At 47.9% G+C, this 57,671-nt stretch carries 54 protein-coding genes, 3 tRNA genes, 1 pseudogene and 1 other annotated feature (1 of these 59 running past the window's edge); of the genes and pseudogenes, 46 read left to right on the top strand and 12 right to left on the bottom strand.

The genetic code is table 11. The features are described from left to right. The first annotated feature begins 298 nt into the window (after window positions 1–298). The 3 genes from INF30_RS10530 to INF30_RS10540 are packed head-to-tail and all read left to right on the top strand — an operon-like array spanning window position 299 to window position 1,036. Window positions 299–637, top strand: coding sequence for a hypothetical protein (locus INF30_RS10530; RefSeq protein ID WP_226395154.1), 339 nt, complete (start codon window positions 299–301; stop codon window positions 635–637). A 17-nt stretch (window positions 638–654) separates the two neighbouring features. Then, entirely contained in the window at window positions 655–894 is a 240-nt protein-coding gene (locus tag INF30_RS10535; protein ID WP_226395155.1) for a hypothetical protein, read from the top strand. Continuing rightward, window positions 875–1,036 carry a hypothetical protein gene (locus tag INF30_RS10540; RefSeq protein ID WP_226395156.1) on the top strand — a complete coding sequence of 54 codons (162 nt, stop codon included), beginning with the start codon at window positions 875–877 and terminating at the stop codon, window positions 1,034–1,036. Before INF30_RS10535 ends, INF30_RS10540 begins: the two co-directional genes overlap by 20 nt. Window positions 1,037–1,306: 270 nt before the next feature. Here INF30_RS10540 and INF30_RS10545 read toward each other — a convergent pair whose 3' ends face one another. Continuing rightward, entirely contained in the window at window positions 1,307–1,483 is a 177-nt protein-coding gene (locus INF30_RS10545; RefSeq protein WP_311136019.1) for a helix-turn-helix domain-containing protein, read from the bottom strand. Between the two features lie 346 nt (window positions 1,484–1,829). Between INF30_RS10545 and INF30_RS10550 the strand changes: the two genes are divergently transcribed. From INF30_RS10550 to INF30_RS10665, 24 genes and pseudogenes are all read left to right on the top strand, one after another. Then, window positions 1,830–2,090 (top strand): hypothetical protein, encoded by a 261-nt coding sequence (locus tag INF30_RS10550; RefSeq protein ID WP_226395158.1) that lies wholly within the window; start codon window positions 1,830–1,832, stop codon window positions 2,088–2,090. A 289-nt stretch (window positions 2,091–2,379) separates the two neighbouring features. Next, window positions 2,380–3,204, top strand: coding sequence for a hypothetical protein (locus tag INF30_RS10555; RefSeq protein ID WP_226395159.1), 825 nt, complete (start codon window positions 2,380–2,382; stop codon window positions 3,202–3,204). Window positions 3,205–3,307: 103 nt separating this feature from the next. Then, window positions 3,308–3,544, top strand: a complete 237-nt coding sequence (locus INF30_RS10560) for a hypothetical protein (protein WP_226395160.1) — start codon at window positions 3,308–3,310, stop codon at window positions 3,542–3,544. Beyond that, window positions 3,541–4,056, top strand: a complete 516-nt coding sequence (locus INF30_RS10565; RefSeq protein ID WP_226395161.1) for a hypothetical protein — start codon at window positions 3,541–3,543, stop codon at window positions 4,054–4,056. The genes INF30_RS10560 and INF30_RS10565 overlap by 4 nt, the downstream gene beginning before the upstream one ends. A 219-nt stretch (window positions 4,057–4,275) precedes the next feature. Further along, window positions 4,276–4,740 (top strand): annotated as a pseudogene (locus INF30_RS10570) (lysine--tRNA ligase); the annotation flags it as partial. A gap of 203 nt (window positions 4,741–4,943) precedes the next feature. Continuing rightward, window positions 4,944–5,276 carry an HIRAN domain-containing protein gene (locus INF30_RS10575; protein ID WP_226395162.1) on the top strand — a complete coding sequence of 111 codons (333 nt, stop codon included), beginning with the start codon at window positions 4,944–4,946 and terminating at the stop codon, window positions 5,274–5,276. A gap of 164 nt (window positions 5,277–5,440) precedes the next feature. Next, window positions 5,441–7,039, top strand: coding sequence for a type I restriction-modification system subunit M (locus tag INF30_RS10580; protein WP_226395163.1), 1,599 nt, complete (start codon window positions 5,441–5,443; stop codon window positions 7,037–7,039). A 6-nt stretch (window positions 7,040–7,045) separates the two neighbouring features. After that, window positions 7,046–8,263, top strand: coding sequence for a restriction endonuclease subunit S (locus INF30_RS10585; RefSeq protein WP_226395164.1), 1,218 nt, complete (start codon window positions 7,046–7,048; stop codon window positions 8,261–8,263). Between the two features lie 128 nt (window positions 8,264–8,391). Beyond that, window positions 8,392–8,610 (top strand): DUF3791 domain-containing protein, encoded by a 219-nt coding sequence (locus INF30_RS10590; protein WP_087175147.1) that lies wholly within the window; start codon window positions 8,392–8,394, stop codon window positions 8,608–8,610. Beyond that, the gene (locus INF30_RS10595) at window positions 8,607–9,110 is read left to right on the top strand and encodes a DUF3990 domain-containing protein (protein ID WP_226395165.1); all 504 of its coding nucleotides are present in this window, start codon (window positions 8,607–8,609) and stop codon (window positions 9,108–9,110) included. Before INF30_RS10590 ends, INF30_RS10595 begins: the two co-directional genes overlap by 4 nt. 1 nt (window position 9,111) lies before the next feature. Further along, window positions 9,112–9,342, top strand: a complete 231-nt coding sequence (locus INF30_RS10600; RefSeq protein WP_076780116.1) for a hypothetical protein — start codon at window positions 9,112–9,114, stop codon at window positions 9,340–9,342. A 36-nt stretch (window positions 9,343–9,378) separates the two neighbouring features. Next, window positions 9,379–9,858: a DUF3990 domain-containing protein gene (locus INF30_RS10605; protein ID WP_076780118.1), complete on the top strand. Its 480-nt coding sequence runs from the start codon at window positions 9,379–9,381 to the stop codon at window positions 9,856–9,858. Beyond that, the gene (locus INF30_RS10610) at window positions 9,855–10,100 is read left to right on the top strand and encodes a hypothetical protein (RefSeq protein ID WP_076780119.1); all 246 of its coding nucleotides are present in this window, start codon (window positions 9,855–9,857) and stop codon (window positions 10,098–10,100) included. The genes INF30_RS10605 and INF30_RS10610 overlap by 4 nt, the downstream gene beginning before the upstream one ends. A 1-nt stretch (window position 10,101) precedes the next feature. Beyond that, window positions 10,102–10,311 (top strand): DUF3791 domain-containing protein, encoded by a 210-nt coding sequence (locus tag INF30_RS10615; RefSeq protein ID WP_076780121.1) that lies wholly within the window; start codon window positions 10,102–10,104, stop codon window positions 10,309–10,311. A gap of 48 nt (window positions 10,312–10,359) precedes the next feature. Beyond that, window positions 10,360–10,932: a restriction endonuclease subunit S gene (locus INF30_RS10620; protein ID WP_264176913.1), complete on the top strand. Its 573-nt coding sequence runs from the start codon at window positions 10,360–10,362 to the stop codon at window positions 10,930–10,932. Next, window positions 10,925–13,903 (top strand): type I restriction endonuclease subunit R, encoded by a 2,979-nt coding sequence (locus INF30_RS10625; RefSeq protein WP_226395167.1) that lies wholly within the window; start codon window positions 10,925–10,927, stop codon window positions 13,901–13,903. Before INF30_RS10620 ends, INF30_RS10625 begins: the two co-directional genes overlap by 8 nt. 92 nt (window positions 13,904–13,995) lie before the next feature. Then, window positions 13,996–14,910 carry a site-specific integrase gene (locus tag INF30_RS10630; protein ID WP_330391202.1) on the top strand — a complete coding sequence of 305 codons (915 nt, stop codon included), beginning with the start codon at window positions 13,996–13,998 and terminating at the stop codon, window positions 14,908–14,910. A gap of 248 nt (window positions 14,911–15,158) precedes the next feature. Continuing rightward, window positions 15,159–16,760, top strand: a complete 1,602-nt coding sequence (locus INF30_RS10635; RefSeq protein ID WP_226395168.1) for a response regulator — start codon at window positions 15,159–15,161, stop codon at window positions 16,758–16,760. 12 nt (window positions 16,761–16,772) lie between these two features. Continuing rightward, window positions 16,773–18,575: a sensor histidine kinase gene (locus INF30_RS10640; protein ID WP_226395169.1), complete on the top strand. Its 1,803-nt coding sequence runs from the start codon at window positions 16,773–16,775 to the stop codon at window positions 18,573–18,575. After that, window positions 18,550–19,848, top strand: a complete 1,299-nt coding sequence (locus INF30_RS10645) for an ABC transporter substrate-binding protein (protein ID WP_226395170.1) — start codon at window positions 18,550–18,552, stop codon at window positions 19,846–19,848. Before INF30_RS10640 ends, INF30_RS10645 begins: the two co-directional genes overlap by 26 nt. Window positions 19,849–19,993: 145 nt before the next feature. After that, window positions 19,994–21,298, top strand: a complete 1,305-nt coding sequence (locus tag INF30_RS10650; protein WP_226395171.1) for an ABC transporter substrate-binding protein — start codon at window positions 19,994–19,996, stop codon at window positions 21,296–21,298. 96 nt (window positions 21,299–21,394) lie between these two features. Continuing rightward, the gene (locus INF30_RS10655) at window positions 21,395–22,237 is read left to right on the top strand and encodes a carbohydrate ABC transporter permease (RefSeq protein ID WP_033125963.1); all 843 of its coding nucleotides are present in this window, start codon (window positions 21,395–21,397) and stop codon (window positions 22,235–22,237) included. After that, entirely contained in the window at window positions 22,238–23,074 is an 837-nt protein-coding gene (locus INF30_RS10660; protein WP_205156387.1) for a carbohydrate ABC transporter permease, read from the top strand. Between the two features lie 204 nt (window positions 23,075–23,278). Further along, a tRNA-Lys gene (locus tag INF30_RS10665) sits at window positions 23,279–23,351 on the top strand. A gap of 279 nt (window positions 23,352–23,630) precedes the next feature. Here INF30_RS10665 and INF30_RS10670 read toward each other — a convergent pair. Further along, window positions 23,631–24,224 (bottom strand): TetR/AcrR family transcriptional regulator, encoded by a 594-nt coding sequence (locus INF30_RS10670; RefSeq protein ID WP_076780137.1) that lies wholly within the window; start codon window positions 24,222–24,224, stop codon window positions 23,631–23,633. 184 nt (window positions 24,225–24,408) lie between these two features. Here INF30_RS10670 and INF30_RS10675 point away from each other — a divergent pair, with 184 nt between their 5' ends. Together INF30_RS10675 and INF30_RS10680 are read left to right on the top strand one after the other, a co-directional pair. Continuing rightward, window positions 24,409–26,802 carry a YhgE/Pip family protein gene (locus INF30_RS10675; RefSeq protein WP_226395172.1) on the top strand — a complete coding sequence of 798 codons (2,394 nt, stop codon included), beginning with the start codon at window positions 24,409–24,411 and terminating at the stop codon, window positions 26,800–26,802. A gap of 250 nt (window positions 26,803–27,052) precedes the next feature. Continuing rightward, a complete protein-coding gene (locus INF30_RS10680; protein ID WP_226395173.1) occupies window positions 27,053–28,171 on the top strand; it encodes a YncE family protein in 1,119 nt (372 codons plus the stop codon). A 418-nt stretch (window positions 28,172–28,589) separates the two neighbouring features. Here the strand turns inward: INF30_RS10680 and INF30_RS10685 are convergent. The 3 genes from INF30_RS10685 to INF30_RS10695 form a co-directional block, all read right to left on the bottom strand. Then, window positions 28,590–28,660: transfer RNA gene (locus INF30_RS10685), tRNA-Gly, on the bottom strand. Between the two features lie 35 nt (window positions 28,661–28,695). Then, a tRNA-Gly gene (locus INF30_RS10690) sits at window positions 28,696–28,766 on the bottom strand. 130 nt (window positions 28,767–28,896) lie between these two features. Continuing rightward, window positions 28,897–29,304: a sporulation initiation factor Spo0A C-terminal domain-containing protein gene (locus tag INF30_RS10695; RefSeq protein ID WP_226395174.1), complete on the bottom strand. Its 408-nt coding sequence runs from the start codon at window positions 29,302–29,304 to the stop codon at window positions 28,897–28,899. Window positions 29,305–29,356: 52 nt separating this feature from the next. Between INF30_RS10695 and INF30_RS10700 the strand changes: the two genes are divergently transcribed. From INF30_RS10700 to INF30_RS10720, 5 genes are all read left to right on the top strand, one after another. Beyond that, complete coding sequence (locus INF30_RS10700) at window positions 29,357–29,905, top strand: GH25 family lysozyme (RefSeq protein WP_226395175.1); 549 nt, start codon at window positions 29,357–29,359, stop codon at window positions 29,903–29,905. 74 nt (window positions 29,906–29,979) lie between these two features. Further along, a complete protein-coding gene (locus tag INF30_RS10705) occupies window positions 29,980–30,675 on the top strand; it encodes a response regulator transcription factor (RefSeq protein WP_226395176.1) in 696 nt (231 codons plus the stop codon). Between the two features lie 16 nt (window positions 30,676–30,691). Continuing rightward, window positions 30,692–33,313, top strand: coding sequence for a sensor histidine kinase (locus tag INF30_RS10710; protein ID WP_226395177.1), 2,622 nt, complete (start codon window positions 30,692–30,694; stop codon window positions 33,311–33,313). Between the two features lie 93 nt (window positions 33,314–33,406). Beyond that, window positions 33,407–34,576: a class I SAM-dependent methyltransferase gene (locus tag INF30_RS10715; RefSeq protein ID WP_226395178.1), complete on the top strand. Its 1,170-nt coding sequence runs from the start codon at window positions 33,407–33,409 to the stop codon at window positions 34,574–34,576. Continuing rightward, window positions 34,573–37,002: a hypothetical protein gene (locus INF30_RS10720; RefSeq protein WP_226395179.1), complete on the top strand. Its 2,430-nt coding sequence runs from the start codon at window positions 34,573–34,575 to the stop codon at window positions 37,000–37,002. Before INF30_RS10715 ends, INF30_RS10720 begins: the two co-directional genes overlap by 4 nt. Window positions 37,003–37,113: 111 nt before the next feature. On the opposite strand, the gene INF30_RS10725 is transcribed toward INF30_RS10720, so the two are convergent. After that, the gene (locus tag INF30_RS10725; RefSeq protein ID WP_226395180.1) at window positions 37,114–37,611 is read right to left on the bottom strand and encodes a QueT transporter family protein; all 498 of its coding nucleotides are present in this window, start codon (window positions 37,609–37,611) and stop codon (window positions 37,114–37,116) included. A gap of 452 nt (window positions 37,612–38,063) precedes the next feature. Here INF30_RS10725 and INF30_RS10730 point away from each other — a divergent pair, with 452 nt between their 5' ends. Both INF30_RS10730 and INF30_RS10735 read left to right on the top strand, forming a co-directional pair. Next, entirely contained in the window at window positions 38,064–38,750 is a 687-nt protein-coding gene (locus tag INF30_RS10730) for a helix-turn-helix domain-containing protein (RefSeq protein WP_226395181.1), read from the top strand. Then, window positions 38,750–39,643, top strand: coding sequence for an IS3 family transposase (locus INF30_RS10735; protein WP_226395209.1), 894 nt, complete (start codon window positions 38,750–38,752; stop codon window positions 39,641–39,643). The genes INF30_RS10730 and INF30_RS10735 overlap by 1 nt, the downstream gene beginning before the upstream one ends. 177 nt (window positions 39,644–39,820) lie before the next feature. Here INF30_RS10735 and INF30_RS10740 read toward each other — a convergent pair whose 3' ends face one another. Then, window positions 39,821–40,708, bottom strand: a complete 888-nt coding sequence (locus INF30_RS10740; RefSeq protein ID WP_226395182.1) for an acyltransferase domain-containing protein — start codon at window positions 40,706–40,708, stop codon at window positions 39,821–39,823. Window positions 40,709–41,175: 467 nt separating this feature from the next. Between INF30_RS10740 and asnS the strand changes: the two genes are divergently transcribed. The 5 genes from asnS to INF30_RS10765 all read left to right on the top strand — a co-directional run bounded on the left by asnS (window position 41,176) and on the right by INF30_RS10765 (window position 47,126). After that, window positions 41,176–42,567 (top strand): asparagine--tRNA ligase, encoded by a 1,392-nt coding sequence (asnS, locus tag INF30_RS10745; protein ID WP_226395183.1) that lies wholly within the window; start codon window positions 41,176–41,178, stop codon window positions 42,565–42,567. 118 nt (window positions 42,568–42,685) lie between these two features. Further along, window positions 42,686–43,375, top strand: a complete 690-nt coding sequence (gene vanR / locus INF30_RS10750; protein WP_191384579.1) for a VanR-ABDEGLN family response regulator transcription factor — start codon at window positions 42,686–42,688, stop codon at window positions 43,373–43,375. Beyond that, complete coding sequence (locus INF30_RS10755; protein ID WP_226395184.1) at window positions 43,365–44,636, top strand: sensor histidine kinase; 1,272 nt, start codon at window positions 43,365–43,367, stop codon at window positions 44,634–44,636. Before vanR ends, INF30_RS10755 begins: the two co-directional genes overlap by 11 nt. Continuing rightward, window positions 44,518–45,570, top strand: a complete 1,053-nt coding sequence (locus INF30_RS10760; RefSeq protein WP_226395210.1) for a metallophosphoesterase family protein — start codon at window positions 44,518–44,520, stop codon at window positions 45,568–45,570. Before INF30_RS10755 ends, INF30_RS10760 begins: the two co-directional genes overlap by 119 nt. Next, the gene (locus INF30_RS10765) at window positions 45,567–47,126 is read left to right on the top strand and encodes an ATP-binding protein (RefSeq protein ID WP_226395185.1); all 1,560 of its coding nucleotides are present in this window, start codon (window positions 45,567–45,569) and stop codon (window positions 47,124–47,126) included. The genes INF30_RS10760 and INF30_RS10765 overlap by 4 nt, the downstream gene beginning before the upstream one ends. Before the next feature lie 119 nt (window positions 47,127–47,245). Here the strand turns inward: INF30_RS10765 and INF30_RS10770 are convergent, their stop codons facing one another. From INF30_RS10770 to murC, 4 genes are all read right to left on the bottom strand, one after another. Beyond that, window positions 47,246–48,430 carry a ribose-phosphate pyrophosphokinase gene (locus INF30_RS10770; protein ID WP_076780171.1) on the bottom strand — a complete coding sequence of 395 codons (1,185 nt, stop codon included), beginning with the start codon at window positions 48,428–48,430 and terminating at the stop codon, window positions 47,246–47,248. Window positions 48,431–48,464: 34 nt separating this feature from the next. After that, window positions 48,465–49,454 (bottom strand): ATP-binding protein, encoded by a 990-nt coding sequence (locus INF30_RS10775; protein WP_226395186.1) that lies wholly within the window; start codon window positions 49,452–49,454, stop codon window positions 48,465–48,467. Between the two features lie 41 nt (window positions 49,455–49,495). Next, window positions 49,496–50,521 carry a DnaD domain protein gene (locus INF30_RS10780; protein ID WP_226395187.1) on the bottom strand — a complete coding sequence of 342 codons (1,026 nt, stop codon included), beginning with the start codon at window positions 50,519–50,521 and terminating at the stop codon, window positions 49,496–49,498. A gap of 145 nt (window positions 50,522–50,666) precedes the next feature. Further along, a complete protein-coding gene (gene murC, locus INF30_RS10785) occupies window positions 50,667–52,046 on the bottom strand; it encodes a UDP-N-acetylmuramate--L-alanine ligase (protein WP_226395188.1) in 1,380 nt (459 codons plus the stop codon). Between the two features lie 282 nt (window positions 52,047–52,328). Here murC and INF30_RS10790 point away from each other — a divergent pair, with 282 nt between their 5' ends. From INF30_RS10790 to INF30_RS10805, 4 genes are all read left to right on the top strand, one after another. After that, window positions 52,329–53,603 (top strand): glucose-1-phosphate adenylyltransferase, encoded by a 1,275-nt coding sequence (locus INF30_RS10790; RefSeq protein ID WP_076780178.1) that lies wholly within the window; start codon window positions 52,329–52,331, stop codon window positions 53,601–53,603. Continuing rightward, window positions 53,600–54,718 (top strand): glucose-1-phosphate adenylyltransferase subunit GlgD, encoded by a 1,119-nt coding sequence (gene glgD, locus INF30_RS10795; protein WP_076780180.1) that lies wholly within the window; start codon window positions 53,600–53,602, stop codon window positions 54,716–54,718. Before INF30_RS10790 ends, glgD begins: the two co-directional genes overlap by 4 nt. A gap of 48 nt (window positions 54,719–54,766) precedes the next feature. After that, window positions 54,767–55,054 (top strand): septation regulator SpoVG, encoded by a 288-nt coding sequence (spoVG, locus tag INF30_RS10800; RefSeq protein ID WP_033125804.1) that lies wholly within the window; start codon window positions 54,767–54,769, stop codon window positions 55,052–55,054. A gap of 139 nt (window positions 55,055–55,193) precedes the next feature. Next, the gene (locus INF30_RS10805) at window positions 55,194–55,496 is read left to right on the top strand and encodes a hypothetical protein (protein ID WP_076780182.1); all 303 of its coding nucleotides are present in this window, start codon (window positions 55,194–55,196) and stop codon (window positions 55,494–55,496) included. Here INF30_RS10805 and INF30_RS10810 read toward each other — a convergent pair. Then, window positions 55,493–56,170 (bottom strand): RluA family pseudouridine synthase, encoded by a 678-nt coding sequence (locus tag INF30_RS10810; protein WP_226395189.1) that lies wholly within the window; start codon window positions 56,168–56,170, stop codon window positions 55,493–55,495. The genes INF30_RS10805 and INF30_RS10810 overlap by 4 nt on opposite strands. 222 nt (window positions 56,171–56,392) lie before the next feature. Further along, window positions 56,393–56,606 (top strand) — a binding site (T-box leader). Window positions 56,607–56,773: 167 nt separating this feature from the next. Between INF30_RS10810 and proS the strand changes: the two genes are divergently transcribed. Continuing rightward, window positions 56,774–57,671 carry the 5' portion of a proline--tRNA ligase gene (proS, locus tag INF30_RS10815; RefSeq protein ID WP_076780186.1) on the top strand. The gene runs 545 nt beyond the window's last position, so only the first 898 of its 1,443 coding nucleotides appear in the window; the start codon lies at window positions 56,774–56,776; its stop codon lies off the right edge, out of view.

Here is a 57,671-nt window from a genome sequence, read left to right on the forward strand (position 1 = left end):
GTGGTTGGAGCCTTTCCGTAACCATCAAGTGGTAGGAGGAATGAACCAATCCACAGTATCTCCAAACAGTATAGCATACAGACCTTGGAGAGGGTCTATAAACACTACTACTATATAATACGAGGAGAAATGGCAAATCGAAGTAAGAGGAGTTTTTAGACATTGTGATTACAAAACAGAGAACCAATGGAACAAATTAAAAAAGAAAATAAAACCAAATTGTCAAGGTGTGGAACTCTGGACAAATGGTTATTGTGTTATGACTTGCTTCTATTATTCGCCCGATCAAGTTGAAGATATGACTGAGGAAGAATACAACGCTTATAAAGATAAGGTGAGAGAAAAAGCAAGAGAAAATTATAAAAAAAGAGCAATACACAAAAACAATATAATAAAGACTTCATGGCAATGGCTGGCACTCTATAAAAGAAAAGTAAATGATGATGCTGAACCAATAGAACGCACATTTACAATAGATGGAGAAGAAAAAACCTATTTTTATTATAGACGAAAAGATACACGCCGTTGCTCTGATAAAAAATACAATGAATTAAAAGACGCTTATATTAAAAAATATGGTGGCTGGAAAGAAATTGACTTGAGGCACACAACATATAACGGCAAGAAATGGTATTAAGAAAGGAGTGAAAAACAATGACAATTTATATTACTGAAACGCCTATTAAGCCTATGCACGGCGATTATGATATTTTAATTGGTTATGGTATAGATAATAAAAGAAATTGTTATGAATTAGTTTTTACAAATGAAAATGGAAAGGCTGGAAGATTAGAAGGTGCTATGAATGTATTTACTGGAATACATATAGATCCTTCTAGTGTAAACCTAAAAAAATATAAGGGGGCAAATGATTATGGAGAAGAGACGATATAGTTTTATTTTAATGGCTGATTCAATAGAAAAAATAGATAAATTAGCACAAAATCAAGGGCTGAGTAGAACCGCCCTATTACAACTTATTATAAATAATTTTTTAAAAATGAAAGGAGAAAATGAAAATGAAAAACTTGTATAAAATAACATCATTATTAATGTCTGGGGCTTTATTATTAGGAGTTGTAAGCCCTGTATATGCTGAGGAAGAATTAAAAGTAATGGCTGAGCCTGTTGTATGGTAGACAAAACGGTTGACGCTTTAGATAAAGCGAAACACTGGATAAAACAGATTTGTATTAGTTGGTTATTTATTAATCTGAGCGGAGATATTTTGGTTTTGCTATTAACTTTTGCTGAAATAAAATATTAAAAAAAAGAAGAGATGACACAATTGTGTTGTCTCTTCTTTTTAATTATCATCTTCTAAAAATTCAACTATATCATTGGGTTTGCAGTCAAGAATTTTGCACAGTTTTTCAAGTGTATTCATTGTTATTGAGTTATTACGCTTTAGATTGGTTATAGTATAGGGGCTGAAGTTATGTTTGTAAATAAGCGCATAAGTTGTAATGTTCTTTTCCTGCATTGTTTTCCATAACGGTTTATAGCTTATCAATACATAGCCCCCTTCCCTTAATAAAAAATTGTCTATACCTATTATGATTGACAATTGAGGGCTTGCATATTAACAAAGATTTGTCTATAATTGATCTAATAATGGAAAAAGAGGCTTGCCCGCCTCTTTTTTCTTTGTTAAAAGCACATATGTGCCGTATTGATTTTGAATTTTTTAAATGATAAAATATAAATATAAGTAAATTAATTTGTATTTTACATACAATATAAGTAAAGTTTTTTAAGTTTTCGCCTTTTTTGTATATTAGGTAATAAAAAATATACGACGATATTTAAAGTTGAAAGGAGAACATAAAATGAAACAAATAAAATTAATAACAGGATATATAATTAAATTAGATAAGGTATATGACATCAACGAACTATATGATATGTTAAGTGAGGATCTACACGATAAAGTTTTTATTGAGTCTATAAAAGAAGGAAAGGGCTTTGTTGATTTCACAAGTAATAAAAATTATATTGCTGATATTTCATTTGAAATAGAAGGACAAGACAAAGTTAAAATTACAGAAATAACAAAAAGATCCTATGAAGATGAATTTGGTGTCAATTAAAAATTTTTGAAAAAAGAAAAGAATTTTTAGCGGTTTATTTTATAAGCCGCTTTTTTTGATCTCTTGCTTTTTAAAAATTGAGGTGGTAAAATAATAATATAGCTTATTGCTTTGCTTTAATAGAGTGAAAGGTTATAAAGTATTTTGTCTGAATAAACTTTAAATATCACAAAAACCATACGAGCCGTTATTTTGACGGCTCTTTTTTATTGCCTTTTCCTCTTGAATATAGACGAAAATTTGTCTATAATAGAAGCTGTAAAATACCTTAAATGAGGGGGAACATAAAATGAAAAAAAGAAAAATTATATCATTTGTTTTACTGGGCGTGATGTGCTTTTCGTGTCTGGCTGGCTGTGGTAAGACTGAAGAAGAAAAGGCTATTGAAGAACTGCAAGAAAATGTAGCACAAGATGATAAAAGCCTAGATGATTATTTGAATGATGTTGATGAATTCGTTGCTAACAGAGAGGAAATGGATGATTTAATCAATACTGAATATCTTCCAGAGATTCAGAGCACTTGGGAAAATTATCTTGCTTCTCAGACTGTAGAAGAAGCAAAAGAAAATGCAGAGGCGTTTAATAACGCTTATGATAAGCTGATGGAATTGAAAGATCAGGAATACACTTCTGAATATGAACTTATTAATGCCGTAAGTAAAGCAACTTCAGGTGGTTCTCGTGTTGATGATTGGGAATTTACAGCCCTTGATGTATTCGGTGAAAAGGTTCTTAATGCAGGATATGATGTTAATGAGTTCTGTTTTGACGATGAAACATTAGATTTTATGTTTTATTGCCACAATGAAAACGAAATAAACGGAATTGTAGTTAAGAGTGATGGATCTGAATGTACTGTTAATATAGATCCTGCTACAGAATTTCCTGGTAATACTGGTGTTAATTTCTACGAAATTGATAATGAAGTAATTGTTATTCGTACAACTGATGAAGCCTATAATGAATATTTCTATACTATGGATATAACTGGTGATACCGCTTGTAATCTAACTCAATTTGAATATAATTATGAAGAATACTATGATCGATCTTATGTCAATAAAACAGTTGACGCACTGATTAGTGTTCTTAACTCTATGATAATAATGTAAAAAAAATAGAGACTCGAAGTTTTCGGGTCTCTTTTTTATATAAGGACACATATTAATAAATATTTGTCTATACGCTTATTAAAATTGGGGGTGTATGATAAGAATGAATTATAAAAAGATTGCAGAAGAACTTTTTGAAATAATACTATTGTCAACAGGAATTACGGAAGATATACAGATGTTTAATTATCTGTGTGATCGCTATCCTGAATTAATGGAAAGTTATGTTTCTAAAATAGAGGAAAAAACAAAGGATATTAAAATTCCAGAATTTACGCCTGAAGAGGAAAAACGGCAATACGAAAAGTTAATGAAAAGAATTGAGGAATTAAAAAAATGATTACAATATATGTTTCTTTTAAAAACATTATTGAAAATAGTGATACAGACAAAATTTTAATAGATGGGACTTTTTCTGTTAAAGCAGAAAACGGAAGATATATTTTGTATTTTGAACATCTTGAGGACGATCAATACATATTAAAAAGAGTAAAAGATACCGAAAAAGATATATCCTATAATAACAGATCAAAGAAATACAATCTAAAAGATATAGATTTACAGACAAGTTGTGGAGCTGGAAGTATAATATCTTTTAAAGTGGAAAATATACCTTGGCGGTTTGGTGATCGGTTGTTCTTTTTCCCTTCAGAGAAAGTTTACCTTGAACCGTCTGAAAAATGTCATTTTAAATCTAAACAATCTATAGTTTATCTTGTAGAAAATCGTGATAATAAGTATTATGTAAAGAATGTAAGTAGAGATTGGGTACAAGTAAATCCGACAAAGGAAATAATGGAAAAAATAGTATTAGTGGAAAAACCAAAAAAAACTGCTAAACGTAAAAAGTGAAAAAAAACAGATAACTAATTGTTTTTTTGACAATTAAAAAAACAGATAATTAATTGTTTTTTTTCCAAAAATGCGGTAGAATTGTTTTTATTTTGTTTTTGCGTGTAATTCATCATTAGAAAATTTAAAAACAATTCTGGCGAAAATTCGTATAAATTCGTATAATAAAGATGCACTTAATCTTGAAAAGCCCTGAAAATAAAGGGTATTTTGCCCTTCTTATTATTTCCCACTATGAAGTCACAGGGCGCGGCAAAGAACGCTGCAAACAACGAGGCGCAGGCTTCTGCACCGGCAGCTTCCAAGATCGATCTGTCCAAGGTAAAGATCGAGCCGCTGTTTGAGGATATGGTGGACTTTGAGACATTCAGCAAGTCCGACTTCCGGGCTGTGAAGATCGAGGCGTGTGAGGCTGTTCCGAAGTCCAAGAAGCTCCTGAAGTTCACCCTGAACGACGGATCAGACAGAAAACGCACGATCCTGAGCGGTATCCACGAGTACTATGAGCCCGAAGAGCTGGTTGGAAAGACAGCGATCGCCATTACAAACCTTCCGCCGAGGAAGATGATGGGCATCGATTCCGAGGGCATGCTGATCAGCGCTGTGTACGAGTATGACGGACACGAAGGCCTGAACCTGCTGATGGTAGATGACCAGATTCCGGCAGGAGCAAAGTTGTACTAAATCTTTAAATAGACCAAACAAGGACACTTTTCTAAGAGAAATTTTAGAGGGTGTCCTTTTTCTATTTATGTGGCGGGAAAATGGCAGTGGGATCGAACCGGAGTGAACCAGGGAATAAGATGGCATTTTTATCGTACACCTGACCCTCTAATCTGTAGCTATAAGAAACAAAAAAGGTTAGATAGCGATAAGAGGAGGAAACAATGGCAAAGATTTATTTTACATTGACAGGAACGAGGCACTATTTTGGAGATGATTTTTTGAAAAAGGGGATGCGGATTGAATTAGAAAAGGAACCGGATAATAAATATGACCGGGAAGCGATCATGGTAAAGGTGAAAGGCCTTGGAAAGATCGGTTATGTGGCAAACAGTATTTATACCGTGCTGGGGGAGGCTGTGAGTGCCGGCCGTCTGTATGATAAGATTGGCGACAGAGCGGTTGCTAAAGTTGTTCTGGTAACTTCAAACGGTATCCTGTGCAAAGTGTGTAAAAAGAGCCTGGCGCAGAAGATTAAGGATTCAGAAGAAGAGTAATAGACAGAGCCTGGAGGAAGTTTGTCTTTCCGGGCTCTGTTACGCATTTGGAGAAGGTATAATCGTTCTATCAATACCTTTGGATGTCAATACCTTTGGAATGATAGTAGATGATTTATATGGTATAATAAGCTAAATGGATTAAAAACTGGAGGAAAAGAAAAATGGCAGAAATGGAAAACAGCAAAGACCTGATAAGTGTGTTATGGAATGGTGCGGATATTCTCCGATCTAAAATGGATGCGAATGAATATAAAGATTATTTGTTGGGGATCGTTTTCTATAAATACCTGTCAGATTCCTTTTTGATTAGAGTATATGATCTGCTGAATGATGATAAGCCGGAAAATCTGAAAGATGCTCTGGAAGCGTATAAGGAAGCGCTTGCAGATGAAAGTGCTGAGGAATTAAAGGAGCAGATAAAATTAGAGTGTCATTATGTAATTGAGCCGGAACTTACATATACTTTTTTTGCAGAGATGGCAAAAAATAATTCTTTTAATCGTGAGCAGTTACAAAAGGCTTTTAATAATATAGAACAAAGTGATCCCTTATTTGCAGATCTGTTTACTGATATTGATCTGTATTCTAACCGTCTGGGAGCGGGAGATCAGAAGCAGAGTGACACAATTTCAAGTTTGATTAAGGAAATTGACAAAGCGGATTTATTGAACACAGATGCGGATGTGCTGGGAAACGCTTATGAATATCTGATTGGACAATTTGCTTCTGAAACGGGGAAAAAGGCTGGAGAATTTTATACACCGCAGGCTGTGTCAAAAATCTTGACAAGAATTGCAATCGCCGGGCAGGAGAAAAGGAGAGGATTGTCTGTATATGATCCCTGTATGGGTTCTGGCTCTCTTCTGCTGAATGCTAAAAAATATGCTTCAGAACCAGAGTATATCAGATACTACGGGCAGGAACTGATGACATCCACTTATAATCTGGCAAGAATGAATATGTTCCTGCACGGGATTACTCCGGAGAATCAGAAACTCCGCAATGGCGATACGTTGGATGAAGACTGGCCGACCGGAGAGGAGACAGATTTTAACATGGTGCTTATGAATCCACCGTACTCTGCAAAATGGAGTGCGGCAGCAGGCTTTCTGCAGGATGAAAGATTCAGCGACTATGGAGTGTTGGCGCCTAAGTCAAAAGCGGATTATGCATTTTTATTGCATGGACTGTATCATTTAAAGAGTAATGGAACTATGGCAATTGTATTGCCTCATGGAGTCCTTTTCCGCGGAGCGGCAGAAGGGAAAATACGAGAAAAACTGCTTCGGTCAGGTAATATCTATGCGGTCATAGGACTGCCGGCGAATTTATTTTATAATACATCGATTCCTACATGTATCATTGTGTTAAAGAAGCATAGAGACGGAAGAGATGTACTGTTTATAGACGCCTCGAAGAAGTTTGAAAAAGGTAAAAGACAAAATGCGATGACAGATGAGCACATAGATGCCGTTATTGACCTCTATAAGAATAGAGAGACTGTAGACAAAGAATCTTTTCTTGCCAGTTTTGAAGATATTGAAAAGAATGATTTTAATCTCAATATACCGCGATATGTTGATAATTTCGAGAAGGAAGAAGAAGTTGATCTAAACGCACTTTTAACGGATATGAGAAAGACGGATGAAGAACTTGAAAATGTACATCAGGATTTTGTGTCACTTCTCAAAGAATTAACTTCATCGGATGAAAACATCATGGCATCGTTAAATGACTTGATTGGAAGGATCGAGAGGTAAACAAATATGGGAAAACCAGAGATCAGATTTAAAGGGTTTACAGATGATTGGGAACAGCGTAAGTTGGGAGAGGTGATTGAGGATTATGTAGAAAAAACTACAGTGGAAAATCAGTATCCAGTTCTAACATCTTCTCAGCAGATGGGAATTGTTTTACAAGATGACTATTTTTCGGGAGATAGAGTGAGCCAATCTGGAAATATTGGATACTTTGTGATCCCAAGAGGATACTTTGCATATCGTAGCAGAAGTGACAACGATGTTTTTGTATTTAATAGGAATGACTGCATAGATAAAGGAAGTATTAGCTATTTTTATCCAGTATTTAAACCAAGTGGAGTTGATTCCGACTTTCTTTTGAGACGATTAAATTATGGATTAGAAACACAATTGAAAATCGCTTCAGAAGGAACAGGTCAACATGTTTTGTCGTTGAAGAAATTTAAAAATATGACAGCTCTTTTTCCTAGTATTAATGAGCAGAGGAAAATCGGGGAATATTTTACACGTTTAGACCACCTTATCACCCTTCACCAGCGAAAGTGTGATGAAGTAAAAACATTGAAAAAATATATGCTTCAAAAAATGTTTCCTCAAAATGGGATAAATGTTCCAGAAATAAGATTTTCTGGTTTTACTGACGTTTGGGAACAGCGTAAGTTGGGGGAAATGGGCTCAACTTTTACGGGACTTTCTGGAAAAACAAAGGAAGACTTTGGACATGGGGATGCGAAATTCATAACATATATGAATGTGTTTTCTAATCCCATAGCTGATTTGCAAATGACAGAAACAGTTGAAATTGACTCAAAACAGAATTGTGTTAAAGCTGGAGACGTGTTCTTTACTACCTCGTCTGAAACACCAGAAGAAGTAGGAATGTCGTGTGTAATGCCTGAAAATGCTGATAATACCTACCTTAATAGCTTCTGTTTTGGATACAGACCGACTGAGAAATTTGATTTGAATTATCTTGCGTATGTGCTTCGTTCTGAGTCATTCAGAAAAGAAATGACATTCTTAGCACAAGGAATATCGAGGTATAACATTTCTAAAAACAAGGTAATGGAAGTTGAAATTCCAGTACCATCATTGGAGGAACAAAGCAAGGTTGGACGGTATTTTTCCAACCTCGACAACCTTATCACCCTTCACCAACGGAAGTGTAATGAATTAAGAAAAATGAAGAAATTTATGCTTCAGAATATGTTCCCTAAAGATTGAAAAGAGGAAAATGTATTTATAGCATTTCAAGATTGAGAGAGAATGATGATTCACATCAGTAATCGAGTGAAAAGGATAAGCCTTAAAACCATTTCAAGTAAATGGGGCTTATCAAGAGGAGGTTTTGAATGAGCGAACAAAAGAAAAAGATTGGTTTTACGGTTGCTTGTGTAAATGAATTTGCCCGGAAATATAATCTGAGTGTGCAGGAAGCATTCCGATATCTTTTCCACTTTAAAGGGATTGACTTTATTAAAGAAAACTATGATGTGGAACATACATTGGATTTTGAAACTATATTGGAAGATTTGGGAATGATGTGCCGTAGAAATGGAGGTATGCTATGAGATTATATCATGGAAGCAATATAGTAATAGATAGTATTAATTTAGCGATGTGCAGGCCATATAAGGATTTTGGACAGGGGTTTTATTTGACAGATATCGAAGAACAGGCAGAAAAGATGGCTACAAGAGTATCTAAAATTTACGGCGGATTTCCAGTTGTGAATATTTATGAAATAGATGACGATTTTAGAGAATTATCGGATTTAAGAATAAAAGATTTTGGTGCACATACAACGGAAGAATGGGCAAAATTTATAATGAATAATCGGAACAGAACATTTACAGATGAAAAAAGTCTTCTGTGCAATAGAGATAATAAATACGATATCGTAATAGGTCCTGTTGCTGATGATAATATGGCATTATTATTCCGACAATATGAAAATGAAATCATTGATTTTTCCACACTGCTGAAAGGAATGATATATAGAAAAACATCTTCGCAATATTCTTTTCATACAGAAAAAAGTATTAAACTTTTACGGAAGGTGGTCGATTAAAATGAATGAGCAGAAACAGTTAATTGAATATATGATACAGGATGTAGTTGATATGCTTGCGACGGATCAGAATATAGAATACGACGAGGCAATGAATAAATTTTATAATTCGGAAGTTTTTGAAAAGCTTCAGGATGAAGAAACCGGACTATATCTGGAAAGCTCGGGATATGTATATGATCTTTTTAAGGATGAGCTGAATTTTGGACATATTATTCAAGCAGAGATATAGATTATAACCGTTCAGAGCGATATATGGAGGAAATTTATGATTTTATATCATGGTAGCAATGTGGAAGTAAAAAACCCGAAAATTATCCAGTCAAAAAGATTGTTGGATTTTGGGACAGGTTTTTACCTTACAAGTGATTATGAGCAGGCGAAGAAATGGGCGATTCGCACTACTGCCAGGCGGGAAAAAGGAGTTCCTATTATATCCGTATTCAGTTTTGATGAAAGTGAATTTGAAAAACTTGATGTACTAATTTTTGATGCAGCAAATAAAGAGTGGCTTAGATATGTAGCTGCACATAGAACTGATAAATCCATAAAAGATACATACGATATAGTTGCCGGGCCAGTGGCAAATGACCAGGCAATCCGTACTGTAAATAATTATCTGAAAGGTTATTTTACAGAAGACATTGCGATACAATTATTACTTCCACAAAAATTAAAAGATCAGTATGTTTTTAAAACAGAAAAAGCACTTTCGATCCTGAAATTTAATGAGGTGAAATTCATATGAGAAGATTGGAACCTGAAATTATAGATTATTATAACAATGAAGTGGTTATGATGATAGCTGACAAATATGGATTGAGTCAAATGGAAGCTTTGAAAGCATTTGTATGCTCAAAAACACACGAAATGCTTGAAAATGAGGAGTGTGGAATGACTGAATTTGGTGCGGAAGCGATCTTTGAAATATGGGAGTGTGAAAAGGTTACAGGCGATCCTAGAAATTCTGTGTATATAAGGGAGGAATAGTATGACAGAGGAAATGAAATTCTTTATGTACTTATTGGAATATTATTCCGCATACAAAAACAAAAAAACAGGAGATGTGCTTAAGGAGTGGGAAAAAGGCGGAATTATTAAAAAAATATATGATAATTATTGGGTCTATCATACTGAACGAATTGAAAACGCCTATATGGACATTGATAGTTTAATGAAAACAGGGAAAAGTGCATGGTAATATCGACATAAAAAAACGGTTGCTTGGGAACAGCGTAAGTTGGGAGATATGTACGGGGCAATCGGAAATGCGTTCGTAGGAACTGCTACGCCATACTATGTAGAGCATGGACATTTTTATCTGGAATCTAATAATGTAAAAGATGGGCAGATAAATCATAACTCGGAGATTTTCATAAATGATGAGTTTTACGAGAAACAAAAAGACAAGTGGTTGCATACTGGAGATATTGTAATGGTTCAATCTGGACATGTTGGACATGCTGCTGTAATCCCAGAAGAATTGGACAATATAGCGGCTCATGCTTTAATTATGTTCAGAAATCCAAAAGAGAAATTTGAACCATATTTTTTGAATTATGAATATCAGACTGATACTTCAAAAAAGAAAATAGAGAACATTGCAACGGGTAATACAATAAGACATATTCTTGCATCTGATATGCAGGAATTTATTGTTGATGTTCCGACGTATACAGAGCAAAAAAGAATTGCAAATTATTTTCAGAGACTTGACCACCTCATCACCCTTCACCAGTGTAAGTGTTTTCATATCCAAAATGTCTTAAAGTTCATAAGAGTTAAAATCATAACAGTAGAAAAGGAGAAAAGCGATGCCTGAATTAGAGTCAATGATAGAAAAGAAACTGATTGAGCAGTTGAAATATGGTGAATCTCAGTGGACTTACCGGCCAGATCTGAAAACAGAAGCGGATTTGTGGGCGAATTTCAGGTATATCCTTGAGCAGAATAATAAGGAGCGTCTGAATGGACAGGCGCTATCCGATGCAGAGTTTGAGCAGGTAAAAAACCAGCTTCAGTTTTCTTCATTCTATAAGGCGGGAGAATGGCTGGTGGGTGAAAATGGGAAAGTGCAGGTTCATGTACAGCGGGATACAGATCGCCTGCATCTTGCAGTGATAAATCATGAGCATATCGCAGGCGGCAGCAGCGTCTATGAGGTGATCAATCAGTACAGTGCATTGAGAACGGAAGAAGATGATAAAATTCCAACCCGGGACAGAAGATTTGATGTAACTTTGATGATTAACGGACTACCATTGATCCATATTGAGTTGAAAAATAAACAGCACTCATATATGGAAGGATTCCGGCAGATAAAGAAATATATCGGGGAAGGAAAATTTACCGGAATTTTTTCCGCGGTGCAGATGTTTGTAGTGAGCAATGGTGTAAATACAAAATATTTCTCGGCAGCAGGTGATACGGAGCTCAATGAAAAGTTTATCAGTGGCTGGGTAGATAAGGATAATAATCCTGTGACCGATTATATTGATTTTGCCAAAAGTGTACTTCGCATACCGGAGGCACATGAGATGATTGCCAGATATACAGTATTAGACAAGGAAGCCAGGAGGTTAATCCTGCTTCGTCCATATCAGATCCATGCCATTGAGGCAATACGGGAAGCGTCTAAGACAGGCAGGTCGGGATTTGTGTGGCACACAACGGGATCGGGAAAAACACTGACATCCTATAAGGCGACAAGAAATCTATTGATGGATATTCCATCAATAGATAAAACAGTGTTTCTCATTGACCGGAAGGATCTGGATGCGCAGACAACGATGGCATTTCAGGCCTATGCCAATAATGATCTGATTGATGTTGAGGAGACTGATAATGTAGATGACTTAAAGAGAAAACTGAAAGCGGACGACAGGCGGGTTATTGTCACAACAATCCAGAAGATGCAGAGACTGATCTCCAGAAGGCTGCGGGAAGGGACTTCGGAATATACTAAAATTAAGAATTTAAAGCTTGCTTTCGTAGTAGACGAGTGCCACAGGGCAGTTTCCCCCGGGACTAAGAGAGAATTGGAAAGATTTTTTGGAAATTCTTTATGGTATGGTTTTACAGGAACGCCGAGATTTTCAGAGAATCCGTATCCGCAGATGGGCGATCTGCCCCGGACAACTGAAGAATTATATGGAAAGTGTTTGCATAAATACACGATTCAAAATGCCATTCATGATAACGCTGTACTGGGGTTCCAGGTGGAGCATAACGGACCTAAACACATTTCTGACGAGACGGATCGCAGCGTATATGAGACAGAGTCGCATATGCTGCAGGTTTTGGATGTTATTTTGAACAAGTCATATCACAAGCTGGGATTTCAGAATGGAAAAGGACAGACCTATGAAGGACTGCTTACTACAAGTTCCATCCCAATGGCCCAGAAATATTATGAGCTTCTGGAAAAGGTGAAGAATGGGGAAACTTCCTTGAAAATTGACGAGAAGATCAGACAGGTACTTCCGGATTTCCCGAAGTTTGCCATTACATATTCGGTCACGGAGAATGAGGACGGCTCTCAGGTAAATCAGCAGAAAATGCAGCATGCATTAGATATGTACAATAAGATGTTTGATACAAAATATGACCTGGGTCAGATACAGGCTTATAATGGCAACCTTAATAAAAGACTTGCAAGAAAAGACGACAAGTTTAAGAGGAGAAAAGAGCAGTTGGACCTTGTGATCGTTGTAGACCGTCTGCTGACAGGTTTTGATGCTCCCTGTATGTCTGTTATATTTATCGACAGGCAGCCTATGGGCCCCCACGATCTGATTCAGGCATTTTCACGAACGAACCGGATCTATGATAAGAATAAAATGTACGGACAGATTGTTACATTCCAGGCTCCGAAGATGTTTAAAAAATGTGTGGATGATGCAGTGAAACTCTACTCTGCAGGAGGTACAAATAGCGCTATCCTGGCAGAATGGGATGAAATCGAGTCCGCATTTAAAAAAGCACTGGCAGCTCTCCGGGTATCTGCAGAGACTCCATCTGAAGTACCGAGAATGTCTATGAAAGAGAAAAAGGTGTTTGCGAAAATTTTTCAGAGCTTTGACAGACTGTTTGCGCAGCTTAGATCCTTTTCGCAGTATGAGGACAGTATGCTGGAGGAATATGGGATTACGGAGAAAGAATATGAGGATTATGCCGGACATTATCAGAATGTAATGGAGGAAATCAAAATAGAGAAGGAAGGATCTGAAGACGAAGGAGGTGAGACGTCAGAGGCTGATCCAGAGTATGAGCTGATGGCATACAGTAATACCAAAATCGATTATGAGTATATTATTAATCTGATACAGAATATTGTGACGCCAGATGAGGATGCTGATGCTCTTACTCCGGAAGAGCGTCAGAAGCAGATTGATGAGGTTAGGCAGTACGTTGAGGAACTCAGAAAGGAGAATCCAAAGATTGCGGATATTATGTCCGGTTTAATAAGTGAGATTGAGGCGGACGAGGAGAAATACAGAGGACAGTCTATTCTGAATATTGTAGAAAATATGAAGAATGAATGTATTGATAAGGTGATTTCTGATTTTTGTATTACATGGTATGCTTCTAAAGATGATGTAATGTATGCGGCGATGCATTACAGAAATGGGGAGATACCGAATGCGAGTGTGATAAAATCTACGATTGATTATACAACCTACAAAACGATAAGCGAAAAACCGCTGCCCAAGTTTAAATATTATGCCCAATGTATGGCAGATTTAAAGAAAACATTGGATGAAGAAGTCAAGCCATTGATCAGCCATTCGTAATACGGATATTAAAAGAGCATCAGAGTCTGAAGCATTATATCAGCGTAAGTTATTTCGGGAAAGGAAGGTAGCGGGAGCTTATGCAAAGTGATATGAATAAGACACAGCTCTTTTATGAGTATTATAAACAATGGGTAGACGTATATAAAAAAGGTGCGATCAGAGAGGCTACGATGGCAAAATATCTAATGACTCAGAAGTGGGTAGAAACACTTGCACCAGATCTGTTAATATCAGATCTTACGAGAACAGCATATCAGCAGCTTCTCAATGACTATGCCCTAAATCATGAAAGGCAGACTACGCTGGACTTTCATCACCAGCTTAAGGGGGCTATACTCGATGCTGTTGATGAAGGATTGATTGAAAGAGATCCTACACGTAAGGCGATCATAAAAGGGAAACCTCCGGGAGTTAAGAAAATAAAGTATCTGAATCAGTTTGAATTACATACCTTGATAGCCAGTCTGAATCTTAAAGAGAAACCGAACTGGGACTGGTTTATTCTACTGGTGGCAAAGACCGGTATGCGATTTTCGGAGGCGTTGGCAATTACTCCGGGAGATTTTGATTTTGCGAGGCAGACTTTATCTATTAGTAAGACATGGGACTATAAAGGTGAGGGGGGATTTCTGCCTACCAAGAATAAATCTTCAGTCCGAAAAATTCAGATTGACTGGCAGATCGTTGTTAAATTTGCGGAGCTGACCAAAGGAATGCCGGAAGACAGACCGATTTTTGCCGGGAAAGCGAAGATTTATAATTCTACAGCTAATGATGTGCTTACAAGACGCTGCAGGGAATGTGGAATATCAGAAATTTCCATCCATGGACTCCGGCATACGCATGCATCACTTTTGCTGTTTGCAGGAGTATCTATTGCGAGTGTTGCCCGAAGATTAGGACATGCAAGCATGACGACAACACAGAAAACATACCTGCATATTATACGAGAACTCGAAAATAAAGATGTTGATCTGGTAATGAGAACGCTGTCAGGCTTATAAAAGGATAGTGGTAGGAAAATTTACGCTGATATGGATGAGCGGTGCACCCGTTACATGGGTGCACCGTAAGTATATATGCAGGTTGTCTGGAAAACACACAGGTTTAATTTTTTGCATGCCAGGTATAGTTTTTGTTACAGGTTTTTCTCCCGGAGGACTTAAAATAGTACGTGATGATATGATAAGATAGACTCAGTGTACCGGCTGGCGGAAGGGCTGGCCGGGCGCTCCTGGGAGAAGAGGTTTTTATGAAATTATTGAAACTTGTGATCGTGGACGATGAACCCATCCTGCTGCAGGGACTGCTTGACACCTATGACTGGGCGGACATGGGCTTTAAGGTAGTGGGCTCGGCCCAGAGCGGGGAGCAGGCCATAGAGGTGATCAAAGAGACAAAGCCCCATGTGGTGCTGACGGACATACGGATGAAGCAGATCACGGGGCTTATGGTGATGGAGGAGATCCAGAAAACGGACATGGACTGCATGTTTATCGTCCTCAGCGCCTACCGGGATTTTGACTATGCCCAGCAGGCCTGCGATCTGGGGGCCTTCGCTTATCTGCTGAAGCCTATTGAGGATGAGAAGCTGCGGGAGACCATGGAGGCAGCCTACCGGACATGCATGGAGCAGATGGAGCAGGAGGCCAGGTATGAGAGCTGGGAGAAGCTGCTGGTAAAGGACGGAACCAGCTTTCAGCAGGTGGTTGTGCAGAATTATGTCCGGGACAGGCTCCCGGAGGAAAAAGTGGAAGAAGTCTTCCGGACGCTGGGAGACATGCCTGGAAATGAGGAGCGCTTTATCACTGTGTACGCGGATATAGATGTGGTCTACAAGATCACGGATTACCTGGATTATGAAGCAGCCAGATTTGCGCTTCTTAAAAGGCTGGAAGAGGAGCTGGAGAGCCGCTATTTCTGCTGGCGGGCTGACGGCGAGGAGACGGGCAGCGCGTTTATCGTCCGCACCACGGACAAAGAGGCGGTGGGAAAGCTGAAGCACTTCCTGGAATACATCAAAAAGGAGGAGCAGAGCAGGGTTATAGCCGCCATATCCAAGCCCTACAAAGGAATTGCCGGGATCAAAAGAAGTTATGTGGAAGCCCGGAAGCTGTTTGAGATTGCCAGTGTGTCCGGAGCGGGTGCCTTTACTTCCCCGGAGGGGGTGGAGCTGCCGGACCAGGCGGCGACGGCCGGAGAAAGCGGGGACGTGGACAACCTGATCGTGAACGCTGTGCGCAGGAACAGTGAGAAAGAGCTGAAGGAGGCATTTGTCCAGTTTGTCTACGGGCTGCCCCACGAGGAGGAACAGCAGCGGCAGCATCTCCATCGGATGATGCTGAAAGTGGAACTCATGCTCCAGGCATCTTACGGGCTGTCGGAGGATATCCGGGAAAAGTTCCGGGGCTACTACGACAATCTGGGGACCATCGGCGCGGCAAAGATGGTGGATGTCTGTTACCGGATCCTGTGCGCGGCCATTGAAGTGAGAAAAAGCGACGCAAAGCAGGATGAGACAAGATATTTCAAAGAGTACATGTCAGAGGCAGTGGCTTATATAGAGGAACATCTCAGGGACGAGGAGCTGTCCATTGTATCTGTGGCCTCCCACATTTATCTGAACCCGGTCTATTTCGGAAGGGTGTTTAAAAATACGTTCCACATGACGTTCAAGCAGTATCTTCTCCAGCAGAGGATGGAGAAGGCCAAAAAGCTGCTGGAGGAAGGAAAAGGCAGTATCGGAGATATCTGTGAGGCGGTGGGGATCCACAACCCGTCCTATTTTTCCCATGTGTTCAAGCAGTACACGGGGAAGCTCCCAAGCGAATACAAGAAAGAGTACGAGGGATAGACAGAAATCGATATGAAAAGAAACGAGAAGGTATCCGGTATACAGAAAAAATATCTGAAGTATACGGCGGCGCTCCTGGGGCTTGCGCTTCTTCTCTCCAGCCTGGGGGCCGGCCTGTATGTGAAGAACAGGCTGACCCGGGCGGTGATCGCAAAATACGAGTTTATGACGGAGAGAATGGGCATCAGCCTGGAAAATCTGTTTCGCCAGAGCGACGAGGCGACGGCAGAGTGCGTCCTCTATGACGATGTGCAGCAGAGCCTGCGCAGTAAGGGGGTGGAGGAAGTCAGCCGCATTGGTCTGAGTAAATATTTCGCCTATGTGGGGCTGGAGCACATCGCGGATTACTGCTATGTGGATAATAAAGGGAACGTATACAGTAAATCCTATTCAGATGTAACCTTTGAGGATGTGACGGACAGCGGTTTCCAGGAGTATCTGGGAGCGGACTACGCCCGGACGAAATGGTTCTGGGCGAAAGATACGCTTTTTGGAACAGAGGAGGAGGCGCTTTTTATCGGAAGGTATGTCCGGAGCATGGAGTACGCCCACGACCCCGGGATGCTGTTCTTCAGGATGGATGATGCGTTTCTGGAGGGGATCACAGGGACAAGTGGAGAGCTGACAAGCGAGGCGGCGGTTGGAATTATCGACGCCAAAGGGCAGCTCTGTTTTTCCTCGGTTCCGGAGGAATTCAGCGTGGGTAAGAAGCGCCAGGCGGATATAGCGGAGCGTATCGCCGGGAGCGGGTCTGCCGGCATGATCCTGGAGGGGGAGCGCATTCCGGGCGGCGTTCTGTCGGCGTACCGGGATGAGGCCAGCGGGCTGGCGGTCTTTTCCTTTGTGCCGAACAGGGTGCTGAACCAGGGGATCTTCCCTGTTTTCCTGGTGCTGGCCGGGATCTACCTTGTGGTGCTGGCTGCGGCCGCGGTGCTGAGTATTTATTTCTCCAGAAGATTTACAAAGCCCATTCAGGAGATCCGGACGGCCATGGCGGAATTTGACGGCAGTAATTTTGACCGGACCATAGAGCTCCATACCAACACAGAGCTGGACGAGATCGGTCACTCCTACAATGAACTTCTCGGGAATATCCAGAGGCTGCTGGAGGAGATCAAGGAGCAGGAGAGAGAGCTGCGCACATCGGAGCTGAACATGCTGATCAGCCAGATCAATCCCCATTTTCTGTACAACACGCTGGATACCATCTATATGCTGGCCCGGATCAACAAGGAAGAGACGACTATGCGGATGATCCAGGCCCTGTCCAGATATCTGCGGCTGTCGCTGAGCAAAGGAAACGATATAGTGACGGTGGAAGACGAGCTGGAGAATGTGAAGAGTTACATGGAGATCCAGCAGATACGAAACAAAGATCTTTTCTCCTACCAGGTAGACTGCCGGGTGGATGCCGCCCACACAACTGTTCTGAAGCTGGTCCTGCAGCCGCTTGTGGAAAATGCAGTAAAGTATGGATTCCGGGATATATTTGAGGGAGGACAGATCCGGATCACCGTGTGGAAGGAAGAAGAGGAGCTGTACCTGGAGGTGTACAACAACGGCACCCCCATGGAGGCGGACATGGTGCAGAAGATCAACGGAATGAACAAGCTGCCCTTAGGGGAGATGAAAAACTGCTTTCCGGATAAGAGGCACGGCTACGGCGTGGTAAATATTCTGACCCGGCTCAGACTGAAGTACGGGGACGGGGCAGCCTTTTACTGCAGAGCACAGGAAGATGGAACAACATGTACGATCAAAATTCCCCGGGGAGACGGGCAGGAGGCATATGAGCAGGAACAGATACAGATTTAGAGGAAGAGTGATACAGGCGGCAGCGGTTTCCCTGCTTTTCGCCGTGGCAGCCGCAGGCTGCACGGGAAGGCAGACAGAGGAAAACGCAGGCGGGGAGGAGGTGTCCATCCCGGTCATCCTGATCGTGGACTCCTCTACAGGCAACAAAAATGAGGAGGATGTGATCCAGGCATTCAATGAACTGTATGATGGGAAGTGGCAGGCGGATGTGGAGTGGGTCATGGAGACGGAGGAAGAGTACCGGCAGAACCTGAAACGGCAGAATGTGACGGATACCCTCCCGGCAGTTATTACAGATCTCCGGATGCTTCCCGCTTTCTATTATACGATGATCCAGGATGGCAGGATCGAGGAACTGTCCGGGTATATCAAGGAAGATGAAGAGTGGATGGAGATGATCGAGCCGTCGGTGCTGGAGTCCTGCAGCGAGGAGGACGGCAGTATCTATCTGGGCCCTGTCAGTACGGCGGCATTTTCCTGTTCCGGGATCTTCTGGAACGAGGAGCTGTTTGCACAGGCAGGTATTGAAAAATTCCCCGAAACATGGGAGGAATTCTGGGAGTGCTGCGAGAAGCTGGAGAGCTGCGGCATCACTCCGCTGGCCCTTCATACCGAGGGGACGGCCTGGGCGCCCATGCTTTTTGCCACGGCGGAGGCGGCCTCCACGGAGGAAGGGGCGCAGTTCATGCAGCAGTTTTACCCGGACACCTACCAGAATGAAAGCGGGCTGCGCATTGCCCGGACGCTGGAGCGGCTGTTTCAGTACACCACAGGTGATGCGCTGTATGTTGATTTTGATGTGTCCTATGAGAATTTTTTCTCCGGGAAGGCAGCCATGATCCCCAACGGATACTGGATGATGGATCAGATTCCCGAAGAGTGGCAGGACAAAGTAAGGTTCTCGGCATTTCCGGAAAACAGGCTGATCTCATCCCCGGAGACATTTGGCTGGGCCATTGTGTCCAGCTACAGCCAGGAAGTCAAAGAGGGGGCGGCGGCGCTTCTGAAGCTGCGCACGCAGATGAACATGGAGCAGAGGGAGGAGCTGTTTGAACAGAGTCCGGATTCCCTGACCCAGGCAGAGCGGGACTATATAGAGACCTACAAAAGCGGCCCGGTCCTTGTCCCCAACTACCAGGTGAAATGGAACTCCATCCTGCAGGAGGAGACGCTGGGAACCATCCTTCCGGATCTGGCCCAGGGGAAGATCAGCCCGGAGGAATTTACAAAAAAAGAAGATGAGAGCATCCAGGAATTTCTGGAGGAGCAGTGATACTTTGGCGCCGGAGAGCAAACCGGCGCTGAAGTATTTTTTTTGGCATTCCTGGTTTTTTATTTGATAACGGGGAGGAAGAGCGGCCGGTTATAATAGTCCCAGAACAAAGAAAACAGAGGTTTTCAGAAAGGTGAGGAAGGATATGAAAAAGAAAAAAGTAATATCATTATTATTAGTTGCAGCCATGACAGCAGGCCTGGTGGCAGGATGTGGAAGCTCCTCTGACTCCGGGGACAGCGGCAGCAGTGAGGCAGAAGGAAAGGTATATTACCTCAACTTTAAGCCTGAGGCGGACGAGTACTGGCAGGAACTGGCGGAAGTCTACACAGAGGAGACCGGCGTGGAGGTGACAGTTCTGACAGCGGCTTCCGGAGAGTATGAGAAGACACTGAAATCAGAGATGGCAAAGACAGATGCGCCTACCCTGTTCCAGGTAAACGGACCTGTGGGACTGGCAAGCTGGAAAGACTACTGCTATGATCTGTCTGACTCCGATATCGCAGGGGAGCTGACAGACGACAGCTTTGCGCTGATGGACGGCGATAAGATGGCAGGTATTGCCTACGTTATCGAGAACTACGGCATTATCTACAACAAGGACCTTCTTGAGAAAGCAGGCTACACAGCAGACGATATCACAGACTTTGACAGCTTCAAAAAGGTAGTGGAAGACATTACGGCAAGAAAGGATGAACTTGGATTTTCCGCTTTTACATCAGCAGGCATGGACAGCTCATCTGACTGGAGATTCAAGACACATCTGGCAAATCTTCCGATCTACTATGAGTATAAGGATGAGGGCATTGACAATACAGACGCCATCAAGGGCACATACCTTGACAATTACCGCCAGATCTGGGATCTGTACATCAATAATGCAACCTGCGAACCGACAGAGATTTCCACAAAGACAGCCGATGACTCTACAGCAGAGTTTGTGACAGAGGAAGCAGTCTTCTACCAGAACGGTACATGGGAGTACAACAATATCGCGGATATCGGGGATGAGAACCTTGGCATTCTGCCGATCTACATCGGAGTTGAGGGCGAGGAGAACCAGGGCGTCTGCACAGGAACAGAGAACTACTGGTGTGTAAACTCCAAGGCATCTGAGGAAGATATCCAGGCAACACTGGATTTCATGAACTGGTGTGTAACTTCCGATGAAGGTGTGGAGTCTATGTGCAAGGATATGGGATTTGTCATTCCGTTCGAGTCCAACCTTGAGTCTGAAAATACACTGGTAAACGAAGCCAATGCATATATGGAAGACGGGAAAACACCTGTGACATGGGTATTCTCAACCATGCCTTCTGAAGAGTGGAAAAACGGCGTAGGATCTGCGCTGACTGCATATGCGGCAGATCAGACAGATGCCAACTGGGATAAAGTTGTAAGCGCATTTGTGGACGGATGGGCTACAGAGGCAGCGGCATCAGCAGAGTAATCTTTCCGGAAGATCTGAAAGACATATTGAATTGAACAGGAAAGCGGCGGGCAGAAAAAGTCTGAACGCCGCTTTTTCAGAAGGAGGAGGATTTATATGGAAAAAGCGATCAAGCGGTATATGCCCATCTTTGTGCTTCCCACATTCTGCGCATTTATCCTTGGATTTATTATTCCGTTCGTAATGGGGATCTGGCTTTCGTTCTGCAAATTTACCACAGTCACGGATGCGAAGTTTGTCGGATTATCCAATTACATCGAGGCGTTTAAGGACACGGTGTTCAGACATTCTTTCTGGTATACCGCTCTTTTCGCCGTGGTCTCGCTGGTGGTGATCAATGTGATCGCCTTTGCCCTTGCCATGGCGCTGACCCAGAAAATGCGGGGAACCAATATTTTTCGCACGATCTTTTTTATGCCTAACCTGATCGGAGGCATCGTGCTCGGCTACATCTGGCAGCTCATCTTCAACGGCGTGCTGGCGCACTACAGCACAGCGCTGGGGCTGAATGAGTGGTACGGTTTCTGGGGACTGATCATTCTGGTGAGCTGGCAGCAGATCGGTTATATGATGATCATTTACATTGCAGGGCTTCAGTCCATCCCCGGAGACGTGATGGAGGCGGCCCAGATTGACGGTGCATCGCGGATCCAGAGACTTTTCAAAGTGACCATCCCCATGATGATGCCATCCATCACCATCTGTATGTTCCTGTCTATTACCAACGGATTCAAGCTCTTTGACCAGAACCTGTCGCTGACGGCAGGAGAACCGTCCAAGATGTCCGAGATGATGGCCCTGAACATATTCAACACATTCTATGGACGTACCGGATGGGAGGGAGTCGGCCAGGCCAAAGCAGTGATCTTCTTCGTCATCGTTGTGGCCATCGGCATGCTCCAGCTTAGGGCTACCCGTTCAAAGGAGGTGCAGCAGTAAATGAAAAAGAGAAGCAGGATAAGCACGCTGGGGACCGGCGCTTTCACCATACTGGGGCTGGTCTACATCGCCCCGATACTGATCGTGCTTATGAATTCCTTTAAGAAAAAAGTATATATCAACAAAGAACCTTTTACGCTGCCGACGGAAAAGACATGGAACGGCCTTGAGAATTATCTGACAGCCATCGACAAGTACGAACTGCTCAGCGCCGTGGGCTGGACGGTATTTATTACCGTTGGCTCCGTGCTGGTGATCCTTGTGTGCACATCCATGTGCGCCTGGTATATCACAAGGGTAAAGACAAAATTTACTAAGGCCCTGTACCTGCTCTGCGTGTTCTCCATGGTAGTTCCCTTCCAGATGGTGATGTTCACCCTGTCTCTGGTGGCGGACCGGACCAGGCTCAACACACCCTGGGGAATTATCATCATTTACCTGGGATTCGGAGCGGGACTGGCAGTCTTTATGTTCTGCGGTTTTGTAAAATCCATCCCGCTGGAGATCGAGGAAGCGGCTCTTATCGATGGCTGCACGCCTCTTAGAACTTTCTTTTCTGTGGTGCTTCCCATTATGAAGCCGACATACATCTCCGTGGGGATACTGGAAACCATGTGGATCTGGAATGACTTCCTCCTGCCTTACCTTGTACTGGACCTGAATAAATACAAGACCATATCTATTGCAATCCAGTATATGAAGGGAAGCTACGGCCGGGTGGACATGGGCGCCATCATGGCGGCGCTGATCCTGGCGGTCATCCCGGTGATCATCTTCTACCTGTCCTGCCAGAAGCACATTATCAAAGGTGTGGCAGCAGGCGCGGTGAAAGGATAAAACAATGGAAAAACATAAGGGGGCTGCCCGCGGTGCAGCCCTCCTTTATCCGCATGCCCAAAATGAGCAGCCATATTTTTATAAAGTATATATGCGGATATAAAGAAAAAAGAAGAAAAAATAAAAAAACAGCTTGCATTCTTCTGGAAACTGTTATATAATATCACTTGCGTTAGGGAATGGCCTGATGGAAATACAAAAGATGCGCGATTAGCTCAGCTGGCAGAGCACCTGACTCTTAATCAGGGTGTCCAGGGTTCGAACCCCTGATCGCGCACTTAGAAATCGCTGTTTTTGCGGACATTGCGAGCCGCGGGGACGGCGGTTTTTTTCTGCCCAAAATGGCGGATTTGCGCGGTTTCCATGCTTGCGACAGAAAAAGAACAAGGCAGAGCAAGGCGAAAAGAAAAATTGGACGGGAAACAAAAATGTGGCGCGAAATCCGTCGCGAGTTCGTCGCGAGCAAAATAAATAGTCCAAGTTGATAGTGAAAATTAATTGCAGAATTGACAGCAGATGTATCTGGAAAGATACCTGCTGTCATTTTTTGTAAATTTCAGGAACGTCTTACGGAAAAGTCCGGATAGAAACCTCTCAGTGCATTCATGATAAGCTTAAATGTAAGTTCGGCCATATGCTGGGGACTTACGGAAGATCCTTCTGACAGCCAGGCCTTGACCAGGCCGATACAGCCGGAGAGGCAGAAGGCGTAGTAGTATGTCAGGTCATCCATTTTCTCCGGGAATGTTTCCTTCAGGGCGTTCAGGCTGTGTTCGGAGAGGATGTTTTCAATACGGTGCAGAAAAGAGATGTCACCGTTAGGGCCCAGGAGAGCGGCGCAGATATCCCGGTTTTCCGCGAGGATGGAAAAAATATCCTCGATGAACGGAAAGCTGTCTTCGTTGAACGGACTTACCGGATGGGTATGGATCAGATCTTCGATGTCTTCAGTCAGTTCGTTTTCAATCTTTTCCATCATGTCATAGATGTCCGCATAGTGCAGATAGAAAGTGGAGCGGTTGATGTCCACTTTTTCTACGAGTTCTTTGACCGTGATCTCTTTTAAACTCTTTTCTTTCAGAAGTTCGGCAAGTCCCTGGCGGAGCTGGGCTCTGGTCTTGCGAACCCGCCGGTCCATATTTTTTGACATGAAACATTTCCTCCTTTAAAAATAATAGACACCGCATCGTTTGCTTATCCATTAACAGACAGAGTAGTGTTACATTAATGGTTGTATCTTTTTTATGATTTTACTATAATTCATAATGTTAAAAAAATCAACACAATATCTATTAATAGAACTAATGTTGTAAAAAGAAAGGAGACAGGGGACAATGCTGAGACAGGAATGGCACAGGCTGTTCAAAAATAAGAGTTTACTGATTGTTACAGTCGCGGTCATCGCGATCCCGACAATCTATACCACACTTTTTCTTGGATCCATGTGGGACCCATACGGGAATATCGATAAACTTCCGGTGGCGGTCATCAACCATGACGTGCCGGTCACCTATGAAGATCAGAAACTGGACATCGGTGGAACATTGATGGAGGAACTGAAAAACAACGATTCTCTGGACTTTCAGTTTCCGTCAGAGACGGAGGCGCAGAAGGGCCTTGAGAACGGCACGTATTATATGGTCATCACCATACCGAAGGAATTTTCGGCCCATGCCTCATCGTTGACAGACGCGCATCCGAAGAAGATGACGCTGGCTTATGAAACGAATCCAGGAACGAACTACATCGCGTCCAAGATGAGCGAGACGGCGATGAAGGAACTGGAGAGCTCAGTACGGGAAGAGGTTACAAAAACGTATACAGAAGTTCTGTTCGACAAGCTTGCGGAAGTGGGTGGCGGAATGCAGGAAGCGGCGGATGGTTCGAGTGAACTGAAAACAGGAACGGATCAGCTGACAGACGGAAATCAGACGATTACCGACAATCTGCAGGTCCTTTCAGACAGTGCCTTAGTATTTGTGGAGGGAAGCCGGGAACTGGAAGTGGGGATTAGCCAGTATACAGACGGGGTCAGTGCAGCTGCAGCAGGGGCAGAAGAGCTGCAAAGTGGTGTAAATGCACTGGACAGTGGTGTAAATGGTGCGCAGAAAGGAAGTTCTGACCTGGCAGCTGGCGCGGTGGATGTAGATGATAACATGACTGCGCTCAATGCCGGACTGTCCGAACTGAATGCGGCGGCGTCGGCCCTTCCCAATGCGGCGGATGTGCTGAATGACGGCGCGGATTCATTAAGTAACGGTGCGCAACAGCTCTCAGACGGGATTGCATCTCTGTCTGACGGGGCGGCCGGCCTGAAGAATGGTGCAGATCTGCTTAGCTCCGGCCTGCAGTCTGCTGCTTCCAGTTCCCAGTCGTTGCGCGACGGGGCGGCCGGGATCAGTCAGGCGCTGTCAACACTCGCCGGAGAGGAAGGTGTGCCGGAGGAAGTGAGGGCACAGATCGCAGCAGTTCAGCAGCAGGCGGACATATTTTCCACAAGCATTTCCGCCTACACATACGGTGTCGATGAAGCGGCGGCCGGGAGCGCGCAGATCGCATCGGAGATCCCGGATCTTCAGAACGGCATTTCCGCAGTACAGGGTGGTGCAGATTCCCTTAAGAACGGGATTGGGCAGCTTCAGGCTGGCACTTCCGCATTGGCAGAACAGGCGCCGGCGTTTGTGGATGGAATTTCCGCTGCTGCATCAGGGGCAGATCAGCTTCAGAAGGGAACATCGATGCTCCGGAAAGGATCTGCGGATCTGGACAGCGGTCTGGGAGAGCTGGCACAAGGAAGCGCGAAGCTGAAAGATGGAACGGATACGCTTGTCTCCGGAACCGGACAGCTTACCTCGAACAGCAAAGCGTTGACGGAGGGCGCGGCAACACTAACAGATGGAGCCTGCCAGATCAGCAGCGGCGCGGGACAACTCTCTGACGGCAGCGGCGAACTGGGCGATGGGATCAGGCAGGTTTCGGAAGGCGCGGAGACGCTGTCAAAGGAACTGGGAAGCGGCGCGGAGCAGATCCTGGAGACGAATACATCGGATCAGGCGGCAGATATGTTTGCCGCACCGATAGATACGGAAGAGACAAAGATTACGGAGGTGGCCAACAACGGACATGCCATGGCGCCGTATATGATGTCCGTAGGCTTGTGGGTTGGCTGTATCGCGTTCAGTCTGATGTATCCGCTGACCAGTTATGCCGGGCAGATGAAATGCGGTTTCCGCTGGTGGATCAGCAAGGCATCCGTACTCTATCTGACGGCAGTGCTCCAGGCAGTAGTTATGATCGGTGCACTGCATATATTCGATGGTTTTACACCTGTGGAAATGGGGAAGACGGTCCTGGTAGCGTGTGCGGCTTCCCTTGCGTTCATGTCGGTGATGTACTTCTTCACCAGCCTGCTGGGGCGCGTTGGAAGCTTCCTGATGCTGATCTTCATGGTGATCCAGCTGGCAGGTTCCGTGGGGACATATCCCTATGAACTGTCCGGATCATTTGTGCCGTATCTTCATGACTGGGTACCGTTTACGTATACGGTGGAAGCATTCCGAAGCACCATAAGCGGCGGGGAGAGTATCCGGGGCTGCCTCGTTTTCCTGTTGCTCCTGTTCCTCGTATTTACAGGACTTACGATCCTGGAGTTCACTGTGCGGGCACGGAAAATCCGGGAAGGAAGGAACACATGGATGGTATGGCTGGAAGAGCAAGGACTGGCATAATGGATGAAGTTTCGTTAAGGGACCAACTGTTCCGGGTATCAAATGAATAATAAACTTTCAGGGGCTATTGCAGGGCAGAAGAGATTGTCGGAGCAGTAGCCCTGTTAAGGTCGGATAGACGGAGTAAATCTATTATAATGAGAATAATTGAGCAGAGGGGCGGCGTTTTTTTCTGCCTTTTTATTGGATTGTGGAGAAAAGTCTGTGCAGAATGAGGTATAATAATTGCAGGAAGAAAGGCAGATGTACCATGAAGGGAAAAGGGAGAAAACGAAAAAAGACCAGATGGAAAAGAAGAGTGCTGGCAGTCTGCCTTGTGCTCGTACTGATCCCGGCAGGCTATATAGGGCTGATCCTTGGCTATATGGGGAAGGTGGAACCGGAGACAGACGCAGTTACCACAAATACAGAGAGCTCCATGTATACGCTGGAAGAATTTTCTGAGCGTCTGAAGCCCTACAGCGGGCTTTACGAGGAGGCGGTGCTTGCTCATGCAGATGAGCCTGACAGCGGGACGTACGTGATACCCGGTCTTGAGTCGGCCAGGACGCTCACCTCGAACGGAGACGGAAAATATTCTATATGTACAAGCATGACGCCTCAGGGGATCACTGTGTCAGAGCAGTATCTGTTTATCAGCGCTTACTGTCAGTCTAAGACACATAACTCTGTTGTCTTTATGATAGATAAGGAGACCCATGAGTTTGTTAAGGAGATCGTCCTGCCCAACAAGGCCCACGTGGGGAGTCTTGCGTATGATGGCGAGAACAATAATCTGTGGGTGTGTGGGAGCAGGAATGGCGTGGCCCAGGTGAATGCGCTGGATATGGAAAGCGTGGAGGCGTATGATTTTTCTGAGAGCTGGGAGCCGGTCAGCTTTCTGCATGTCAACAATATACTGGACATACCGAGAAGCTCTTTCATGACCTATCACGCTTCGTATCTCTACGTGGGATATTATTCTACAAAGGAGAACAGCATGATCAAAAAATATGAGGTGCAGGATGACGGAAATATACAGAGTGTTCCCATCAAGCACCGCACGTCAAAAGTCCGGCAGGGCGTGGCGGATGACGAGGACCTGAAAATATCCCGGTATGCCCAGGGGATGACCTTCCTGAGCGATATACTTTTCCTGTCTTATTCCATGGGGATTGTTCCTTCAAGGCTGGCGGCATACCAGGTCTCTGACGGTATCAGGGATTACACAGATGAGATGGCACTGGAGGATATCCGTCTCCCGTATATGCTGGAACAGATCTGCATGGACGGAGGGACGATGTACCTTCTCTTTGAGTCGGGAGCCTACCCGTACCGATATCTCCCCGGGCTCTCTGTGGACAGAGTCCTGAAAATAGATATCCTGTAGACAGCGAAAACCCGCTGGCCATGAGGCCCGCGGGTTTTCGTCGTTGTTATAGTTATCTAAAGGAATGAGAGTAAAGTGCAACACCAAAGAATTCTGCCGTGGTGTCTTACTTTATGAGGGGGGAGATAGTTGACTGTTCATCAACTATCTGACTGTTATTATAATGAACAGATATGTCCAAAATATGAGCAGTCTCTAAAAAAATCAGAAAGTTTCTTAATAGAACCTTAAGTTTTTATAATCGCTGTGTTTAGAATTAAAAACAAGACAAATATCGAAAGTTTTCGCTCTATTCATTATCCTTTATTATAGCAGAAAATGGCGTAAAATCAAGAAATATATAGGATAACAGAGCAACAAAAAATGACCAGACATCCGAAGGAATGTCTGATCATTTTTTGTCTTCCTGATCACTGAGAGCAGATAACGGGAGTCGAACCCGCCTTTCCAGCTTGGGAAGCTAGCGTCATACCGATAGACTATATCTGCATGGTTCCAGTATAACACCTTTTAGAAAAAAATCAAGCGGGTGATGGGAATCGAACCCACGTATCCAGCTTGGAAGGCTGGTGTTCTACCATTGAACTACACCCGCGAACGAATGTTATATTATCATATAAATTTAAAAAATGCAAGGGGAAGTTAAAAAATCAATGTAAAAATATCAGGGGTATGCCGGGATGGGAAAGAAAAGCAGGAAGGGAGGAGGGACCTTATTGCTGCGATTACCTTAAATGCCCTGTGAGAATATCGACGAATTCACCAGTCGTGGGTTTGCTGAACAGAGGGCAGGGAGAAATAGCCTGCAGAAGATTTTTGTTTCCTCTTTCCCAGCAAACAGTGATGACGGTGCGCAGATCACGCTCCACACTCCCGGCGCTTGTGTGGCAGATCTCTGCAATTTTAGGATATAGTAATTTGCTGATGCCGAGCAGGTAGTCTTCGTCTTCAAGGCAAAGCGAAACAGCAACAATTAAGTATCTATATCCGCGATATGTCGCACCAATTCCAAGAGAACGCACCAAATATTGAATATCATTCATTTCAGCGATAACTATAACTCCCTTCCTGCCTGGCAGAACTCCACATGTTATATTATCGGAAAGCGGCCCGCTTATAATTATAAACGACATTATTCGACATTCTACGATAAAACAAGACGGAATGGAGAACTCTTTGGGGAGAATGACATATATTGATCATAAGAAGGTAAAAGACGGTGATCTTGTGCAGGTTTTTGGAATAGATGTGAGTGGATCGCAGGGAAATATTGACTGGGAGGAAGTCAAGAGAGCAGGGGTGCGCTCGGCCATGATCCGGGCAGGCTTCGGAAGCGGGAGCATTGACGTCCAGTTCCGAAGGAACGCGGAGGGCTGCACCCGGCAGGGCATACCCTTCGGTGTGTACTGGCTGTCCTACGCCTGGTCGCCTGGGATGGCCCGGGAGGAGGCCCGGCAGTGTCTGGAGACCATTGAAGATTATAAGGTGGACTACCCGGTGTGCATATACTTTGGGAGAGACACGGTCCGCTATGCGGCGTCAAGGGGCGTAGCGGTGACAAAGGAGCTGGCCACCCGGATCGTGGAAGCTTTCTGCGAGAGCGTGGAGGAGCGGGGATATGCTGCCATGTACGGCACCGAGCCGGACTTTCTGGAGAACCTGTTTGACGGCAGGCTCAGGGAAAAGTATCCCCTCTGGATACAGGGGGACGGGCCGCCTTGCGTGATTTCATAATTTCTTAAGAAATTCCGCATCTGCCTCTTAAAAAATCCCTGCTATTCTTGTAATATGTAAGGGAGGTGATAAAGATGGCAAAAATATTAGTATGTGACGACGACAAAGAAATTGTGGAGGCAATTGACATATATCTGACACAGGAGGGGTATGAAGTGCTGAAAGCCTACGACGGGCAGGAGGCGCTTAAGGTGTTGAATGCAAACGATGTGGACCTTCTGGTGATCGATGTCATGATGCCGCGCCTGGACGGGATCCGGGCGACGCTGAAGATCCGGGAAGAGAACAATATTCCCATTATCATCCTTTCTGCAAAGTCGGAGGATGCGGATAAGATCCTCGGACTCAATGTGGGGGCGGACGACTATGTGACAAAGCCGTTTAATCCGCTGGAGCTGGTGGCCAGGGTAAAATCCCAGCTGCGCAGATTTACCCAGCTTGGAAGCACGGCAAAGGAAAACAATGCGGCAGTATACACGACAGGGGGACTCTCCATCAATGATGATCTCAAGGAAGTGACTGTGGACGGCGAGCCGGTGAAGCTGACTCCTATCGAGTACAATATCCTGCTGCTTCTCGTGAGAAATCAGGGCAAAGTTTTCTCTATCGAGCAGATCTATGAGAATATCTGGAACGAAGATGCCATCGGAGCGGACAACACAGTGGCGGTACATATCCGGCACATCCGGGAGAAGATCGAGATCAATCCGAAGGATCCCAGATATCTCAAAGTAGTCTGGGGAGTAGGCTACAAGGTAGAGAAGATATAAACAGGAGGGAGAACGTATGAATAAATGGTATAGATCGGCTCCTGTCAAAGGAGCGCTGCTTCTGATCCAGCAGGTCCTGGTGGTGCTGGCGGTGGTGGGACTGGTGTGGCTGTCCGCCTACCCCGGCCTTGCCCAGGACATTGTCTCCGGGTCAGAAGGAGGATACAGCCAGTCAGAGGGATTTGGCCAGCGGGTGTACTGGGATTCCCAGAACATTATAAGTGCAGTGGCTGACAAGGATGGGCTGGAGACAGACGGAAAACTGGATGAGACAAAGCTCGTGGACATCAAGGAAATGTGTGAGACGGGAACCATTACCGGGGAAAACATAAACGGTCTGGCCTACACCATCGGAGAGCTGAGCGACTGGGGAAAAAGGATCGAGAGCGGTAATGTTTCTGTGACGGACAATGCGGCCTACAATAATGCGTACAACGGGACACAAAATGTCATTGTATGCCAGAAGCCGGACGGAACCTATGACTACTATTACTATGATGATTTCAAAAGCCGGATCGAAGCCGGAGAGCTGTCTTTTATGACAAAGTCAGATGATACGACTACATCAGAGGACATCCTGTCCTACCTGGAGAGCGGCTCCCTGTACCAGGAAGACGGCATGGGGACTGTGGTAGATGGAAACAACCAGGTGATCTACAGGAACATCTGGAATTATGACGGGTACTGGCTGGAGGAAGCCTATGCGCCGGACGGTGCAGAGACGATCCTGGATATCGCGAACAGCGATCCCCGGTGGAACGGAAAGCTCAGCGAGGCATTTTCGGAGATTGATACAGCAGTGAATATGATCAGCTCAAAGATGGGAAATTATACATCCATCACCGACACCTGGGAGGAGGGAAACACCAACCTTACCTACCTGTATGCGGACACGAACGCGAAAAAGGTGTATACCAACCGGGCGGAGTTTGCTGACTATAATAAGCTGGAACAGAGCATAGACACCTTGAAGAAAGAGGGAAGCTACACAGTCGTGCGGCCCACCCTGGCAGAATTTGAGAGCAATATGAACGGGATCGGGGGCGACGAGTGGCGGCATACCGTCCAGGAGATGGGACCCGGCGGAGAGGACTTCGTCTACGCGGTGGGGATCGACACCGCCTACCCGGTGCAGGATGCCTACTACAATCAAAATCAGATGTACGAGACATATGCGCCTTCCATACAGGGCGTCATCGTGATGGGTGTCCTGGCAGTGATCGGCATTCTGGCCATCCTTGTGTGGCTGACTCTTGTGGCAGGCCGGTCCACCAGGGATGAAGAAATCCACCTGAACGTCTTTGACCGGATCAAGACAGAGCTGGCGGCAGCGCTGACGCTGGGGGCATGGCTGCTTCTGTGCTACCTTGCCACCAATATGTACGGACCTTTCAGGGGAGCGATCTATGAGGGAGATTACTATTACACGGATATGTTCCAGATCAGTATTGGAGACGTGGTCCTTGTGTCCGGCATAGCTGTGGTCACCTGTGTCATGTTCATGGTGGGCTATCTGAGCCTGGTGAGAAGGATCAAGGCAAAGACCCTGTGGAAAAACAGCATCCTCAAGTGGCTGTGCGGGTTTGTGCGCAAAGTGGCAGAGCATATCAGTGAAGTGTGGCGAATCGTGCTGGCGCTTCTGGGTGTCCTGTTCCTCCATTTCCTGGTGCTGGAGTCCGGTGGAAGTGTCTTCCTGTTTGTCCTGCTGATGCTGGCAGTGGATGTGCTGGTGGCGGTCTACATGATCCGCCAGGTTATAGGACGGAACCGGCTGGGAGAAGGGATCTCCCGGATCGCGGCGGGGGAAGTGGACTACAAGATCCCGCTGGAAGGCCTGCGGGGCGGCCAGAGGGATGTGGCAGAAAAGATCAACACCATAGGAGAAGGGCTGGATGCGGCTGTTGAGGCCAGCATGAAAAATGAAAGGCTCAAGACAGATCTGATCACAAACGTGTCTCACGACATCAAGACGCCCCTGACTTCCATCATCAACTACGTGGACCTGTTAAAGAGGGAGAACCTTACAGACCCGAAGATACAGGGGTATCTGGATGTGCTGGAGGCCAAGGCCCAGAGACTGAAAACGCTGACAGAGGACGTGGTGGAGGCATCTAAGGTGAGTTCCGGCAACATCTCGCTGGAGTACATGAACATCAATCTGGTGGAGATGATCCAGCAGACCAGCGGAGAATTTGAAGAGAAATTCAGCGCCCGCAGCCTGAAGGAAGTGCTGACCCTGCCGGAGCAGGAAGCCATCATCCATGTGGACGGGCGGCGCATGTGGAGAGTGCTGGAAAATATCTACAACAACGCTGCCAAATATGCTATGGAGGGGACCAGGATCTACGCGGACCTGACCGTGAGCGAAAAGACGGTAACCTTTAACCTGAAAAATGTGTCTGAGCAGCCGCTGAACATTGACGCAGACGAGCTGACAGAGCGTTTTATCCGGGGAGATGTATCCCGGAGTACGGAAGGGAGCGGGCTGGGGCTTTCCATTGCGAAATCTCTGACGGAAATGCAGGGAGGCACATTTGACCTGTACCTGGACGGAGACCTGTTCAAGGTGACCATCACCTTCCCGCGGGTGACAAAAGAGGAGCATGCGGCCGAGAGCAGGGCCGGGCAGACGGAATAAAGCATAAGACAAGAAAGCGCAATGGGGACTGGTATTTTCTGAAAAAAACCAGTCCCCATTTACTCATTTCCCATCTTGCGCTATAATATGGCTATGGAAAATTTAAGAACATTGTTTGAAGAAAATTTAAATACAGATTTTATCTCCGCCACCCTGAGCAGTCCCAGGACTAAGGGGGGCGTGGTCAAAGTGAAAGTGCGTCCCTTAATGAAGAAGGGCACACTTTTCTTTCAGTTGGAGGAGTTTAAGGGGAACCAGGCGTTCCATCGGAACCTGCCGGCCCATGAGGCCTGCGAAGCGCTCCTTGTGTATATGGAAGAGATGAAGCAGCTCCAGATGGAGACGAGACAGTCCTCTGTCACGGCGCTGGTCAGCAAAAAGGGAAAGGTCACCGTGAAAAAGAAGGCCAGGAAGGAGCCGGCAAAAGAGGCGGACCTGTCCCACAACAGACAGAAGAGATACATCCTCAGGGAGGGGACGCCTGTGCCTTTCCTGGTGGATTTGGGAGTCATGACCAGGGAGGGAAAGGTGGTCCACGCGAAATTCGACAAGTTCCGCCAGATCAACCGCTTTCTGGAATTTATCGAGGACATCCTGCCGCGCCTGGAGGACAGGGCGCAGGAAGGCAGGGAGCTGACCATCCTTGACTTCGGATGCGGGAAATCTTACCTGACTTTTGCCATGTACTACTATCTCCATGAGCTGAAGGATTATGATATCCGGATCATCGGTCTGGATCTGAAGCGGGATGTGATCCGCCATTGCAATGAGCTGAGTGAGAAATACGGCTACAGCAAACTGAAGTTCCTGGAGGGGGACATTGCCAACTACACGGGTGTGGACCGGGTGGACATGGTGGTCACGCTCCACGCCTGCGACACAGCCACGGACTACGCCCTGGCCAAAGCCGTCGGGTGGGATGCCAAAGTGATCCTGTCCGTGCCCTGCTGTCAGCACGAGCTGAACAGTCAGATCCAAAGCGACGTCCTGGAACCGGTGCTCAAATACGGCCTGATCAAAGAGCGCATAGCTGCCCTTGTGACAGACGCCCTGCGGGCAGAGTACCTGGAGCGGGAGGGCTATGAGACACAGGTGCTGGAATTTATTGATATGGAACACACGCCGAAAAATATCCTGATCCGGGCAGTGAAGACCGGGAGAAAGGGAAGAAATGAAGAAAAGCTGCAGGCGTGCCAGGAGGCGCTGCACGTGCATCCCACGCTTGGAAGGCTGTTAGATACAGAGCGAGGAGCAGACAGATGAAGAGACGCCTGATACATGCGGGCATACTGACCGCCGTTTTTGTCGTGGCGGTCATAGTGTTCAGCTATGTGACAAACAGAGGAAACAACAATATGACAGCGGACTTAGGGAGCGCCACGCTGCCCTCTGTGTCCTTTTCCTGCCAGGGATATGAGGTGAATTATCTGACCGGGTACACCCAGGCGATGGATGCGTCCACCATGCGGGACAGTATCATCCCGGTGACCGGGCAGACTTTGGAGATGCATATCCAGAGCTACGATGCCCGGGTGCAGTCCCTGGACTATGAAGTGTACTCTCTGGATGGGACCGAGCAGCTCTCAAAGGAGAGCGTGGATGAGCCCCAGGAGACTGTGAGCCTGCAGTTTGATGCCAGCCTCCTGACAGAGGAGAGGCTTCTTCTCCTGACCCTCCATGTGGACGGCGAGGAGATCTACTACTACACAAGGATCGTGGATGGGACAGACCACTCTACTTCAGAGTGCTTGAAATACATTTCCGACTACCATGTAAATGCCATGGGAAAGGTGGAGAATGTGGGAGTCGGAGCAGCCCTTGAGCCCACCGGCGAAGAGGGAACGAATTATTATCATGTGACGATTCATTCAGATTATGACCACGTCTCATGGGGAGGTCTTCAGCCCCAGGTGACAGGGACAGAGAGATGGAAGATCACAGAGTCCAACTCTACATACACCTCTGTGATCCTGGAATACCAGGTGCAGTGTGCAGGGGAGGAAAATGAGCAGGACATCCACAGCGTAAAAGAATTTTTCAGGGTGAGAAATGTGTCCGGCACCATGTATCTTTTGAATTATGACCGGACCATGGAGCAGGTGTTTGACCCTGCCGGGACAGTGATGAGTGAGAAGGGGATCCTCCTTGGGATCACGGATCCGGATGTGCCCTATCTTGTCAGCAATGACGGGACCCGGGTGGCCTTTATCCAGGCAAATGAGCTGTGGTACTACAACCAGGAAACGGACGAGATCTCTCTTCTGTTCAGTTTTATGGACTCGGAGAACAAGGATATCCGGAATTTTACAGACGAGCATGAGATCCGGCTCCTTCGGATGGACGGGGACGGGAATGTCACGTTTGCCGTCTATGGCTACATGAACCGGGGAGCCCACGAGGGCGAGGTGGGAGCGGCCATCTATTATTACCAGGCTGAGCAGAACAACATTGACGAGAAGGCGTTTATCCCCAGCAATAAGTCAGCCGCCGTGGCTTCGGAAGAGCTGGGAAAGCTGGTCTACTACAGTGTGGACCGGGAGATGCTCTATGTGCTGGCCGGGGGAACGCTCTATGAGATCGATATGGAAAAGGAAGAGCAGACCGTCCTGGCAGAGGGGCTGGAGGAAGGACAGTATGTGACCTCAGATGACGGACAGCTGGCAGCTTACCAGACCAACGGGACGCTGTACGAAGCCCCGGAAGTGACGGTTATGGATCTGGAGACGGGAGAGAGCTATACGGTACAGGCAGATGAGGGCGCAGCCGTAAGACCGCTGGGCTTTGTGAACGGGGACTTTGTGTGCGGCATGTCCAGACAGTCCGACGTGGGCCGTACAGTCTCCGGGGAGGAGATCTACCCCATGTATAAGGTGGAGATCCGCAGCAGCGCCGACAAGGTGCAGAGGACCTACCAGTCCGACAGCGACTTTGTGCTGAGCGTGGAAGTATCCGGGGGCATGATCAACCTGGAGCGGGTCGTGAAGAGCGGGGAGACCTACACGCAGATCGCGGCCAGCCAGATCACCAGCAATGAGGAGAAAAAGGAGAGCAATATTTCTCTTGAGTCCTATGTGACAGATCTGAAAGAGACACAGATGAGGCTCACCTTTGCGGACGGCCTCGCAGACAGGAATCCCAAAGTGCTAAGGCCCAAGCAGGTATTGTACGAGCAGCCGGCCCAGGTGGCCTTTGAGGAGAAGGCCCAGGGCGATGTCTACTACGTATACGGGACCGGACGGTTTCAGGGTTCGTATGACAATGCCGGCGACGCGGTCGTGAAGGCCGACGAAGTCAGCGGCGTGGTCGTGTCGGAAGAACAGAAATACGTCTGGGAGAGAGGAAACCGATATCTGGAGTATGTCATCACAGACCGGGACGATGCGATCAATACCCTCCGCGAAAGGCTTGCGGGAGGAGCCATGGCAATGGACGCCGTGCAGGAAGTGCTGGGGGGACAGACCCTGGATCTGACAGGGTGCACCACGGAGGAGATGCTGTACATCGTCAATAAAAATATGCCGGTGGTGGGCATAGCGGGAGACGGAAGCTGTGTGATCCTGATCGGCTATGACCAGTCCTATGTGACTTACATAGAGGCAGCCACCGGGAATCGGACGGCCATTTCCTATGAACAGATGGATACGCTTCTGTCGGGAAGCGGGCGCACATTTATCAGTGCATTAGAATAAGAACAGAACAAAACAAAGAGGCGCAGGACGTCTGTGTGTATCACATCACAGAACCGTCCTGCGCCTCTTTCTATTATCCGGGCAAAACAGTAGATTTATACCGGGCCGGGCCTACATGGCGGCTGCTTTTGGGAATAACGTATTCCGGTAGCGGTTCAGCGCATAGTAGACAATGAGCCCCAGGATGGTGCAGGAGATCACCTCTCCGATGCCCACCGTCAGCATAAGGAACGGGATGGGCAGATTTACACCGTAAGCGATCCGCAGTACCAGCGGCACGATGACTACGTTGGAGATGATCGGCGGCAGTGTCCCGATGATGGGCTTGCGGCTGCGCAGAAGCCAGGTGAAGACAGCCCCGATCAGTGTGGCAAGACTTCCGAAGATGATGTCCGGAAGGAGTGCTCCACCCACAATATTCCCCAGCAGGCACCCGATGAAAAGTCCCGGGATGGCAGCCGGCGTAAACAGGGGAAGGATGGTCAGCGCCTCGGCGATCCGCACCTGTATCTCCCCGAAGGAAATGGGTGCGAAGATGTAGGTCAGCACCACGTAGATGGCAGCGATCATGGCTGCCTGCGTCATAAATGCTACATTTTTGTTCTTCATATTCAGTTCTCTCCTTTAGTTTTGTTTTACGAGTGGAAGGTCTCGAACACTCGGCACATTTTACGGCGGTGACCGCCGGCAGACCTTGAAAGACCTTGGTTTTATGCGGGTCTGCAACGTGGGATAGTATAGCATGACAGGATGGAAAAATCAAGGAATGTCCGGGATTTGTCCGATGTTGGAAAGTGAAGGCTGTTTTTTAATGACTTAAGTTATGTAATTTTATACAAAAATCGATAAGTCAGAAACAAAGAATAGGGGTGGTGCTGATGGACAAGAAACCGTTTGACTTTAAAGATCTCATGGCTTTTGGAATGTTCATTCTGGCATTGCTGACATTCGTTTTTACGTTTATCAGATAGTGCTTTAAGGCATAGAAAAACCACCATTGTGGTGATATGATACCCCCAAGTAGGACACTAAAATATAAAAACCTACTTTGGGGGTGTTTTATGTCCAGAAAAAGTAAAATTGATGCAGTAAAAAAGATAAAAATTGTAGAACAGTATCTAAATGGAGAACTCAGTCAAAAAGGCGCTGCAAAAATATGCGGTGTAAATAAACGAAGTGTTCAGGATTGGATTAGGATTTATAAAACAGAAGGACCAGAAGGTTTACTGTCACCCAAGACAAATAAACGATACTCAAAAGAATTGAAATTGCAGGCAGTTCATGCTTATCTTTCCGGAGAGGGATCGTTAGATGAAATATGTGCAAGGTTCGGAATCCGACAGCATCCTCAACTATTAAGTTGGATCAAGGTGTATAATGAAGGTAAGGAATTAAAAGAACTTACCGGAGGTAGCACCATGAAGAAAGCAAGAAAAACAACACTGGAGGAGCGGATCAGTATTGTAAAAGATTGTCTTGATCATGATCGGAATTATGGAGCAATGGCCTTGAAGTATCATTGTTCTTATCAGCAGGTTCGAAATTGGGTAGACCGGTATGAAAAAATGGGAAGTGCAGGTTTGGAAGACAGGAGAGGCAGGCGCATCGGCTCCCAGCCAAGCCGCATTTCAGAAGAAGAGCTACGAGACCGCATCGCAGAACTGGAACGTAAAAACAGAGATTTACAGATGGAGAATGATCTGTTAAAAAAAGTAAGGGAATTGGAAAGGGGGCGTCGCTTTCTTTAATACATAAATTATGCGAATATCAGGCAATCAGGGAACTATCCGTATCAAAAGGGTATCCAGTCAAACAAATGTGCAGATACCTTGGAATTACCCGCTCATCCTATTATCGCTGGCTGAAACAGCCAAAAAGCGATAGTGAAATCAGGAATGAACAGATTGCCGATATCATCAGGGAAATATACCGATTGCATCCAGATATGGGCTATCGGCGTATCCGTGATGAACTGGCAGTAAATTATGGAATTCCTGTCAATGATAAGAGAATCCTGAGAATCTGCCGTAAAATCGGAGTACAATCTTCTATCAAATGGAGTCCGAAAAGCTGTACAAAAGCAGACAGGAATCCTGCCCATATTGCAAAAAACTTACTTCATCGGGAGTTCCACGCAGGCAAGCCTAATGAGAAATGGCTGACAGATGTAACGGAGTTCAAATATTATGTGGGGATAGAAGTGCACAAAGTTTATTTAAGTGCGATCCTGAATTTGTGTGACCGCAGGATTGTTTCATATAAGATCAGTAATCATAATGATAATGCACTTGTTATGGATACCTTTGATCAGGCGGTAAAGATAGAGCCAGATGCGCATCCGCTTTTTCATTCGGACCGAGGATTCCAATATACCAGCCAGGCTTTCTATCTTCGTCTGAAGAAGCACCATATGAAACAAAGTATGTCCAGAGTCGCACACTGTATAGACAATGGTCCAATGGAAGGATTCTGGGGAATCTTAAAACGCGAGATGTATTATGGGAAATGCTTTACATCAAGAGAAGAATTAATCCAAAGCATCCAGAACTATATTGAATACTATAACAATCGATGTTTGCAACGTAAATTACATATAATGACACCAATGGCATTTCATGAACTTACACTACAGGTAGCATAAAAATACCGCCGGCCGGTTATCGGCTGACAGAGAAAAATTTATCATTTTTCATTGTCCTCTTGACGGGTAGCACACCAAACTTGTGGCGGTTGTTCTTTTCATGTCTTTAATATAGCATACCAAGCCGGGGCGTGCAAAGGTTACTCGGATTTAATCTCGTTGACCAAAAATGAAATTTTAAATTTCGCCGCTCCCAGGTATGGTTATCTCTCTTTCTGAACGAAACGCGCAGGGGAGAAGCCTCCCGGCCGCCTCGCCCACTTTCCTGCCTGCCAGCAGATGTTTCTTCAGATTTCGCTGTAGGGAAGTGTCCTCCGGCAGGTCGGCCAGGGGAATATCCGGTCGCTTGTACACCCAGGTGAGGAACTGGTCGTGATCCGGAAATACCTCTGTCACCTCGTATTCACTCTGAAATGAGAGAATGCGGGAGCTCTCCGGCAGACACTCTTTCAGGGCAGGGCTGAGAAGCCAGGACGTACAGAGGAAGGGGGCATCGGCGTAGGCGGGGAAAAAGCGGCTGATAAATGTCCGGGCCGCTGTGTAGGAGCTGCGGCGGGCGCGGCAGGACAGATCCGCGTCTGAGGGGATGTGGATATGTACAGCCTTCGCTCCGTCTTCCACGGTCAGCTCAAACTCCAGTGCGCCCAGGCGGAAGAGATGGCCGGAGATCTCCCGCATCGTCCAGAAGTCCCGGTCAAACCCGTAAGTGCCGTAGCTTTCAAAGTGCTCCTCTATAAAGCGGGGGAAACATTTCAGTGTCGCTATATAGATCTCATTGCTGATGCCAAGAGAATCGTAGAGTTTCCAGGTCTCCCCGCAGCAGATCAGCATCAAAGTCAGAATTTTCATGCCCTGCGGGTCATCGCCAAGCAGAGCCTTGAGATTCGCAAGAGCCCTGTCCCAGGTGGCGGGATTGAAAAGCTCTTCAAGCAGAGGGGAGGCCTTGGGGAGGAGCGTGTCAAATGCGGGGGAGCGCCGGAAGCGGCAGACCTCGATGCGGCATTCCCTGGGCAGCCCGATTGCGTGGCACAGTAGATCCAATTGAAAATCTGTCAGAAAACCCATGATCAGATACCTTCCTTTTTCTAAACTGCCTTCATTTTAACATAGAAAAAAGAGGGAGAAAAGAAGAGAGGATGTTTGTGTATGGCAGATGCTGGATATAATACTTAAATCCGGACGTAATATTTTTCAAAAATGTTACGTCCGGATTTGAACTAACTGGTGTATAATTGTGCTAAATGTATCTGGCAGCTTTTCTGCTTGTTGAAGCTGCTACCATAAAAAAGTAAGGGTTTCTCCTGGGTTGTGCGGAAGAAGCCCTTCGTTTTTTGACAGATTAATCAGGGCATGAGAGGGAATAGTGTGTGAACAATGGGGTAGCTTGACACAATTACGCACCAGTTGAATTGGTTTGGGACGTAACATTTTTGAAAAGTATTACGTCCCCATTCTGCCTTTTAAAACTGCTACCGGTATGCTATAATGTTTGCAAGTGCTGAAAAAAGATAGTATCAGAAGGAGTAATGATTATGGAACTGACAACGATCAAGGAATTATATAGGAACACAGAAAGTTACCTGGACAAAGAGGTGACTGTGGGCGGCTGGGTGCGCAGCATCCGCGACTCCAAGACATTCGGATTTATCGTGGTAAATGACGGCTCTTTCTTTGAGACCCTGCAGGTGGTGTACCATGACACAATGGACAACTTTGCAGAGATCTCCAAGCTGAACGTGGGAGCTGCCATCATCGTGAAGGGAACACTGGTGGCCACGCCCCAGGCAAAGCAGCCTTTTGAGATCCAGGCTGAGACCGTGGAGGTGGAGGGGGCTTCCGCTCCGGACTACCCGCTGCAGAAGAAGCGCCACAGCTTTGAGTACCTGCGGACCATCGCTCATCTGCGTCCCAGGACCAACACGTTCCAGGCTGTGTTCCGGGTAAGATCTCTTACAGCCTACGCCATCCACAAATTCTTCCAGGAGAGGGGATTTGTCTATGTGCATACCCCGCTGATCACAGGAAGCGACTGTGAGGGGGCAGGGGAGATGTTCCAGGTGACCACCCTGGATCTGAATAATGTGCCTAAGAAGGAAGACGGCACAGTGGACTACTCCCAGGATTTCTTTGGAAAAGAGACCAACCTGACAGTTAGCGGACAGCTCAACGGCGAGACGTTTGCCCAGGCTTTCCGCAATATCTATACATTCGGACCTACCTTCCGGGCAGAGAACTCCAACACAACAAGACACGCGGCGGAGTTCTGGATGATCGAGCCGGAGATGGCATTTGCAGATCTGAACGACAACATGGATCTGGCGGAGGCCATGCTGAAGTATGTTATAGGCTATGTGCTGGAGAACGCGCCGGAGGAGATGAATTTCTTCAACTCCTTTGTGGACAAGGGGCTTCTGGACAGGCTTCACAATGTTGTGTCCTCTGAGTTTGCCAAAGTGACCTACACGGAGGCTGTGGAGATCCTGGAGAAGAATAACGACAAGTTTGAATACAAAGTTTCCTGGGGCACAGACCTGCAGACAGAGCATGAGCGCTATCTGACAGAGGAAGTGTTCAAGAGACCTGTGTTTGTCACAGACTATCCAAAGGAGATCAAGGCCTTCTACATGAAGCTGAATGAGGATGGAAAGACCGTGGCAGCTGTAGACTGCCTTGTGCCCGGCATCGGCGAGATCATCGGCGGAAGCCAGAGGGAGGACGACTACGAGAAGCTGTCCGCCCGCATGAAGGAGCTGGGACTCAAGGAGGAGGACTATGGCTTTTACATGGACCTGAGAAAATACGGCTCCACACGCCACTCCGGGTTCGGCCTTGGATTTGAGAGATGTATCATGTACCTGACAGGAATGGGCAACATCCGCGACGTGATCCCGTTCCCAAGGACAGTGAACAACTGCGAGCTGTAAAAGGCAGTTAAAAGAGAACGCAAAAAAGGAATGAAGAGGGGACATCACGGATTCCCCCGCCGGAGGGAGGGCTAAAGCCTTCTCTTCGCCGGGGCAGAATAAGGAGGTTCACGAGAGTATGAATATCGTAGTAGTGGATGACGAGCGGGAGATCGCGGACGTCATCGAACTGTATCTGCAGAACGACCAGTATACGGTCTACAAATTCTACACCGGCCAGGAAGCTCTGGACTGCATCTTTGAGAAGAAGATCGACCTGGCGATCCTGGATGTGATGCTGCCGGATATCGACGGCTTCCAGATACTGAAGAAGATCCGGGAGAAATACACCTTCCCCGTGATCATGCTGACAGCCAAGACCGAGTACATGGACAAGATCACAGGGCTCACCATGGGGGCAGATGACTACATACCCAAGCCCTTCAATCCTCTGGAGCTGGTGGCCAGGGTGAAGGCCCAGCTCCGCCGCTACACCCAGTACAATGACGGAGGAAAGGAGCCGGGAGAGGTCATCGATTTCGGCGGCCTCCTTTTGAACCGGACTTCCCATGAGTGTATTTACAATGAGGTCCCGCTGACACTCACCCCCATAGAGTTTGACATTCTCTGGCTCCTCTGTGAGAACAGGGGCAAAGTCATCAGCTCCGAGGAGCTGTTCGAGAAAGTGTGGCACGAGAAATACTATAAAAACAGCAACAACACGGTCATGGTGCACATCCGGCATCTGCGGGAAAAAATGAGCGCACCCACGGGAACTTCAGACTTTATCAAGACAGTATGGGGAGTGGGTTATAAAGTTGAAGAGTAATTACAGAAAATTAAAATTCAGTATCCTGCTGCAGACAGTGCTGGTGACAGCACTGACTGTACTTGTTGGCGGCTTTCTTCTGAATTATGTGATTGACGGGGTATACAATGACAGCTTTGCGACGACATTTGTAAAGATACTCACAGCCTTTCACGTGGAAGAACAGACCGCCATTGATTTATATTGGCAGCTTATAGGGGACAATAAGGAGTTCTTTATGATCGTAGGCTTCCTGCTCCTGTTTGCCCTGTTTTTCTACGTGGCCCTGTCCAAGATGACCAAGTATCTGGACCAGGTGGGGGACGGCATCGAGAACATCATCTCCGAGTCCACAGAGCCCATCCATCTGATCACAGAGCTGAAGCCTATCGAGATCCGGCTCAACGAGATCAAGGCCACGCTGAAGCGGCAGGATCTGGAGGCCATAGAGAGTGAGAAGAAGAAAAACGACCTGGTGCTTTTCCTGGCCCATGACCTGAAGACGCCCCTCACCTCTGTGGTGGCCTACCTGGCTATGCTGGACGCCCACCCGGACATGCCGGAGGAGGAGCGGGCCAAGTACATCCATATTTCCCTGGAGAAGGCTACGAGGCTGGGCGAGCTGATCAACGAGTTCTTTGACATCACCAAGTTCAATCTCCAGGATATCGAGCTGGAGCCGGTGGAGCTGAACCTGTCCATGATGCTGGAGCAGATTGCGGACGAGCTGTACGGCGTCCTCCAGGAGAAGCAGCTCACCTGCGAGGTGGAGACAGAGGACGACCTGGTGGTCTACTGTGACCCGGACAAGCTGGCCAGAGTCTTTGACAATATTCTCAGGAATGCGGTGGCATACTGCTATGCCGGCACAACGATACAGATCAGTGCCCGCCGGAAAAATAAAGAGGTGGAGATCACGTTCTCCAACCGGGGCAAGAAGATTCCGGGGACAAAGCTGCAGACTATATTTGAGAAATTTTACCGCCTGGATGACTCCAGATCCAGCGAGACCGGAGGGGCCGGGTTGGGGCTTGCCATAGCCAAGGAGATCGTGGAGCTCCACGGGGGCAGGATCATGGCCAGGAGCGACGACGAGAAGACGCAGTTTATCGTGACGCTGCCATCTGGAAAAGAGCAGGAGGAGAAAGAAGAAAATGAAGTTCATACACATCGCGGACGTGCATTTAGGGGTGCGTCCCGAGGCAGGAAAGGCATACAGCGGGGAGCGAAGCGCAGAAATCTGGGAAAGCTTCCGAAGACTGATCAGAGTCTGCAGAAGTGAGGCCCCGGATCTTCTTCTGGTGGCCGGGGACCTTTTTCACCGGCAGCCCCTTCTGCGGGAGCTGAAGGAAGTGGACAGCCTGTTCGCTTCCCTGGAGAGGACGCAGGTGGTCCTGATCGCCGGAAACCATGACCATATACGCCGGGAGTCCTATTACCGCACCTTCCGGTGGAGCGGCAACGTACATTTCCTGGGTTCTGAGAAGATAGAGGCGGTAGAGTTTCCCGCTTTTGAGACAGCAGTGTACGGGTGCAGCTACCACGAAAAGCAGATCCCCACGCCGCTCTACGACAGCGCGGCGGCGGCCGGAAGGCAGAAGACAGAGATCCTGCTGGCCCACGGCGGGGATGCTGCCCATATTCCAATTAGCCGGGAGAAGCTGTCCGGCCTTGGCTATGCCTATGTGGCGCTGGGGCACATCCACATGCCCCAGGTGGTGGTTCCCGGCCTTGCGGCCTATGCAGGAGCGCTGGAGCCCACAGACAAGAACGACACCGGGCATCACGGCTACATCCGGGGAGAGATAACGGAGAAGGGGTGCAGCTTCTCCTTTGTTCCCTTTGCCCTTAGAGAGTACATCCACTGCCAGGTGGAGGTGGACCCGCGGACAACGGGCGCCAGGCTGCGCGAGATGGTGCAGGCGAAGATAGAGGAAAAGGGAGAACAGAATATGTATAAGTTTCTTCTGAAAGGATATCATGACCCGGATGTTCTGTTTGACCTAGATGCACTGGACGGGAGAGGAAATATCATCGACATCCTGGACGAGACAAAGCCTGCATGGGATCTGGAGAAACTGTACCGGAACAATAAAAACAATCTGATCGGCAGGTACATAGAAAGTTTTTCAGGCGCGGAAAAAGACAGCGTGGAGTATACGGCGCTGTGTGAGGGGATCAGCGCTCTGATGGAGACAAGAAGGGGAACAGAATGAAAATTCAGAAGCTGGAACTGAGACATTTTGGAAAATTCAGAGACAGGATCATCCTGCTGGGCGACGGGATCCAGCTCCTGTACGGGGAGAATGAGGCCGGCAAGACGACCATCCACACCTTCATAAAGAGCATGCTCTTTGGCATGGAGAGGGGGCGGGGCCGGGCGGCTGCAAACGATACTTTCAGCCGGTACGAGCCCTGGGAGCAGTCCGGCGTCTACGGCGGAGCCATAGAGTTTACCTGCGGGGGGAAGACCTTCCGGCTGGAGAGAAGCTTTGGCAGACAGGTGAAGAAGGCTGATCTGATCTGCCTGGACGACGGGGAACAGCTGTCGCTGGCAGACGGGGATCTGGAGATGATCCTGCCGGGTCTGGAGGCGGACGGCTATGAAGATACACTCTACATCCGCCAGTCCGGCGCGCAGACGGGACAGAAGCTGGCTGGTGAACTGAAAAATTTCGCTGCAAACTATTCCGTTTCCGGGGATGCCAGGATCGACCTGGCGGCTGCCCAGGATGTGCTCCGCAGCCAGGAGAAACAGCTGGACCGCCAGGCCAAGGTTTACATGGAGGAGCGGCAGCGCCGCCGTGAGAAGATCGAGCAGGAGGCCTCCTATGTATGGCGGGATATCCACCGCCTGGACGAGGAGCTGGACCGGGTGAGGGAAGCCCTGGAGCTGAAGCGGATTAAAGAGGAGAGAGAGAGCAGGGAGCAGGAGAAAGAGAGGCGGATGATCGATGAACTCAGGCCCGGTGGATGGCGGATCCATCCGCTGGAGGTGCTGGGGATCATCCTGGCAGTGATCGTCCTCTTTGTGCTGATCCCACGTCCATGGAACTATATCACCTCTGTGGTGGCGGCGCTTGCGGGGGGCATCTATATCTGGAACCGGATGAAGGTGGAGAAGAAGCGGCAGAAGACAGCGCCGGAGCTGATGCTGGAGGAGATCACCCCGGAGGAGGAGCTGGCCTCAGCGGAGAAACTTCGGTGGGAACAGCAGCATCTGGAGGAAGAGAAGAAAGAGAAGCAGATCCAGTACGAAAATCTGCAGGAGGAACTGACAGAGCTGGGAGAACTGGATGACATCTATAAAGAGCAGAAGAACAGAAGGGCCGCCCTGTCTCTGGCCGGGGAACGTCTCGCCCAGGTGGCGCGGGATATGCAGACCCAGGTACGGAGCGATCTGAACGGGGCAGTTTCAGACATCATGCGGGGGATCACCGGAGGAAAATACACAAGACTGCTTGTGGAGGAGGGGGCCCAGCCGGTCTTCTTCCAGGAGAACCGCAGGATCCCTCTTTCCCAGGTGAGCAGGGGGACCATGGAGCAGGCTTACCTGGCCCTCAGGCTGGCGGCCGCAGATCTTCTCTACGAGGAGGAGTACCCGCTGGTCTTGGACGATGCATTTGCCTGCTACGATGACCGACGGCTTGCCAACACGCTGGCCTGGCTTGCCGGGAACAGGGAGCAGGTGCTGCTCTTTACCTGCCACCGGCGGGAGGAGGAGATCCTTCGCAGGGAGTCTATTCCCTTTGATCTGGTATCCCTTCCGTGAGATGTTTCTGCGAAAGGCGAATAAGAAAAGAGCATAAGAAAGAGAAAAAGAGAGAAAACAGGGGACAGGCGGGTCCCCTGCTTTCTCTCTTTTATTTTTTCACAGCGGAGGGAGGAGATTTAGATCTCTTCGCCTCTGCGGTATTTCTCCACTACATGCTGGATCCTCTCGCTTGGGTTCAGGATGCTGCTGATAGAACCGTCATGGTTCAGGGTGTCGATCATAAGGGCAATGTACTTGCTCATGTCGCAGTTGATGTAGTAGGGTCGTGACAGCAGCTCCGGTGTCTGGTAGATCAGGTTTGTAGTCAGGATGCCGTTGATGATGCCCTCCTCGTATGCCTTGTCAAATTTTTCCATGCCGTTTGTGAAAAGACCGAAGGTGGCAGCGGCATAGATCCTGTTTGCCTTTCTCTGCTTTAGCTGGCGGGCCACGTCAAGGATGCTGTCGCCGGAGGAGATCATGTCATCCAGGATGATCACGTCTTTTCCTTCCACAGAGGAGCCCAGGAACTCGTGGGCCACAATGGGGTTGCGTCCGTTCACGATCCTTGTGTAGTCGCGGCGTTTGTAGAACATGCCCATATCCAGGTTCAGCACGTTGGCCAGGTAGACAGCGCGCTCGGTGGCGCCCTCGTCAGGGCTGATGGCCATCATGTGGTCGCTGTCGATCTTCAGGTCCTTGACTGTGCGCAGAAGTCCCTTCACAAACTGGTAGGTGGGGCGCACAGTCTCAAAACCGCTGAGCGGAATGGCGTTCTGCACTCGCGGGTCATGGGCGTCAAAGGTGATGATGTTGTCCACACCCAGGCGCACAAGCTCCTGCAGAGCCAGCGCGCAGTCCAGAGACTCACGGCTGCTTCTCTTGTGCTGGCGGCTCTCGTAGAGGAAGGGCATGATCACGTTGAGGCGTCGTCCCTTTCCACCGATCGCGGCGATGATACGTTTCAGGTTCTGGAAATGGTCATCAGGGGACATGTGATTTGTGTGGCCTGACAGAGAGTAGGTCAGGCTGTAATTGCACACGTCAACCATGAGATACAGGTCTTTCCCGCGGACAGACTCTCCGATGATGCCCTTTGCCTCACCGGATCCGAATCGGGGCACTCTCGCATCGATCAGGTAATTGTCTCTCTCGTATCCGCTGAACACTACGTCGTCCTTGTGAACATGTCCGTCTTCCTTTCTCCATTTTACGAGATAGTCGTTGACACGGTTTCCCATTTCCTGGCATCCGTCCAGGGCGATGATCCCCAGGGCTCCAACGGGAATATTGTCTAAAATACGTTCATTTCGGCGCAGCATCTTATAAGGTACCTCCTGTTATTTGAAATATTTTTTATACTCTGTTCATCAGTTTCTTTTGTATCCGGATATCATCGCCTGTCAGGCGCAGCACAGTGTAGGAGCTGGTGATCCTGGAAAAGATCCTCTCTGAGTAGATGTTTTTCAAGTCCTCCAGAGAGAGATTAGTGGAGATCAGGGTGGGCTTTTTCCGCAGGATCCGCTCATTCAGGCAGATGAAGAGCTGGGAGTTGGTGAAGGAGTTGCTCATCTCCGTTCCCAGGTCATCAATGATGAGAAGATCGCAGCTGTAGATGTGCTCGCAGTCTGCCCCTGCTTCCTCCTCCCGCCGGAATGTGCTCCTTGCAAAGATGTCAAAAAGCTGGGCGGCTGTGAAATAGATCACGGAGAAAGAATGCTCCAGCAGCTCCTTGGCAATACAGTGGGAGAGGAAGGTCTTTCCCACGCCTGTGTCGCCGTAGAGGAGAAGATTGTGGAATTCCTCCCCGAATGTATCAACAAATTCATGGCAGCTCTTCAGAGCGATCTCCATGGCCTCCCTGGACGAGCGCCCGGTGAGGCGGTCTATATGGCTGCCGGAATAGTATTCCATGGAAAATGTGTCGAAATTCTCCCTGTCCAGCACTTCCTGCAGGTTGGACTGGGTATAGAGAAGATCGATGATAGCCTTCTTAAAGCAGTGGCATTTTCTGTCCCCGATATACCCGGTATCCTGACAGTCGGGACACGTGTAGTGAAGATCCAGATAATCCGAAGGATAACCGTTTTCCCGCAGAAGTGCAAGCTTTTTTTGGGAAAGTGCATGAATTTTCTCTTTTAAGGTGTCCAGAGCGGACGCGTCCCCCTCCAGAAGGCGGCGGGCCTGCTGCAGGGACAGGCTGGAAATCTCATCATCCAGCTCCCGGATCCGGGGGATCTTTTTCTCTATATCTGCATAGCGCCTGCGCCGCCTGTGCTCGTTGTCCAGGCGGTGCTGTTCATAGGTGCGCATGATCTGTTCGTATTGGGAATTTGTAAGAGCCACAAATGTTCTCCCTTCTCAAATGATAGAAGACAGGTCCGTCCTCACTGGTTCTGTATGAGCCTGCGGGTCAGATCTTCCATGTCTTCGTAAGTCCTGCCCTCGAAGTTGTTAAACCGATTCCGTGCAGGTTTTGGTGTCTCGGCGGAAGAGGAGGCGGAACGCCCCTGGCGCTTCTCCTTGCGCTCCAGCTTCTCTTTCTGGTAAGCCAGATCCAGAGCCTCCACATCTTTCCTGTTCTTTGCGCCTCCCTCGAGCCAGCTCTTCAGGATGGATTCTGCATAGTCGAAGCTGGGCTGGTGGATGCTGTTCATGGTCCGGTTGCAGGCCTCTAAGATCAGCTCGTCTGAAAAGCCGTATTCCCCGCTCCACCGCTGGATGTAAGCCAGCTCGGAGGCGGCGGGGGAGCGGCCGGTGATGCCGAAGGCCTTCAGCACACCGTAGCAGCTTTTGCTGTAGAAGGCTGCGCTCTGCTTGGCCTCCTCCGGTGTCTGGATCTTCCGGTCTGCCCAGGAGAGGGCCACTTTCTGTATGTAATGCATGCTCTTGTGCCCGTTTTCCACACAGTACTCGATCAGGTATTCTATGAGATCGGTGGACATGCCCAGCTCATCGTAGAAATAAGTGATGGTCTTCATGTCTGTGGTGGACAGAGTTTTCCCCAGATACTGTTCTGCCACAAAGAGAAGCTCCTTGAGTTCCTTGCGGTTGCGGAAGCGGGTGACATTTTCCGGGGATGGAGCTGCCTGTTCCTGAACATTTGCTGCCTCCGGCGCCTGGGTGTCTGCCCGGGGGGCGGAAGAGGCGGCCTCCTCCGTGATCTCGTAGTCCAGAAGACCCTGCTTCTTCCAGTATTTCAGGGCGCGGATCACATCTTTCTCCGTATCGTCCAGGATATCCGCAATGCCGGAGATGGTCAGCTCCCTGTCCGGGCTGGACTGGCAGCGGAGCAGCAGGAGATATACCTTCACGTACTCTCCATTTGCCTCCGGCATATAGTGGTCAATGAACTCGTAATCCAGCAGAAGGGCATTCTCCTGCCGGCAGTTTTTCAGTGTCAGTTTCTTCATGCTTTTCCCATCCTCGTTCGTCGTAATCTGTCGTATATGTTTGATTGCAGACCTATTATAGCACCGGAGAGGGAGGGGCAAAAAGAACTTTTTGAGTCAAAATCCATCTTTTTTGTGGATAAAATCCTGTGGAAAATGTGGATAACTAGTCTTTCAGCAGATCCTCTCCAATATTTACAACATTTCCGGCCCCCATAGTTATCAACATGTCCCCCTTCTGGCAGCGGCCGGCGAGAAACTCCTCGATGGCCTGGAAAGAGGGGAGATAGTAGGCGTCGCACCCTTTTTCTTTCAGGGCATTTGCCAGCAGCTCTGAGGACACACCCAGGGTGTCCGTCTCCCGGGCGGCGTAAATATCTGCCAGCACAATGTGATCCGCCAGGGTGAGGGCGTCGGCGAAATCGTCAAACAGAGCTTTTGTGCGGGTGTAGGTGTGGGGCTGGAACACGCACCAGACCTCCCGGTGGGGGTAGGACGCAGCCGCCTTTAGCGTGGCCCGGATCTCCGTGGGGTGGTGGGCGTAGTCGTCGATGACAGTGACTCCGTTCCAGTCTCCCTTGTGCTCAAAGCGCCGGTTTGTCCCCTTAAAGGAAGAGAGCCCCTTCTGCGCGTCCTCCAGGGACACGCCCAGAAGGTCGGCGGCCGCGATCACAGAGAGGGCATTGCAGATATTGTGATCCCCTGTCACGGACAGGCGGATCCGCCCTGCATTCTGGCCCTGCCTGATGAGGTCAAAGGAGGCGTCGCCGAAGGCATCGTGGGAGATGGAAGCGGCAGAGTAGTCGGCATCCGGCTCCAGGCCGAAGGTGATGACCCTGCATGTCAGTCCCTCTGTGATCTCCTCCAGCCGCTCGATGCTCTTGTTGATGATGAGAACGCCGTCCTCTGGCAGGAGTTGGGCGAATTTGCGGAAAGAGCGGCGGATGTCCTCCAGATCCTTGAAGAAGTCCAGATGGTCCGCGTCGATGTTGAGGATCACGGAGATCTTCGGGAAGAAATGGAGGAAGCTGTTGGTGTACTCGCAGGCTTCCGTCACAAAGATGTCGGAGTCTCCCACCCGGATGTTCCCGCCGATGGCTTTCAGGATCCCGCCCACGGAGATGGTGGGATCTTTCTCCCCCGCAAGGAGGATATGGGAGAGCATGGAGGTGGTGGTCGTCTTGCCGTGGGTGCCGGAGATGGCCACCGGCACTTTATAGTTGCGCATGAGCTGGCCTAAGAGCTCCGCCCGGCTGAGCATGGGAAGCTCCTGCCGGACTGCCTCGGCGTACTCCTCGTTGTCTTCGTGGATGGCGGCTGTGTAGACCACGACATCGATCCCGGGGATGATGTTGGAGGCCTTCTGCCCGTAGAAGATCTCAGCTCCCAGGGAGGAGAGGTGGTCTGTCAGGGCGGACTCTTTGGCATCGGAGCCGGAGATGGTGAAGCCCTCTTTCAGGAGGATCTCAGCCAGACCGCTCATGCTGATACCGCCGATGCCGATAAAGTGCACATGCACAGGTTCGTGAAAATTAATTTTATACATGATCAACATACCTTTCTATAAAAAATGCTGTCCGTGATTGACGATACAATGCTTCCCAAGGCCTGGTGCTGTCTGTGAGCAGACTCATGCGGCCCGGACTTTTGGGTTTTGGCATCATTTATATTATTATAAACATATATAATAGAAAAGCCAAGAAACTTTTTTTGTGATATATCGATAAAAAAAAGGTAGAAAAATCACTTTTTTTGTAAAATATGTTCACTTAAATACGGAAGTATGGTATAATAAAAGTCATTAAAATTGCTGAGAAGGGGTGATGGCATGATTAAAAAAGAAATGATAGCAATGCTGCTGGCAGGAGGACAGGGCAGCAGACTTGGAGTCCTCACGGCAAAAGTTGCCAAGCCGGCCGTTGCTTTTGGGGGGAAATACAGAATTATAGATTTTCCGCTCAGTAACTGTATCAACTCGGGGATCGACACTGTGGGCGTTCTGACTCAGTACCAGCCGCTGCGGCTTAACACACATATCGGGATCGGGATCCCGTGGGATCTGGACCGCAACATCGGAGGTGTATCGATCCTTCCGCCATATGAAAAAAGTTCAAACAGTGAGTGGTACACAGGTACAGCCAACGCGATCTATCAGAACCTGGATTATATGAGCACCTTTAATCCGGATTACGTGCTGATCCTGTCGGGGGACCACATTTACAAGATGGATTATGAGGTTATGCTGGACTACCATAAGGAGCATGACGCGGATGTGACCATCGCCGCCATGCCTGTGCCTATGGAGGAGGCCAGCCGCTTCGGTATCGTGGTGGCCGACTCGGACGGACGCATCACGGAATTTCAGGAGAAGCCGCCGGAGCCCAAGAGCAATCTGGCATCCATGGGCATCTACATATTCAGCTGGCCGGTGCTGAAAAAGGCGCTGATGGATCTGAAGGACGTGCCGGGCTGTGATTTTGGAAAGCATATCATCCCTTACTGCCACGAGAATGGAAAGAGACTGTTTGCATATGAGTACAATGGCTACTGGAAGGATGTGGGAACCCTCGGTTCCTACTGGGAGGCCAATATGGAGCTCATTGATATCATCCCGGAATTCAACCTGTATGAGGAGTTCTGGAAGATCTACACCAACAGCGACATCATCCCGCCCCAGTACATTGCCGATACAGCCATTATCGACAGGAGCATTATCGGAGACGGGGCCGAGATATACGGCGAGGTACACAACTGCGTCATCGGATCCGGCGTGACCATCGGGGCAGGCAGCGTGGTGCGCGACTCCATCATTATGAAGGACGTGCAGATCGGTGCGGGCTGCATCATAGACAAGGCCATCATAGCGGAAAGCGTACACATCAGTGACAACGCTACGCTTGGCACAGGCGCTGATGTGCCGAACAAGTTAAAACCGAATATTTATTCTTTCGGTCTTGTGACCATTGGAGAGAATTCTGTCATACCGGAAGGCGTACAGATCGGAAAGAATACCGCCATCAGCGGTGTCACCGTCAGGGAGGACTACCCGGGAGGCGTGCTTGAAAGCGGAGAGACATTGATAAAGGCGGGTGAGAGATTATGAGAGCAGTAGGAATTATCTTAGCAGGCGGAAACAGCAACAAGATGCGGGAACTGACCCAGAAGAGGGCAGTGGCGGCCATGCCCATCGCGGGAAGCTACCGGGCGATCGACTTTGCCCTGAGCAATATGACCAACTCTCATATCCAGAAGGTGGCTGTGCTGACACAGTACAATGCCCGCTCGTTAAACGAACATCTGAACTCCTCCAAATGGTGGGATTTTGGAAGAAAACAGGGAGGACTTTACGTATTCACTCCCACCATCACGGCGGACAACGGCTACTGGTACAGGGGGACGGCGGACGCCATCTACCAGAACCTGGACTTCCTGAAAAAGTGCCATGAACCCTACGTGATCATCACCTCCGGCGACGCGGTGTACAAGATGGACTACAATAAAGTCCTGGAATATCATATCGCGAAGAAGGCAGATATCACCATCGTGTGCAGGGATCTGCAGCCCGGCGAGGATGCGACCCGGTTCGGTACACTGAAGATGGACGAGACTATGCGGGTGGAGGAGTTTGAGGAGAAGCCTATGATGGCGGCCTACAACACCATCTCCACAGGCATTTACATCATAAGGAGACGCCAGCTCATCGACCTGATTGAGCACTGCGCGGAGGAGGAAAGGCATGACTTTGTCACGGATATCCTCATCAGATACAAGAATCTGAAGAAGATATACGGCTATAAGATCAAAGACTACTGGAGCAATATTGCTACAGTTGACGCGTATTATAAGACCAACATGGATTTCCTGAAGCCGGAAGTGAGAAATTACTTCTTCAAGGAATATCCGGGCATTTATTCCAAGGTCAGCGACCTGCCGCCGGCAAAATACAATCCGGGGGCTGTGGTGAAGAACAGCCTTGTGGCCAGCGGGTCCATTATCAACGGCACGGTGGAGAACTCTGTGCTGTTCAAGAAGACCTTTGTGGGGAATAACTGCGTGATCAAGAACTCGATCATTCTCAATGATGTGTATCTGGGCGACAACACTTACATTGAGAACTGCATCGTGGAGAGCCGGGACACGATCCGGGCAAATACGCGCCATGTAGGCGAGAACGGCGTAAAGATAGTAGTCGAAAAAAATGAGAGATATGCACTGTAAGAGAAAAAAGGAAAGATGCAGTGACTGACAAGAAAGGGGCTAGAAGACATGCAGATCACAGATGTACGCGTGCGGAAAGTTGCGAAAGAAGGGAAATTAAAGGCAGTAGTGTCCATCACAATGGACGAGGAGTTTGTTGTGCATGACATTAAGGTCATTGAAGGAGAGAAAGGACTTTTCATCGCAATGCCGAGCAAGAAAGCGCTGGATGGAGAGTACAGAGATATCGCCCATCCCATCAACTCCGCTACAAGAGAGAGGATTCAGAGCATTATCCTGGAGAAGTACGAGGAGGCGCTGAGCCAGGAAGCGGAAGCTGAGCCTGAGATGGCCTGATCGATAGATTGGCAGTAAAGAAATGCATTGGCATAAATGACCATTGAACAGCAAAGGCGCTGTGGAACCCCCTTTTTTGGGGGATCTTGCGGCGCCTTTTTTCTGTAGATTTTTGCGGAGGAGAAAAGGAGAGATCAGTATGGCATCGACTATGGAAATGTTGGAGAAATTGCAGCACAGGGCCCACCAGGACCCGGAGCTCAGGGAGGAGCTGCTGGCTACAAGAAAAGAAGAGGACCCGCTGGGGGCCTTCTGCCGGAAGTGCAGGGAGCTGGGGTATGAGATCTATGAGATGGAACTGGTGAGCGCGGGAGAAGAATTTTATGCCAAGATCAAGCGGAGCACCAACGGCGGAGGAGAAAATTCTCCCCTTCTGGACGGACAGGATGACGCCTACGAGCTCTTCTTTGCGGCGCTGGAACAGGGGCCCGCTGGGGACTAGACATCTTGTTCCAGACAGAACTGCATCCGCTTTCCGGTGGAGGGGTGAAGGAACTCCAGACAGTAAGCGCACAGCTTCAGTACCTGCCATGTGCCTGCTTCCCGGGCGGCAGGATTATACTTTGTGTCTCCCAAGAGGGGGCATCCCATGTGTGCCATCTGCACCCGGATCTGGTGGTGACGGCCCGTAAGAAGGTGGATTTCCAGCTCCGCCTGGCTGTCAGACCTGTCCGAGAAAAATGGCGCTTCTTCCGTGATGGTGCGGTATGTAAGCTCCGCTTTTTTGGCCCCAGGCGTATCCGGGGAGCAGATGCGGGAGGTGTTGGTACGCCCGTCCCGGACGATATAGTCCCGGAGTGTGCCGGAGGGGGCAGAAGGAATTTCTTCTGTCAGGGCCCGGTAGTATTTTCCGAAGGAGCTGCCTGTGAGCTGCGCGTTCAGAGAGGCAGCGCTTTTTTTTGTTTTTGCAAAAACGAGAAGGCCGGACACCGGCTGGTCCAGGCGGTGGATAACCGCCAGATAAGGTTCCTGTCCCTGGCGGGCCAGATGGTTTTTCAGCATGCTCTCCATGTCCGGCGTGCCGATGCGGCGGCTCTGCACGGGGATGCCGTGAGGCTTGCTGCAGACGAGGATCTCCCTGTCTTCATACAGGATGTTAAACGAATTTTTCTGCATAGGTAGTCTGCTCCTGATTCTACTGAATTTATTGTCTGGTAAGCATTATAGCATTTCCCGGTATCCGTGTCAGTTTTTTGTTTATGAAAAATTCTTCAAAGAATACTGCTGATAGAAATTGCCCCCTTGACAAATAAATGGGTATTCGCTAAAATTACGGTTAACTGATATATTATATTCAGACAAAAGCATACCTGCTGGCAGTGATGGCTGCAGAAGGCAGGACTGGCAGTGAAGAGGAATAGTAATGATAAGGCCGATGCGCGCAGAGAAGGGATCCTGTGGCTGAAAGTTCCCTGCATCCGGGTATCACGAACCCACCTTGGAGCCTCTGTGTGAAAATGCAGCGTTTTGTCAGCGTTAATGGCAGACAGAGAGAACTGCAGGAGGACTGCAGTTAATTAGGGTGGTACCGCCGAACTTTTCGGTCCCTTTTTCGGGGAGACGAGAGGTCCGGCGATTTTTTTATTTCTGCGGGCTTAAAAGCCCTCTGGCAGGAGGCGCCTGTGGAGAGAAAAGATCGGCGGGCATATCATTTCCCAAAATCAGACACACGGGGCAGGGGGCTCCGGAGAAAAATCAAGAAAAAAGGAGAAAAAAGTCATGGCTAATGAAAAGAAATTAGTAAAAAATATCACTTCCCGCGATGAAAACTTCGCACAGTGGTATACAGACGTAGTACGCGAGGCTGAACTCTGCGACTACTCCAGCGTAAAGGGATGTCTGAACTACCTTCCCAACGGATATGCTATCTGGGAGCTGATCCAGGCAGATCTGGACAGACGTTTTAAAGAGACAGGCGTAGAGAATGTATGTCTGCCTATGCTGATCCCGGAAAGTCTTCTTGAGAAAGAGGCAGAGCATATTGAAGGATTTGCACCTGAGGTTGCCTGGGTAACACACGGAGGTATGGAGAGACTCCAGGAGCGTCTCTGCATCCGTCCTACATCTGAGACGCTGTTCTGCGACCTCTGGTCTAAGACAGTCAAGTCCTACAGAGACCTTCCGAAGGTATGGAACCAGTGGAATTCCGTTCTTCGCTGGGAGAAGACCACAAGGCCGTTCCTTCGCTCCAGAGAGTTCCTGTGGCAGGAGGGACACACCATCCACGCCACATACGAGGAAGCAGAAGCACGTACCATCCAGATGTTCCACGTATATGAGGACTGCTACAGAGAGACAATGGCTATTCCTTTCGTGTCCGGAAGAAAGGCTGAGCATGAGAAATTCGCCGGAGCACAGGATACCTACACCATCGAGGCTCTGATGCACGACGGAAAGGCACTCCAGTCAGCTACCAGCCACTTCTTCGGAAGCGGTTTCCCGGATGCTTTCGGCATCAAGTATCTGGATAAGAACAACCAGCTCCAGAGCGTGTACGAGACATCCTGGGGATGGTCCACAAGAAGTATCGGCGCCCTGATCATGGTTCACGGTGATGACAGCGGACTTGTGCTGCCGCCTCACGTAGCACCTGTAGAGTGCCGCATCATTCCTATCG

The organism is Claveliimonas monacensis (assembly GCF_014982975.1).
Taxonomy (GTDB): Bacteria; Bacillota; Clostridia; order Lachnospirales; family Lachnospiraceae; genus Claveliimonas; species Claveliimonas monacensis.

Coding starts and splice junctions, on each gene's coding strand:
- INF30_RS10530 (WP_226395154.1), top strand. CDS start 299: ATGACTGAGGAAGAATACAACGCTTATAAAGATAAGGTGAGAGAAAAA.
- INF30_RS10535 (WP_226395155.1), top strand. CDS start 655: ATGACAATTTATATTACTGAAACGCCTATTAAGCCTATGCACGGCGAT.
- INF30_RS10540 (WP_226395156.1), top strand. CDS start 875: ATGGAGAAGAGACGATATAGTTTTATTTTAATGGCTGATTCAATAGAA.
- INF30_RS10545 (WP_311136019.1), bottom strand. CDS start 1,483: ATGCAGGAAAAGAACATTACAACTTATGCGCTTATTTACAAACATAAC.
- INF30_RS10550 (WP_226395158.1), top strand. CDS start 1,830: ATGAAACAAATAAAATTAATAACAGGATATATAATTAAATTAGATAAG.
- INF30_RS10555 (WP_226395159.1), top strand. CDS start 2,380: ATGAAAAAAAGAAAAATTATATCATTTGTTTTACTGGGCGTGATGTGC.
- INF30_RS10560 (WP_226395160.1), top strand. CDS start 3,308: ATGAATTATAAAAAGATTGCAGAAGAACTTTTTGAAATAATACTATTG.
- INF30_RS10565 (WP_226395161.1), top strand. CDS start 3,541: ATGATTACAATATATGTTTCTTTTAAAAACATTATTGAAAATAGTGAT.
- INF30_RS10575 (WP_226395162.1), top strand. CDS start 4,944: ATGGCAAAGATTTATTTTACATTGACAGGAACGAGGCACTATTTTGGA.
- INF30_RS10580 (WP_226395163.1), top strand. CDS start 5,441: ATGGCAGAAATGGAAAACAGCAAAGACCTGATAAGTGTGTTATGGAAT.
- INF30_RS10585 (WP_226395164.1), top strand. CDS start 7,046: ATGGGAAAACCAGAGATCAGATTTAAAGGGTTTACAGATGATTGGGAA.
- INF30_RS10590 (WP_087175147.1), top strand. CDS start 8,392: ATGAGCGAACAAAAGAAAAAGATTGGTTTTACGGTTGCTTGTGTAAAT.
- INF30_RS10595 (WP_226395165.1), top strand. CDS start 8,607: ATGAGATTATATCATGGAAGCAATATAGTAATAGATAGTATTAATTTA.
- INF30_RS10600 (WP_076780116.1), top strand. CDS start 9,112: ATGAATGAGCAGAAACAGTTAATTGAATATATGATACAGGATGTAGTT.
- INF30_RS10605 (WP_076780118.1), top strand. CDS start 9,379: ATGATTTTATATCATGGTAGCAATGTGGAAGTAAAAAACCCGAAAATT.
- INF30_RS10610 (WP_076780119.1), top strand. CDS start 9,855: ATGAGAAGATTGGAACCTGAAATTATAGATTATTATAACAATGAAGTG.
- INF30_RS10615 (WP_076780121.1), top strand. CDS start 10,102: ATGACAGAGGAAATGAAATTCTTTATGTACTTATTGGAATATTATTCC.
- INF30_RS10620 (WP_264176913.1), top strand. CDS start 10,360: ATGTACGGGGCAATCGGAAATGCGTTCGTAGGAACTGCTACGCCATAC.
- INF30_RS10625 (WP_226395167.1), top strand. CDS start 10,925: ATGCCTGAATTAGAGTCAATGATAGAAAAGAAACTGATTGAGCAGTTG.
- INF30_RS10630 (WP_330391202.1), top strand. CDS start 13,996: ATGAATAAGACACAGCTCTTTTATGAGTATTATAAACAATGGGTAGAC.
- INF30_RS10635 (WP_226395168.1), top strand. CDS start 15,159: ATGAAATTATTGAAACTTGTGATCGTGGACGATGAACCCATCCTGCTG.
- INF30_RS10640 (WP_226395169.1), top strand. CDS start 16,773: ATGAAAAGAAACGAGAAGGTATCCGGTATACAGAAAAAATATCTGAAG.
- INF30_RS10645 (WP_226395170.1), top strand. CDS start 18,550: ATGAGCAGGAACAGATACAGATTTAGAGGAAGAGTGATACAGGCGGCA.
- INF30_RS10650 (WP_226395171.1), top strand. CDS start 19,994: ATGAAAAAGAAAAAAGTAATATCATTATTATTAGTTGCAGCCATGACA.
- INF30_RS10655 (WP_033125963.1), top strand. CDS start 21,395: ATGGAAAAAGCGATCAAGCGGTATATGCCCATCTTTGTGCTTCCCACA.
- INF30_RS10660 (WP_205156387.1), top strand. CDS start 22,238: ATGAAAAAGAGAAGCAGGATAAGCACGCTGGGGACCGGCGCTTTCACC.
- INF30_RS10670 (WP_076780137.1), bottom strand. CDS start 24,224: ATGTCAAAAAATATGGACCGGCGGGTTCGCAAGACCAGAGCCCAGCTC.
- INF30_RS10675 (WP_226395172.1), top strand. CDS start 24,409: ATGCTGAGACAGGAATGGCACAGGCTGTTCAAAAATAAGAGTTTACTG.
- INF30_RS10680 (WP_226395173.1), top strand. CDS start 27,053: ATGAAGGGAAAAGGGAGAAAACGAAAAAAGACCAGATGGAAAAGAAGA.
- INF30_RS10695 (WP_226395174.1), bottom strand. CDS start 29,304: ATGTCGTTTATAATTATAAGCGGGCCGCTTTCCGATAATATAACATGT.
- INF30_RS10700 (WP_226395175.1), top strand. CDS start 29,357: ATGACATATATTGATCATAAGAAGGTAAAAGACGGTGATCTTGTGCAG.
- INF30_RS10705 (WP_226395176.1), top strand. CDS start 29,980: ATGGCAAAAATATTAGTATGTGACGACGACAAAGAAATTGTGGAGGCA.
- INF30_RS10710 (WP_226395177.1), top strand. CDS start 30,692: ATGAATAAATGGTATAGATCGGCTCCTGTCAAAGGAGCGCTGCTTCTG.
- INF30_RS10715 (WP_226395178.1), top strand. CDS start 33,407: ATGGAAAATTTAAGAACATTGTTTGAAGAAAATTTAAATACAGATTTT.
- INF30_RS10720 (WP_226395179.1), top strand. CDS start 34,573: ATGAAGAGACGCCTGATACATGCGGGCATACTGACCGCCGTTTTTGTC.
- INF30_RS10725 (WP_226395180.1), bottom strand. CDS start 37,611: ATGAAGAACAAAAATGTAGCATTTATGACGCAGGCAGCCATGATCGCT.
- INF30_RS10730 (WP_226395181.1), top strand. CDS start 38,064: ATGTCCAGAAAAAGTAAAATTGATGCAGTAAAAAAGATAAAAATTGTA.
- INF30_RS10740 (WP_226395182.1), bottom strand. CDS start 40,708: ATGGGTTTTCTGACAGATTTTCAATTGGATCTACTGTGCCACGCAATC.
- asnS (WP_226395183.1), top strand. CDS start 41,176: ATGGAACTGACAACGATCAAGGAATTATATAGGAACACAGAAAGTTAC.
- vanR (WP_191384579.1), top strand. CDS start 42,686: ATGAATATCGTAGTAGTGGATGACGAGCGGGAGATCGCGGACGTCATC.
- INF30_RS10765 (WP_226395185.1), top strand. CDS start 45,567: ATGAAAATTCAGAAGCTGGAACTGAGACATTTTGGAAAATTCAGAGAC.
- INF30_RS10770 (WP_076780171.1), bottom strand. CDS start 48,430: ATGCTGCGCCGAAATGAACGTATTTTAGACAATATTCCCGTTGGAGCC.
- INF30_RS10780 (WP_226395187.1), bottom strand. CDS start 50,521: ATGAAGAAACTGACACTGAAAAACTGCCGGCAGGAGAATGCCCTTCTG.
- murC (WP_226395188.1), bottom strand. CDS start 52,046: ATGTATAAAATTAATTTTCACGAACCTGTGCATGTGCACTTTATCGGC.
- INF30_RS10790 (WP_076780178.1), top strand. CDS start 52,329: ATGATTAAAAAAGAAATGATAGCAATGCTGCTGGCAGGAGGACAGGGC.
- glgD (WP_076780180.1), top strand. CDS start 53,600: ATGAGAGCAGTAGGAATTATCTTAGCAGGCGGAAACAGCAACAAGATG.
- spoVG (WP_033125804.1), top strand. CDS start 54,767: ATGCAGATCACAGATGTACGCGTGCGGAAAGTTGCGAAAGAAGGGAAA.
- INF30_RS10805 (WP_076780182.1), top strand. CDS start 55,194: ATGGCATCGACTATGGAAATGTTGGAGAAATTGCAGCACAGGGCCCAC.
- INF30_RS10810 (WP_226395189.1), bottom strand. CDS start 56,170: ATGCAGAAAAATTCGTTTAACATCCTGTATGAAGACAGGGAGATCCTC.